This window comes from Salinisphaera sp. T5B8, assembly GCF_040361255.1.
Classification (GTDB): domain Bacteria; phylum Pseudomonadota; class Gammaproteobacteria; order Nevskiales; family Salinisphaeraceae; genus Salinisphaera.
Genome location: NZ_APNG01000011.1, coordinates 55,087 through 112,757, shown reverse-complemented (window position 1 = coordinate 112,757; position 57,671 = coordinate 55,087). Strand labels below are relative to the sequence as shown.

Sequence of the window (57,671 nt, the reverse complement as noted above, 5' to 3'; positions counted from 1 at the left end):
CGATCTCGATCTGGACAAGCTCAATATCGACGATTATCTGCCGCCGGGCAGCGCCGAGCAGGCGAAAAGCGAACAGCCAGCCGAAACCGGCGGCGGCGAGAAACAGAAAGCCGCCGAGATCGATCTGTCCGCGCTCAAGGATCTACGCCTGAACGGCCAGCTCTCCGCAGGTTCGTTGACGGCCGCGAATATCGAGGTCACCCAGGCCGAACTCACAGTCGCAGCACGCGACGGCGTGCTGACGATCGAGCCACTCACCGCCGATCTCTACGATGGCAACGTGCGCGTGAATGCCCGGGTGGATGCCTCGAAGGATACGCCGCGCTATGCCCTCAAGGGCAATCTCAACGGCTTGCAGTTCCAGCCGCTGCTCGAAGACGTGGCCGATACCGACCGCGTCTCGGCATTGGCCAATATGAGCGTGGATGTCACCAGTGCCGGCAAGCAGGTGGCCTCGATGAAGCGCGCCCTCAATGGCCGTTTCAGTTTCGACCTGCGCGACGGTGCCTTCAATGGTTTCAATCTTGCCCAGGTGATCGCTGGCGCACGTGCCCGGCTGGCCGGGGATAAGAGCGCGGACGTCGACAATGGCGTCGGCAGCGAAGAAAAAACGCCATTCAACCGTTTCGCGGCGTCGTTCAACGTCAGCGACGGCGTGCTCGCCGGCAAGGATCTCAATCTGGCCACCGCGGCACTTGAGGCCGACGGTTCGGGCAGCTATGACCTGGCCGACAACGCGCTCGACTACACCGTCGCGGTCAAGGTGCCCGACAATGCCTCCGGCAAGCTCGGCGAACTGGCGGGCTTGAGCGTGCCGATCAAGCTCACCGGCAACCTGATGTCGCCGAACTACAGCCTGGATGTGAAAAGCGCGCTGCGCGGCGCGGCCGAACAGCGCCTGCGCGAGGAAAAGGACGAGCTCAAGGACAAGGTGCGCGAAAAGCTCGAAGAGCGCGGCAAGAAAGTCGACGAGGACACCCGCGCGCGTATCGAAAAAGGCCTGAACAGCCTGTTTGGCGGTAACAAGAAAGCCGCCAAGTCCGATAGCGAGGCCGAAGCCGGTACGCAATCGGATGCCGATGCGCCGCAAGGCAGCGACGATTCCGAGCGGTAAGGCCGGGGCACGCAGGTGCCTGGTGCTGGCCGCGCTCGCGCTGTGTATGAGCGCGAGCGCGGCGGCGGTGACCATCGAACGCATGCAGGTCGAACGCGCCGATACGCGCTATACGATTACCGCCGACATGCGGCTTGCGGTCGCCCAGCGCCAGGCCTTTCGTGCGGCCAGCGATTACGAACGCCTGCCCGAATTCAATCCGAGCATCATCGAAAGCAAGCGCCTGCCCGGCGACCGGCTGCGTTCGACCATTCGTCTGTGCGTGGCCCTGATCTGCAAGCAGATCGAACAGGTCATGCACTATCAGCAAACGCCGCCGGACGCGATCTCGATGCAGGTCGTGCCCGGCGCGGGTGATCTCAAGTCCGGTCACGCAGACTGGCGTTTCAGCAGCGAAGACAGCGGCGCGACCCGGCTGGTCTTCGAAGCCGAGATCGACCCCGATTTCTGGGTGCCGCCCCTGGTCGGCCCCTATCTGATCGCCCGGGAACTGCGCCGCCAGGCGCGCGTGACCGGCCAATCCATCGAACGGCTTGCCAGCGATTATGACAACGACCGCCCAGACCGCGACTGAGCGCGCGCCGGCCACAATCGCCGATGCGCTGCTTGCCTGGTTCGACGTGCATGGCCGCCACGATCTGCCGTGGCAGCATCCGCGCAGCGCCTATCGCGTGTGGGTGGCCGAGATCATGCTCCAGCAGACCCAGGTGGCCACGGTCATCGATTATTTCAACGCCTTCATGGCGCGCTTTCCCGATGTGCACACGCTCGCCGCCGCGCCCAGCGACGACGTCATGGCGCACTGGGCGGGGCTGGGCTATTACGCGCGTGCCCGTAATCTGCACGTCGCCGCACAGGCCGTGGTGGCCGAACATGGCGGCGAATTCCCCCAGGATGTCGAATCATTGATGCGCCTGCCCGGCATCGGTCGTTCCACCGCCGGGGCAATCGCGGCCCAGGCGTTTGGTGTCTGGGCGCCCATACTCGATGGCAACGCCAAGCGGGTGATCGCGCGGCTGGCCGCGCTGGAAGCCACGCCCGGCACGGCCGCCTATGAAAAACCGCTCTGGCAACTGGCCGAACGCTATACGCCGCGGACGCGTGTGACCGACTACACGCAGGCGATCATGGACCTGGGCGCCACCCTGTGCACCCGGTCCCGGCCGGCCTGCGAGCGCTGCCCGCTGGCCGATCGCTGCCAGGCCTATGCCAGCGCCAGACAGGCGCATATTCCGGCGCCGCGCAAACGCGCCAAACGCCCGCTACGCGAAACTCGGGTGCTGGTGATAACCGATGCCGACAATCGGGTACTGCTGGAAAAACGCCCGCCAAGCGGTATCTGGGGCGGGCTCTGGAGCCTGCCGGAGGTAGCGCTCGACGCCAATATCGCCGAGCAGTGTCAGGCGCAATTCGGGCTGGCGGTCGAGCACATCACAGAACTTGCGCCCATCGAGCATGCGTTTACCCATTTTCAGCTGCGCATTCATGCCACGCGGGTGCATAGCCGGCATGCGACACGTATCATGGATTCTTCGCGGCAATGGTTTGCCGACAGTGCGCGCCCCGGCGTGCCTGCGCCCATTGCCAAGCTTTTGGACAGCCCGCAACACACGCTAGCGCTATGAGCCATACCGTACACTGCGTCAAACTCGATAAAGAGGCCGAAGGCCTGCCGCGGCCGCCGCTACCTGGCGAGCTCGGCAAACGCATCCACGAGAATGTCTCGATGCAGGCCTGGCAGCAATGGATGACCGAACAGACGCGCCTGATCAATGAGTACGGCCTGCACTTGGCCGATCCGAAAGCGCGCGAGTTCCTGATGGAACAAACCGAAGAATATTTCTTTGGCAGCGGCCAGACCGCCGAAACGCACTACGTGCCGCCCGAACAGTAGGCCGAAAGGGCGCGACCGAGGTTGACGTTAGGCCTCGGGATCGGTTTAATACGCGCTCTCCAAGATCGGATTCCACGATCTGGCCGGATAGCTCAGTTGGTAGAGCATGCGACTGAAAATCGCAGTGTCGGTGGTTCGATTCCACCTCCGGCCACCATTTTTCCCCTGCCCGTTGCTTGAATGTTCGGCGTTCTGATGCGTTGAATGCGCCATGCGTGTTTCGCGCGTAGCCGTGCCGCCGCGATGCAATCGCTTGTAAAGCGCGCCCGCCTGGTTTGCGCACTTGCCTTGGCGAGTGCCGGGCGCCGCGGTTGCGAATGACAGCGCAAGTTTCGAGACGTTTTGCAGCCGCGTTCGCGCTAGATTGGTTCGGCGTATCCAACAGCGAGGCGGAACGGGTATGAGCGAGCAGCCACACGCACACCGCTGGGCCGCCGTGCTGGCCAATGATGCCCGCGCGGACGGCGATTTCTTCTATGCGGTCAAGACCACGGGCATCTATTGCCGGCCCAGTTGCCCGTCGCGCCCACCGCGGCGCGAGAACGTGCTCTTTTTCGACGATGCGGCCCAGGCCGAGCAGGCCGGGTTTCGTGCCTGCAAGCGCTGCCAGCCGCAGCAACGCTCGCGCGCAGGCCGCAACACCGAGCGTGTGGCCCAGGCCTGTCGCTTCATCGAGGACAGCGACAAGGCGCCATCGCTGGCCGTGTTGGCCGAGCGCGCGGGCCTGAGCCGGTTTCATTTTCAGCGTGTGTTCAAGGATGCGATCGGCATGACGCCGCGTCAGTATGCGATCGCCTGTCGCGAGCGGCGGGTGCAGACAGCGCTTGCTAGCGGCCAGGATGTGACCGAGGCCGTATTTGGTGCCGGGTACGAATCGAGCGGGCATTTCTATGCAAACGCCGATCAAGCGCTGGGCATGGCGCCGACGGCCTATCGCAATGGCGGTGCCGATCAGGTGATTCGTTTCGCGCTCGGCGAGACGACGTTGGGCACCATTCTGGTGGCGGGTACAGAACGCGGTATCTGTTCAATCAGCCTGGGCGACGATCCGGAGGGGCTGATTCAGTCGCTACAAGCGCGTTTTGCCCGCGCGCAATTGATTGGCGGGGACGGCGTGTTCGAAGACTATGTCGCCACCGTGGTCGGCTTTGTCGAAGCCCCGGTACAGGCGCTCGATCTGCCGCTGGATATCCGCGGCACCGTCTTTCAGCAGCGAGTGTGGCATGCGCTGCAACGCATTCCCTGCGGGCAGACCGCCAGTTATGCCGAGATCGCAGCGCGTATCGGCGCGCCCACGGCTGCCCGCGCGGTGGCCCGTGCCTGTGCGGGCAATACCCTGGCGATAGCGATTCCCTGTCATCGCGTCGTGCGCACCGATGGCGCGCTCTCCGGCTATCGTTGGGGCGTGGCACGAAAACGCGCCTTGCTCGATCGCGAGGCAAAGGTCGCGCACAACGACGCTCATACCGACTGTTGACGGCCCGAACTTCGCGCGCTGCTGTGCCGTGGAAGCGGGATGCGCGGCGCGCAAGCGCTGTTCTACACTCGTGTTCGAATTCGAACATGCCGGTCTGGTTCGTATGGCCGATCTTTCTTTCGTGCGCGTGAGCGGCCGTGAAATCGCGCCGCATGTGGATGAACTCGCCGAGCTGCGTATTCGCGTATTTCGCGATTTTCCTTATCTCTACGACGGCGATCTCGATTACGAGCGCGACTATCTGGCGACCTATGTGAACTCAGCGCGCTCGCTGGCCTTTCTCGTACACGAAGGCCAGCGGCTCGTGGGCGCGACCACGGCCTTGCCGCTGGCCGACGAGGAGCCGGCATTTCGCAAGCCGCTCGCCGAAGCCGGCTTCGATGTGGCGCGGGTGTTCTATTTCGGCGAATCGCTTTTGCTGGGCGACTACCGGGGCCACGGACTCGGGCATCGCTTTTTCGACGAACGCGAAGCCTGGGCACGCCAGGCGGGCGATTTCTCCCATGCCTGTTTCTGTGCGGTGCAGCGCCCGGCCGATCATCCGCTGCGCCCGGCCGACTATCAGCCGCTGGATGCGTTCTGGCAGCGGCGCGGTTTCGTGCGCCGCGACGATATCTGTGCGACCTACCGCTGGCGCGATATCGATGCAGCCCAGGAAACCGACAAGCGCCTGACCTTCTGGCTGCGCCGACTCGACGAATAATCCGGCGAGCCTGTAACCCAGCGAACCCGCCGTATTCGAGCGCCCGACGACGACCTGTTCGGTATGTTGCGGGCGCGCACCAACCGGGTGCAGGGGGCATGCCGGCGCGCACATCGCATGGCCTGCCCGTCGGTGCCGGGGCTGGCGTAAGCGAGGCAATACCACGGCCGGCGCGCGGGGATTCGGATCGTGGTCAAGCGATAGGGTCGGGGCTGTGGCGCGACAATGGTGTGAAACTTGCGTTAGGGTAGGGCCAGCTTCGCAGGGAGCGTCGGGGGGACGCCTTTGAGCACTAAATTATCGGTAGATCACGTCTATAAGGTTTTTGGCGCGCATCCCAAACGCGCGCTCGAACGCATCGAAAAAGGACAGACCAAGGACGAGATATTCGCCGCCACCGGCATGACGGTTGGCGTGTCCGATGCCAGTTTCGATGTGGCCGAAGGCGAGATTTTCGTGGTCATGGGGCTGTCCGGCTCGGGCAAGTCCACGCTCGTGCGTATGCTCAATCGCTTGATCGAGCCGACCGCCGGCTCTATTCATATCGACGGCCAGGACATTACGCGCATGACGCGTAAGCAGTTGATTGCGTTGCGTCGCCGCGAGATCAGCATGGTGTTTCAGTCGTTTGCGCTCATGCCGCATCAAAGCGTGCTCGAAAACACCGCGTTCGGGCTGGCGGTGGCGGGCGTGGACAGCGCCAAGCGCAATGAAAAAGCGCTCGCCGCGCTGGACGCGGTCGGCCTCAAGGCCAATGCGCACAGTTATCCCGACGAACTCTCGGGCGGCATGAAACAGCGGGTTGGCCTCGCCCGTGCGCTGGCGGTCGACCCCGGCATTCTGCTCATGGACGAGGCGTTTTCCGCGCTCGATCCATTGATTCGTACCGAAATGCAGGATGAATTGCTGCGCCTGCAGGCCGAGCATGCCCGCACGGTGGTGTTCATTACCCACGATCTGGACGAAGCCATGCGCGTGGGCGATCGCATCGCGATCATGCAGGGCGGCACGGTGGTCCAGGTCGGCACGCCCGAAGAGATCGTGCGCGAGCCGGCCAACGAATATGTGCGTTCCTTCTTTCGCGGTGTGGATGTCAGCCATGTGTTTACCGCCGCGGACGTCGCTCGGCGCGATCAGGTCACGGTCATGGAACGCCCCGGGGTGAGCGTGCGCGCCGCGCTTGAGCGTCTGCGCGAGCACGACGGCTCGGCCGCGGTGGTCCACGATCGCAGCCGCATGTATCAGGGCGTGGTGAGCATCGATTCGCTCATGGCCTGTATTGACGGGCTGGGCCGGCGTGACGACGGCCGTATCGAGGATGCCTTCATCGCCGAAATTCAGCCGGTGGCAGCGGATACACCACTGACCGAACTCATGACGCAGGTGGCCGAAAGCCCTTATCCGGTGCCGGTGGTCGATGACAACGGTCGCTACAAGGGCACGATTTCACGCGCGACGCTGCTGCACACGCTCGATCGTACGGACAAGGGGGCTGCCGCATGATGAGTCTGCAAGCGGGTATCGGCGCGTTCTGGCAAAGGCTCAAGGAGGCGTTCGTGATCGATCTTCCGATCGGTGAAGGTTTCACCGCGGTGGTCGATTTCATGCAGGCGCATTTCGACCTGTTCTTTACCGCGGTTGCCAATACGATCAGTTTCGTTGCCGACAATCTCACCGCGTTTTTCAACTACCTGCCGCCGCAGCTGGTATTCGGTGTGCTCGCGATCCTCGCGCTCTGGCGCGTGGGCTGGCGATTTGCCCTGTTCGTACTCGTGGGGCTGTATGTCGTGCTCGGCATGGACCTGTGGGCCGAGTCGATGGATACGCTGGGGCTGGTGATCGCGGCGACGCTGGCAGCACTCGGCGTGGGCCTGCCCCTGGGTGTTGCGATGGCAAAAAGCGAACTGCTGGCCGCCACGGTACGCCCGGTGCTCGACTTCATGCAGACGCTGCCGGCATTCGTGTATCTGATTCCGGCGGTGATCTTTTTCGGCACCGGTCGCGTGCCGGGTACGATCGCCACGGTGATCTTCTCCATGCCGCCCGCGGTGCGCATGATGAATCTGGGCATTCGTCAGGTACCGGCCGAAAACGTCGAGGCCGGGCGCGCCTTCGGCTGCAACCCGTTGCAGTTGCTGTTCAAGGTGGAACTGCCGCTGGCGCTGCCCTCGATCATGGCCGGTATCAACCAGACCATCATGCTCGCGCTGTCGATGGTGGTCATCGCGTCGATGATCGGCGCCGGCGGGCTGGGCGATCCGGTACTCGCCGGGATTCAACAGTTGCGGCTGGGCACGGGTTTCGAAGGCGGCCTCGGGGTGGTGATCCTGGCGATCATCCTCGATCGCCTGACCCAGAGCTTTGCCCAGCGCAGCCGCCAGCGCACGTCGATTGCCACCCGCTTGAAGACCTTCTTTGGGCGCGGTGAGGGCGCGGGCAGTCACTAGGGCCGGGCGCGCGCCTGGACGCGCCGCGCCGGCCAATCGATCATTCGAAGGGAGACCAAAAAGATGAAAACGCATTCATTCAAGCACTGGCTCGGCACCGCCGCGATGGCGGCCGGCTTGACCTTCGGCGCGCTGGGCAGCGCCCAGGCCGCCGACGATACGATCGAATTCGGCTGGACTGCCTGGTCGGACGCCGAGTTCGTGACCAAGCTGGCCAAGCAGGTCATCGAGGAACATACCGACTACAACGTCAAGCTCACGCTCTCGGCCATCGGCGTGCAATATCAGGGCGTGGCCAATGGCGATCTCGACGCCATGCTCATGGCCTGGCTGCCCGATACCCATGCCGACTACATGAAACGCGTCAAGGACGACGTCGTCGATATGGGCACGATCTATGGTGGCGCCCGTTTAGGCTGGGTGGTGCCGAACTCGATTCCCGAGGATCAGCTGGCCTCGATCGAGGATCTGAAGAAAGCCGAGGTCCAGGACAAGCTTGGTGGCAAGATCCAGGGCATCGATCCCGGCGCCGGGCTGATGCAGCTGTCGAACAAGACCATCGAAGCCTACGATCTGGGCGACGACTATCGCCTGGTGTCGGCCAGTGGTGCCGCAATGACGGCCGCGCTGGCCCGTGCCGAGAAGCGCGACGAATGGATCGTGGTCACCGGCTGGACGCCGCACTGGATGTTCGGCCGTTGGGACCTGCGTTTTCTCGACGATCCGAAAGGCACGCTGGGCGAAGCGCAGCATGTCGACGTGATCGCGCGCAAGGGCTTCAAGAAAGACTATCCGGAAGTTGCCACCTTTTTGAGCAACTACAAGCTGGATCTCGACGAACTCCAGGCCGCCATGTATGAGGCCCAGGAAACGAGCTACGACGAAGCCATCCAGAAGTATATCGACAGCCACGGCGACCAGATCGAAGGCTGGTTCGAACAGAGCTGATTTCGCTTCTTGGCGATGGATGTGCAAGGCCCGGCATCGCCGGGCCTTTTTTATGCGCGCTCTTATCGTATCGAGCGCCCGGCTCGGCGGATACGGTTCGAGATCGGCAATAACGATATGCGTGCATGATGAAGCCTGTTAGCCTCCATCCCTCTCTTGCGATCCGGCCGCGGCGATTCTGCCCGGTTTTCGCACATTTCAGGATGATTGAATGACCGAGTCGAACCGTCGTGCTGCGCTGTTTTTCGGCGCCGCGTTTGCCTTCGTCGTGACCATGATGGGCACGACCTTGCCGACGCCGCTCTATCCCATCTATCAATCGGAACTGGGTTTTTCGCAGCTGATCATCACCGTGATCTTCGCGGCCTATGCGGTCGGTGTGATTGGCGCGCTGATCGTGACCGGCAGCTGGTCGGACCAGCTGGGGCGCCGGCCGATGCTGGCGCTGGGGCTGATCTTTTCGGCCGCCAGCGCCTGTGCCTTTCTCTGGGGCGGCGGTCTCACGGCGCTTCTGATCGGGCGCGTGCTCTCGGGTGTCTCAGCCGGCATATTCACGGGTACGGCCACCGTGGCCGTGGTCGAACTCGCGCCTGCGGCGTGGGCGGGCAGCGCGACGCTGATCGCGACCGCTGCGAATATGGGCGGTCTGGGTTTCGGGCCGCTGTTCGCGGGCGTGTTGTCGCAGTATCTGCCGGCGCCGTTGCACCTGTGTTTCATCGTGGATCTGATGTTGATCGTACTGGCCGCTGTCGCGATTCTATGTGTGCCCGAAACAGCCCGCCGTCCGGCCCGGGTACGTCTGCGGATTCAGTCGTTGCAGGTGCCGGCACAGGTACGCGGCGTATTCATACCGGCGGCAATCGCCGGCTTTGCCGGTTTTTCCGTACTCGGCCTGTTCACCGCAATCGCGCCGGCGTTCATGGGTAAGATCCTGCACTACGAAAACCATGCCCTGACCGGGCTCGTGGTGTTCGTTTTGTTCGTCGCCTCGACGCTGGGTCAGATCGGTCAGGCGCGTTTGCCGCAAGCGTGGCGTTTGCCGCTGGGCTGTATCGGTCTGATCGTGGGGATCGCGCTGGTAGCGCTGGCTATCATCCTGTCGTCGCTCGTGGTGCTCGTGGCCGGCGCGATCGTGGCCGGTATCGGTCAGGGCGTGGCGTTTCGGGCGGGCATGGGGGCGGTGACCGCAGCCAGTCCGCCCGAGCGCCGCGGCGAAGTGGCGTCGACATTTTTCGTGGTGTTGTATGTCGCGATCTCGATTCCCGTCGTGGGCATCGGTGTGGCGGCCCAGACGCTGGGCCTGCGTAGTGCGGGTATCGGGTTTTCGGCTGCGGTGGCGGTACTGGCCGCGGTGGCACTGGTCAGTCTGCTCGTTCGTCGGCGTGAATCGTACTGACCCGCAGCAAAGCGGGTGCGGTCAGGACGATTCGCGCTGTTGTAGCCGCCACATCGCTGCGTAGTGGCCGTCGGCGGCGAGCAGCTCGGCATGCCGGCCGCGCTCGATGATCCGACCATCGTCCATGACCACGATTTCGTCGGCATCGACCACGGTCGATAGCCGATGCGCGATCACCAGCGTGGTGTGATCGGCGGCCAGTTCGGCGAGCGCGGTGGTGATCGCCTGTTCGGCGTGGCTGTCGAGTGACGAGGTCGCTTCGTCGAAGATCAGGATCGCCGGGTTCTTGAGGATCGCCCGGGCGATGGCGATACGCTGTTTTTCGCCGCCGGAGAGCTTGAGCCCGCGCTCGCCCACGAGCGTGTCCATACCGTCGGGCAGGCGTTCGATCAGCCTGTCCAGATGGGCCATGCGCGCCGCGCGAGCCACCGCCGCAGGCGGCGCATCCGGCTGACCATAGGCGATGTTGTATTCGATGGTGTCGTTGAACAGCACCGTATCCTGGGGCACGACGCCGATCGCATCGCGCAGGCTGGCCAGCGTCACATCGCGAATATCGTGGCCGTCCACGCTGATTTGCCCGCCATCGACATCGTAGAAGCGAAACAGAAGCCGCGCGAGTGTGGATTTGCCGGCACCGGACTGACCGACCACGGCCAGCTTTTTGCCGGGTTCGATGGTGAAATCGATGCCGCGCAGAATCTGGCGCTGGGCCTGGTAGCCGAACTGCACGTTCTCGAAGCGCACTTGCGGACGCGTCGCAACAAGCGTGTGTGCGTTGGGCACGTCATCGACGCCGGCCTCGACATCGAGCAGCCGGAACATACGCGCGGTATCGGCCAGCGATTTCTTGAGTTCGCGATAAACGAAGCCGAGGAAGTTCAGGGGCACGAACAGCTGAATCATGTAGGCATTGATCATGACCAGATCGCCGAGGGTCATCTGCCCGGATACCACGCGCGAACCGGCCAGCAGCATCATGGCGGTAATGGCGATCGCGATCACCGTGGCCTGAATGGTATTGAGCGTGCCCAGCGACAGACGCGAGCGCCGCAGCGCGGCTTCCCAGTCGCGCAGTTCGCGGTCATAGCGTTCGGCCTCGTAGCGTTCGTTGCCGAAGTATTTCACTGTTTCGTAGTTGAGCAGACTGTCGACCGCACGCGTATTCGCACGGGCGTCGAGTCGGTTGGACTCGCGCACGTGGCGGGTGCGCCATTCGGTGAGCAGGGCGGTGGCGCCGATATAGATGACGACGCTTACGAGCACGATCACGGCAAACCACGCGCTGTAGTAGAACAGCAGAATGCCGGCTACCAGCGCGATCTCGAGCAGCGTGGGAATGATGTTGAACAGCATGAAACGCAGCAGAAAGCTGATGCCGCCGATGCCGCGTTCGATATCGCGCGATAGCCCGCCGGTGCGCCGCGACAGATGAAAATCCATGTCCAGGGCATGCAGATGCTCGAACACGGTCAGCGCAATACGCCGCATCGCGCGCTCGGTAACCCGGCCGAAGACCAGATCACGCAGCTGGCCGAACAGCACCGAGGCCAGACGCAACGCACCGTAGGCCAGCAACAGCACCACGGGCAGGCTGATGCGTGCGGTCTCGCTGGTATCCAGGGCATCGACGATATGCTTGAGTACGATCGGCAGCAGCACGGTCGCGCCCTTGGCGCCGATAAGCAGCACCAGGGCCGCTGCCACGCGCAGCCGATGTTCCCACAGATAGGGCCACAGCGCGGACAGGCGTCGCCATTCGTCGCGCGGCGCCTCGCTTTGAGTCGCGTCGTTTTTCAAATCGCTCCAGACCGTCCGGGCGGGCGCCAGCGGTGCGGCCCGGACGCGTTGTGGCTGTCGGCGGCGCTAGCCGTCGTCGCGCTGATCGAGCGGCTGCTGGGGCACCTTGCGCAGCTTGGAAATATCGTAGCCGTAGTCGGCGACTTTCTTGACCAGCGAATCGTAGGTGGCCTCGTCGATTTGCGGCGTACGCGCCATGATCCAGACATAGTCGCGCTTGTCGCGGGCGACGATGGTGGTCTGGTAATCGTCGTCGACATAGGAAATCACGTACTGCATGCGCAGCACCCAGTAGAAACGCATCGCCCAGACGGCGTTGTGGCTGTTGTCGAGCACGCTGCCGACCGGGTGCATGGTCTTGCGTTCGCCGTCGAAACCGCCTTCGCGATAGGTGAAGGTGGTGTCGATTGTGCCGGGTTCGCTCTGTTCGTAGCGTTCGATCGAGTTATAGGCGTTCTCGGTCGCACTCGGCGGGATATGGGCGATGACATACCACTTGCCCATGTAGCGATCGATATCCACCTGTTCGGCGACCGGAAAATCGGCGGGCGGCATGAGGCTGCAGGCAGCCAGCAGGCCGGGGGCGAGCAGCACGAGCAGTTGCTTGAAAATGGTCATGGGCATGTTGATATTTGCGATGATCAGGATACTACGTCGTACCCGCGGGCCGTGGATGCCCGCCGCCGCTTCGATCAGCGTGCGCGCACCACGCGTTCGCGCGTGCCGAGTGCGGAGGAGAGCATTTCGAAGGGGATCGGCCGGGCTACGTGATAGCCCTGGGCATAGTCCACGCCGATGGTGCGCAGGGCATCCAGCATGGCGCGTGTTTCCACATGCTCGGCCACGGTGAGCAGACCCATCGCTTGGCCGACCTGATTGATCGCTTCGACGATCGAGCGCTCGACCGGATCGGTGAGGATGTTGGAGACGAGCTTGCCGTCGATCTTGATGAAGTCCGAGGGCAGGTTCTTGAGATAGGAAAACGAGCTCAGCCCGCTGCCGAAATCATCCAGCGAAAAGCGACAGCCCAGCGCCCGCAGCGAATGAATCAGCTCGCCGGCACGCCGGGTATTGGTCACCGCCGCGGTTTCGGTGATCTCGAAGACCAGCCGGTGCGGGTCCACGCTGGCGGCCTCGATCAGCCCGCGTGCATAGTCCACGAACTGTTCGTCGGTAATCGACTGGCCGGAAATATTGATGCTGTAATGCTCGATCGCGGCATGATCTTCGCCGGCCTGGGTGATGAGTTCGATCGCGCGGCGCAGCACCCAGCGGTCGATACGCGGGGCGATGTTGTAACGCTCGGCGGTAATCAGAAAATTCTGGGGCGAAAGGACCGATCCATCGGTATCGCGAACGCGCAGCAGCAATTCCACGCCGTAACCCGGGTTTTCGCGGCGATCGATCGGCTGGATGAACTGGGCGAACAACTCGAAGCTGTCGCTGTCCAGCGCTTCGCTGATCTGCTGCATGCGTTGCATGTCGCCGTGGCGGGTGAGCGTTTCGTCGCTGTCGCCGTGGTAGACATAGACCTGATTACGGCCTTTTTCCTTGGCCAGATAGCAGGCGGTATCGGCCCGGCGTAACAGTTCGTTGGCGTCAATGGCCTCGCGATCGATCGAGGCCACGCCCACGCTGGCGCCCAGACGAAAGAGTTTTTCGTCCCAGCGAAAACGAAAGCGATCGATTTCGGTGCGCAGCTCCTCGGCCTTGACCTGCGCGTCCATGATCGACATATCGCGCATGATCAGTCCGAATTCATCGCCGCCCAGGCGCGCGAGCGTGTCATCGCTGCGGATACAGGTGCTCAGGCGCGCGGCGATCTGGCGCAGCATTTCGTCGCCGGCATTATGTCCGCAGGTGTCGTTGACCAGCTTGAATTGGTCGAGATCGATATAGCACAGCGCATGGCTGTGCCTGTCGTCGACTTGCGTGAGGGCCTGGTCGAGCAGTTGTTCGAAGGCGCGTCGGTTGGGCAGGTCGGTAATCAGATCGTGGTTGGCCTGATAGGCGAGCTCCCGCGAGATCTGTTGCAGGCGCGTGATGTCGTGCAACACGATCACGGTTCCGGTAATCGCCTGGGCGCTATCGCGGATCGGCGCGATCGTCACCTTGACGGTATGGCCGGTCTGTTCGGGCGCGCGATCGTAGAGGGTGAGATCCTCGTCGTGCTCCTGCATCGTGCCGCTGGCCAGGCATTTGTGCACCAGCCCATTGACGGCCACGTTGCGTTCCGTGTCGATGAAATTACAGATCTTGTCGAAATGCCGGCCCAGCGCGGCGTCCATGCGTACCGCCAGCATCTGTTCGGCGCGTGGGTTGAGATAGTCCACGGCGCCGCTGGCATCGGTGGTGATCACCGCGTCGCCGATCGAGGCGAGCGTGACCTGGGCGCGTTCCTTGTGTTCGTTGAGCGCCTGCTGTGTTTCGATCAGTCGGGTGCCGTCCCGGCATACGCCTTCGCTGCCGATGGCGCGACCGGCGGTATCGTCGATACGACGCGACGAGATCAAAAGCCAGGCGATTTCACCGTTACGGCGATAAACCCGGGTAGGGTGGCGATGCAGCTGTGCACTGTCGAGCAGGGTGCGCTCGTCGTCCGCATCGGCCAGCAGGTCGCGCAGCAAGCGGCCTTCCAGCTCGTCGGGCCGGTAGCCGAGCATGTCGGTGACGGTATCGGTGACCCAGGTGATACGCCCATCCTGGTCGGTGTGATAAAGCACGTCCGTGACATTGCGTAACAGCCGTTGTACCCGCTGGTGGCGTACCAGCAGCTTGTCGCGGTAACGCTGTACGCGGTGGACGAGGTTTTCCACCGCATCCGCCAGGCGGCTATCGACACCGCTGAGCGCGGGCGGGCGTCGCGCGGCGTGCTGGCCGACGATATCGGATTGGTCCAGCCAGCTGATCAGCGGCGAGATCGCGTTATCGCGATCCGGGTCGCTGTCGTAGAGCGCATGCCAGCACAGTACGATCACACCCAAAGTCGAAATCATCGCCAGGCCGCTCATGGCCACGACCGTGAGCGTGCCGGCGGCATAGCTCAGGGTCAGCATGGCAATCTGCGCAGCGAGTACGCTGCTCAGGGCAACCACGATGACAATAAGCCGGCGGCGCGCGAGTTTCATGGCCACCGTGTCATGGACAGGCGGATACGCGTATCGGCCGAAAAGTTCGGGCGGCGAGCGGAAAACATATGTTTCGACCTGGCCTCGATCGTCGGTTACAGGGCGTAATCATAGCGCGCATGCGATCACAAACCACTGAATATCCATTGAACCGATATCCTGGATACTACGAATTCTCGCGGCCCACGTATAGGATGGCGCCATGATCGGTGATTTTTATCAACCCGAATTCGCGCTTCGAACGCGCCGTATCGGGGGTTGACGTGTTTTTATGGCGCCCGGTCGGGTTGCTCGCCAGTCATATGCCGAACCTCGTACGGCGGCTGCGGGTTCGACTGACGGCGTCTTTGAGCCAGAGCGCGACCTACTCTCTGGCCAACATGCGATTGTTCGCCATCGTGGCTGTCGTATGCCATCCCGTGTTCTACGTCTACTGGACTGAGTTCCAACCTCAGGATTTCGAAAGCGTGTGGCTGCGCGCGTTCAGCGTGGTGGTGGCCCTGCCCATGCTGTTCGGGCGCTATCTGTTTCGCGGCGGCGAATGGCGACGTGGCATTCGTATTTACTGGTTTCTGATTCTTATTTACCAGCTGCCGTTTTTCTTCGTGTTCATGGCGTTGATGAATCATTTCGATACGGTATGGGCGCTCTCGACCATGGCCGCATCGCTGTTTCTCGTACTGCTGGTCTTCGACTGGCTGATGATCATGTTGATGGCGGGCATTGGTACGGTCGTAGCCTGTCTGGTCTATATCGCCATCGGCGGCGATATGAGCGCGCAGTCCGAGACGCTGGGCCAGTTGGTGCCGACCTATCTTTTCGCGCTGCTCGGCGGCAGTGTCTTCAACTACAAAACCGAGCTCGTTGCGCGCGAAAAACTGGCTGCGATCACCTCGGCGGTGGGCACCATGGCGCACGAACTGCGTACGCCGCTGCTGGGTATTCGAAGCGGCGCGCGCGGGCTGCAGAATTATCTGCCGTCAATTTTCGAAGGCTTCGACATGGCGCGCGAACACGGGCTGCCGGTCAAGCGCATCCGCACCGCGCACTACCGCGAAATGCATGCCGTGCTCGATCGCATCAGCACCGAGGCCGAATATACGAACGTCATTCTGGATATGCTGCTGGTCAATTCGAGCCGCACGCGGGTCGACGAATCCACGTTCGAAACCGTATGCATCGGACGTTGCGTACAGGAGGCACTTGCGCGTTATCCGTTTCATTCCGCCCAGGAGCGCGCGATGGTGCATTGGAATGAGGGCGCGGATTTTCGTTTTTATGGATCGTCCGTGTTGATGGTCCACGTGCTGTTCAATCTGTTGAAGAACGCGCTGTATTTTCTGGCCAGGGTGGATGACGGGGATATCCGTATCTGGGCCGAGCGTGAAGCCGGCGGCGCGCACCGACTGTATTTTCGCGATACCGGGCCGGGAATACATCCCGATGTGTTGCCGCGTATATTCGAGCGGTTCTATTCCGCCATGCCGCATGGCCAGGGCACGGGCATCGGCCTGGCATTCGCGCGTATGGTAATGAACAGCTTCGGCGGCGATATTCGGTGTCATTCGGTTGTCGGACGTTATACCGAATTCGTCATGTTGTTTCCTGCGGTAGGCCGCGATGAATAAAACCTGTTTAGCGCCGTATTTTCACCCCACTCAGATCGTGCTCGTCGATGACGATATCGACTTTCTCGGTAATCTCAGCCTGCAACTGGAAGCCGATCTGCCGTATCTGCTGTTCGATTCCACCCAGAAAGCACTCGGTTATATCAACGACCGCGAAGACGAGGCGCCGTCGCGACAGCGCTTTTTCAAGCTGCAGGAAGAGGCCGACGGCCGGCGTCGGGTTACCCTCGATACCGAGGCTCTGGCGCGCGAAATGCACTTCACCAACCGTTTTTCGCGGATCTCGATCGCGATGATCGACTACGCCATGCCGCGCATGAACGGCCTCGAGTTCTGCCGCCGTATCGGCGATCCGAATATCAAAAAAATCCTGTTCACCGGCGTGGCCACCGAGGCCGAGGCGGTGGAAGGGTTCAATGCCGGTGTGATTGATAGCTATATCCGCAAAAGCGAGCACAACGTCTACGAGCACCTCAATCGTACGATTCGAGAACTCCAGCACGACCATATCCTGGACACCTTTACGACCGCGATCGATATGTTCGATGTCGAGGTCCCGGCGCTTCTGGCGGACGAGGCGATTGCACAGCTGCTCGCCACGCTGCGCTCGCGCTACGAGTTCGTCGAGTACTACATGGTGCTCAATCCCACCGGCTTTGTGCTCATCGACGGCGATGGCGAACTCTATCGCCTGGTGATCGTCGACGAGGTCGAACAGAAAGCCCTGGTCGAGCAGGCGGTCGCGCTCGGTGCGCCCACTGAATGCGTGCGTCTGCTGCAGGCCGGGGAGAATCTGCTCGACCCGGCCTTTCCGGGGCGCGCAAACAACGCCGCCGGCGAGTCGTATCGGCACTGGAAGTCGCATATGCGCGTAGCCGAGCGTGTCGAAGGCGCGCGCACTTATCGCTGGGCCGTGTTCGAATCCGACCCTGAAGAGCATGGCATGAGCCGGCCCAAGGCGACCTTCAATCGCTATCTCGAGTGGCTGGATACCGTCGGATATTCATTGATGTAGACGCCTCGGGCGCCGCCCGGGCGCCGGTACCGCAATCGCCTGTCCGTGCTTGCCTGGCGGGGCTTTCAGGCCGCCGCCGGCGTGCGGTTACCGTTCTTTTCTTGCGCTTTTGAAACATCCTTTCAAAGGTTGGCTTCTATCGGCTTGGCAAATATGAAATTGCCCGCTATTGCGGCGGCGCAATTTTGTATGGCGCAGATATTTAATATAAATAGAGTTCAATTAAAAATTGCGCGTGCGGTCGCGAACGGCCGTCGCAAAGCAATGAACCGCCATATCAATACAAGACGAGGTTGCCATGAACGAATTCGACACATCGCGCTACTCTTCGCTGCGCCCACACTCGGCTACCGAGCCGGCCTTTCTCCAGCATCACGTCGATCACTATTTTCGTGAACGCGTCGAGAAGACCTGGCAGGGCGGGCATATCATGCATGGTCGTCAGCCGGACACCGATTCCATTCTGATGGTGACCAACGATTATCTCGATCTGGCCAACCATCCGGAAGTCATTCAGGCTCAGATTGATTGTCTGCGCGCATCCGACAATACGGTGGTCATGTCGGGCGTGTATCTGCACGGCGACAGCCCGCAGCTGCATCTCGAACGGCGTATGGCCCGCTGGATGCGCATGGAGTCGAGTCTGCTGTGCCAGTCCGGCTATGCGGCCAATGTCGGGCTGATTCAGGCGATCGGCGCGCCTGGCACGCCGGTGTATGTCGATATGTTCGCCCATGCCTCGCTCTGGGAGGGGGTTCGCAGCGCAGGACTCGAGTGGAAGCCGTTTCGCCATAACGACCCCTCGCATCTGGAAACCATGATCAAGCGCAATGGTGCCGGCATCATCGTGATCGACTCGATCTATAGCACCACCGGGAGCGTCGCGCCACTGAAAGAGATCGTGGCGGTTGCCAACCGACATGGCTGCGTGACCATCGTGGACGAGTCGCATTCGCTGGGTACGCACGGCGATCAGGGCCGGGGGCTGGTGGCCGGACTCGGTCTGGAATCGCAGGTGCACTTCGTGACCGCGAGCCTGGCCAAGGCCTTTGCCGGACGGGCCGGGGTCATCGCCTGTAGCGAGCGCCTGCGCCAGTTCATCAAGTACAACTCGTTCCCGGCGATCTTCAGTTCATCGCTGCTACCGCACGATATCGCTGCGCTCTCGCGTACGCTGGATCTGATCAAGGGCGCCGATAACGAACGTGAACGGCTGCACGCCAACGCTGCGTATTTGCGTCGCCATCTGGACGCGCTGGGTTACAACGTGGATAGCGGCCAGGCGCAGATGATTGCCCTCGAGGCCGGTCGCGAAGAGCAGACCATCGTCCTGCGCGACGCGCTGGAATCGCGGGGCGTATTCGGTTCGGTTTTCTGCGCGCCGGCCACGGCCACCAAGCGGTCGTTGATCCGGCTGTCGGTCAATTGCAGCCACAGCTATGCGCAGCTCAACCGCGTGATCGATGTCTGTCGCGAGATACGCGAGGAAGTGGATCTGGCGAATTGGCCTTCGACCCGACGCGGCGGCAAGTGTGCCGCCGTGGCACGCGCGAACGCGGCCTGATTGCGACTTGCGACTTGCGGCGCGTCGGTCCGTTTTGCGGGCCGGCGCGCCGCAATAAATACAGAGCGCGTTGTCGTCTAAAACCCGCTGATAAAACCCGCTGAGGGTATCGGCGGGTTTGTTGTTGGGCGGGGCGGCTGCCCGTAATCGTGCGTATGTATCCGGGCCCGCCACGTTGTTATGGTCCGGCACTGCACCAGCCGACTGCATCGGCTGGTTTGACGGCTGCTTGGCGCCGGGCACTGGTGTGCATGCGTTTGCACAGGCGTTTTCAACCCGGGTTGATTCCTGCATTTGCTGGTTGCGGCGTCGACAACAGCCGTGTGCGCCTCGTCGCAGAATTAAGCGGCGAGGGATGATTTGCGTCGCTGTTTGTGACAGCGACGCCATGCCAAGGCAATGACTGACCATGACCGATCTAAACGAACTCAGCGAAAAGACCGATACCAGCGTCGAAATATTGCAGGCGATCGCCGATCAGCAAGGCGATGATGCCGACCGGATCCAGGAAGTCCTGGAAAACCCGGAGGATTTCGACTCCCTCATCGCCCGCGCCCGCGAAAACGCCAGCCACGAAAGCCTGCCCTTGAAGTGGCAGGGGCGCGAGGTACTTTAGCTTTTCTAGTCGTTTCCTGGCCGTTGACCTGGCTACCACCAGGTCAACGGGCTCGACGGGCATGCCGTCGAGCCCGGGGGCAAGGCTAGTCCCAGATGCCCGGTTCCACCTGATCGGGGTTCTTGAGTACCGAACGATGGAAGACCGGTTCGTCGATGCCCTCGGCGCGCTGGCGTTCGTAGTCCTTGAGTACGCGCAAGGCGATCGGCAATAACAGCAGAATCGCGATCAAGTTGGTTGTTGCCATCAAGCCCATCGCCAGATCGGCGAAATCCCAGACGAAGGTCAGCGTGGCCACCGAGCCGATCATCACCATCGCCAGAATCAGTGGTCGCAGAATAGTCACGGCTTTCTTGTGGTACTTGCCGGCGAGATATTCCAGATTGATTTCGGTATAGGCGAAGTTGGCCAGAATCGAGGTGTAGGCGAAAAAGAAGATCGCCACGGCGATGAACCCGACCCCGAAGCTGCCCAGATGATCGGCCATGGCATCCTGGGTGAGCTGGATACCCTGCATGGAGTCACTGCCGGTCTGAGTGGCCAGCATCTTGTCGTATACGCCCGACAGAAGAATGACCACGGCAGTGCAGCTGCAGATGATCAGCGTATCCACGATCACGCCAAACGATTGCACCAGGCCCTGGGCGGCCGGGTGGTTGACCTCGGCAGTGGCGGCGGCGTTCGGCGTGGAACCCATGCCGGCCTCGTTGGAAAACAGGCCGCGCTTGACGCCGTTTTCCATGGCGACTTTGATGGTATAACCCACGGCGCCGCCGACGGCCGGGCCGAAGCCGAAGGCGCTTTTCACGATCAGCGCCAACATGCCCGGTACCTGTTCGTAGTTGGCGATCAGGATATAGACCGCGACCAGAAAATAGGCGATCGCCATAAGCGGCACGATCTTTTCGGCGGTCTTGGCAATCGAGCGCAGGCCGCCGTAGACGACGATGCCGGCGAGCACCACCAGTACGAGACCGGTGGCCCAGGTCGGGACATTGAAAGCGCCCTGCATGCCCTTGGCGATGGTATTGGCCTGGGCGCCGGAGAACGCGAAACCGTAGGCGATGATGAGAAATACCGCGAAGATGATGCTCATCCAGCGCTGACCAAGCGCGCGTTCGATGTAGTAGGCCGGCCCGCCACGATAGACGCCGTCGGCGTAATGGATCTTGTAGACTTGGCCGAGCGTACATTCGATGAAGGTGGTGGCCAGACCCACGAGCGCGGTCATCCACATCCAGAACACCGCCCCGGGCCCGCCCACCCACAGGGCCAGCGCCACGCCAGCTAGGTTGCCGGTGCCCACACGGGCGGCCAGTGAGGTCGCGAGTGCCTGAAAGGAGCTCACGCCCTGATCACTGCTACGACTGTCGAAGGCGATTTTCACCATATGCCCGAGCATGCGGAACTGCATGAAGCGGGTGGCGACAGTGAAAACGATGCCGGCGCCGAAGAGCAGGTAGAACAGGATATAGGTCCAGACAAAATCGCTAACCGGCGTCATCACGGCATAGATCGCGCCGCGCAACGTTTCAATGAATTCCATTATCGGGTTCCCCCTGATCGAATAGACGAGCGTGGCGCGTTTGTCGTCGCGTCCCACCCGGTGATGTGTGCAAGCAATTGTTACGCCAGCGTGTCTTGCGACGCGTTATCGAATGCCAGTCGAACGCCTTCCCCATGGCGCTTGTCATCGAGCCTACGCCCGCCGCGGCGCGAACGCCATACCGCGATTGGTCGAAGTGGCCGTAACGCGCAGCGGGTGGATGCGCCGCGCTTAACGGCCATGACCGGGGCAGGGCTTGCGGCTTGGCCTGCGGTTCGAGCGGGCAAAAAAAACCCGCCGCATGGTGACCATGCGACGGGTGGCAACGCCATGGCGACGATCAGTTGACCGGTCCGCCCTCGCTGTCCTGACTGCATTCGGCCAGGCCGGCATCGCTCGAGCAGCGGATCTTTTTGAGCATGTGCTGCATGTCGTGGTCGTACCACTCCTGATCCCAGAGCTTCTGCCGGGTTTCGCGGAACATCTCGCGATAGTTGGCATCGCGTTCGCCCGAGATGTGTACCCAGTACTTGTCCGGGATTTCCTGGTCGGCGTTTTTCACCCGACGCATGGTCGAGTCGTACATGTTGTTGAACACCCAGCTGCGCGACTTCTGGCCAAAGCCGTCGTCGAACTTGTCTTCGTGGATGATCAGCTGACCCGAGAGCATGCCGAGCACGAAGTCGGCGATGCCGCCTTTTTCACCCAGGCCCTTGTAGAGCTCGAGTGCGTTGTAGGCAAACGACGGGGCATAGGCGAGATCCACACTGCCGTTGTTGAACATGGGCCCGAAGGAGGCAATCGAGGCGCCCACCGGCGAAGCACCCGCGACATTGGCCAGCGTCGAGGCCTGCTTGTCGTACGACATCACGGCGATCTTCTTGCCGGCGATGGTGTCCAGGCTTTCCAGATAGGCCTTGTCGCGGGAGAACAGGAAGGCCTTGCCCAGCGGCACGACACCGACGACTTCATAGCCATCTGCGCTCATGCGATCGGCGGCTTTGGGGCTGGACATGACCTTGATTGCGGTCTTTTCCTGATCGTAGGTCTGCAGCCCGCCGGCCATGTCGAGACTGCCGGCGAACTTGACGAAGTGAATGGCACGAATACCGGTCACCGCGGCCATGTCGCACTTGCCGGCCTTGAAGTCGTTGGCGGCGACGGCTTCGTCGGTATAGGCGCGGGTGTTGAACTTGATGCCCCATTCGCGCGCCTGCACGACATAGTCCTGGAACGACTGATAGATGAAGCCGTTGGCGCCGATGGGGTCATAGATACACAGGGATCGGGTTTGCTGGGCGCTGGCGGTTTGCAGTGCACCGCCCAGCAGGGCGGCGGCGCCGAGCGCGGCGGCGCTCAGGTAGGACGTCATTTTTCGTGACAGCATGGGTCGTATCCTCCGGGGTTGTCTTTGTACTACAGAACTTTCAACGGAATGGGCCGGGGCCGCGGTGCGACCCCGGGGCGTCGACTAGAACAGCGCCATGAAGATCAACGGAATGAAGGCCACCAGCAACAGCGAGGAGCCCATCACAGTAATCGGCAACAGCAATGCTTCGTGGCGGCGCCAGAAACTCGGGTCGTTGGCCACCTCGGCCTTGGCCGCCTGAATTTCGGCATCGCCGATGACCTGGCGCGTCAACAGCTGGTTGAGCGCCACGGGCGGACTCAGATAGCCGAGCTCGAAGGCGACCAGCACGATCATCCAGAAATGCACTGGATTGATGCCGTTGTCGTAGGCCAGCGGTGCAAGCGTCGCGCTTACCAGAATGATGGCGCCGTAGGGCTCCATGATCATGCCGATGATCACCAGCATAATCACCAGAATGCCGGTTGCGTACCACACGTTGCCTAGGTTTTCGGGGAACAGCTCCATCACGCCGGAGCGCTCCATCACGCCGCCGAAGACGATGGACAGCACCATCAGCATCAGCAGCGCGCCCAGCAACACGGAGGTATCCGCGGTAGAGGCGCGCAAGGCATTCCAGAAACCGGCCGGTTCGTGATCGGGGGCTTTCGCCTGACCACGATCGGCTGCATAGATGGCCTTGTCGTAGAGCCGGCGTGCGCGCCAGCGGTCATAGCCGAGCAGGGCGATCATCATCAACGGCAGGATCACCGGCGCGGAGAACTCGTTGAAGCTCTGGCCGAGCAGCTTGGCGTAGATGAGCACCACCGCGACCGCGATCACCACATACGGGATGATCGGTAAGAGTGCGCGGTGCGTAGCGGGCAACGCGTCATCGGGCGTGGCCAGATGCGGGCGGCTCTTGCGGGTGAGATAGACGAAGCCGGTGAACAGCGTCGCGCTCAGCGCGAACACGTACAGACCCCAGCCATAGAGCTGATCGGTGGTGACCTGCCGGTTGAGCGCGGCGATGATCACCACCATCAGACAGGGGTTGAGCACCACGCCCATGCTGCCCGACATCGCGGTCGAGGCCACCGCCAGCTGGCGATAGGTGCCGGCGATCCGGAGTTCCTGATAGATCACGGCGCCAATTGCGAGCACGAAAATGCCCGACGCGCCGGTGTAGGCCGTCGGCCAGGCGGAGGCGATCACCACGATGATGACGATGAATTCCGGGCGCATCTCCCAGGAGCGAAATACCCCGAACAGCAGTTCGGCGATCCGGGTGTGCTTGAGCATCATGCCCACCCACACATACAGGCCGATGCCGGTATACAGATCCGCAAACCGGATCATCTTGGTCAACTGAATGGCCGGGCCGGCGATATAGCCTTCGCTGATGAAGAAATACAGCAGGCTGATGAGCGCAAGCCAGCAATACAGCGGGATGGTCAGCTGGGCATGGAAGAACGAACCGCCCGGCGTGGCGCTCGCGGGGATACGGAAAAACCGGTATGCCGCTACGGCTGCCAGGGCAAGAAAGCCGATCAGCCACACCAGGTTCAGGCCGAAGTCGCCACCGGAGTCCAGGCGCATCCACACGAAGCCGCTGACGGCCATGGCCAGATTGGCGGCCACCTGCGCACCCGCGCTGACCCGATAGTCGAGCTGTGACTTGGGCATGCGCAGCGCGATCTGCTCGTTGAGCGCCAGGGCCACGAAGCCGCCGAGCATGATCAGCAGCACCAGAATATAGGCTTGCAGGCCCTGACCCATCTGGTTGATACGGCCCATGCCCAGTTCGAGCGAGCGAAAGGCGCGCAGCGTGGAGGTCGAGGTCATGCGCTGGTTGTATTCGTAGCGCTCGTAGCTTTCACGACACTGGCCGCGCTGGGCTTCCAGCGAGCGGCGCAGGGCTTGCGGATCGGAGGGGCCTGCATCGAACAGGCTGTCTTCGTCGGGCTTGGCAGCTCTGGACTGACTCTGGGCCACACGCGCGTCGATATCCATATCCGGATTACACGACGGCTCGTCCATGTCGACGCGCAACATGTTGTAGTTCTGCCAGACATCGCCGCCGAGGCTGAGCAGCTGGCCGTGAATGAAGGCACTCGTGCCGAACAGGATCGCCAGCAGCAGCAACGCCGCGATCGGCAGGGTGATCAGCCAGTTACGCGCCGCGCTGTAGCTCGTGGACAAATCGTCACTTTGCGGATCGAGTGCAGTCGATCCGCTCTCTAGGTTTTGATCACTCATCAGTCTAGGAAGCTGCCGGCATCGAAGTTGGAATCGGATTCGCTGCTGTCGTCATCGCCCGGAAAATCGCCGAGCGCGAGAAACGGCGTGCGCTGGCCGGTTTCGCGGGTCCAGATGCGATCGGACAGATACAGCGCCTGGGCATAGGCGACTTCACTGAGGATCATGTAATCCGGCGGGCCATCGCCGGCGTTGTAGATCTTGGCGACCTGACGAATACCCTGTTTTTCCCGGGCCTCGTCGGACTGGCCGTAGCCCGCCAGGGCGTAGAGCATGGCGGCCATCGGCATACCCTTGGACTCGCCGTAATCGGCCGCTTCGGTCAGCTGCGTCCAGGCATCGCTGCCCTCGGGCGCGGTACCCGGCACGCTCAGCCAGACCACCGCCTGCAGCGCGTTGGGAACGCCCCACCATTTTTCGTTATCCATGCACTCGGTAGCCCGACCGGCGCGCGCGGCCACATCCTGCGGCACGCCCACACTGCTCGACGCCTGGATATCGCTCAACAAGGCCTGCACTGACGTCAGCGTGCCGACCATGTATTCGAATTCCTCGACATCGTTGCCCAGCGACGGGCATTCGCCGTTGCCCAGTTCGCCAAAAGCGTCGACCGTGTCGCGATATACCGCATAACGGCGCAGCGCGGTGCGCCGGAACAGCCGCTGAGACTCGACGCGCGCGTCGCGCGCCTCTTCGGTATTGCCCTCGCGCAGTGCACGCGCAAAGCGCAGCTGTTCTTCCTGGGCCTCGGCTTCCGAGCACAGCCCGGCCAGCAGGCTGGTGTTGAGCAATACGTTGGAGGGGCGGCCGATCACGCGGCCGAACGACGCCAGCAGTTGATGCTGGCCCATGCCGGTGCCGCAGGCGGACAGGTCGAGGTCGCCGCTACCGATCACGTAGGGCACCACTTCATCCTGCGAATAGTGTGCGAGCACATGACCGGTGGGCTTGTAGATCAGGCCGCAGCCGCTCAGCGCGACGACAAGGCCTGCCATGAGCGGCAGCGAGAGTCTCTTCAACATGGCGGTTAAGTCCTCCTACGTATTGTTGTAATCCTTGTGTACTCGCACCACATGACGCCGGCCAGCCTTGTTGTTGTTCGTACCGCGCACGTATCGCGGCCGGGCGGCGAATGCCGTTGCCGACAGTGATCAATATCCGACATCGTTGCCCCCAGCGCCACGGGCAGTTCGGGAAATATATCTTTTACGCCCGCCGAAACCAAGTTTTCGTGGACCATACACAGCGCACAGCAGGGCTGGCCACGCTTCGGGCAAGCGCTTGCCCATGCGACAATCGCGCGCTGCAAAGCCCGGCTTCATACGGGTTCGGCCGTCGTCTGCACACGGCTCGGGCGCGCTAGCGACATAGCTCATGAATGACAATCGATCGACAGATGTAATCGTGCTCGGCGGCGGCGCGGCCGGGCTGATGTGCGCGGCGGTGGCCGGCGCGCGCGGTCGTCACGTAACCGTGGTCGAGGGCAGCAAGCGCTGCGGCAAGAAGATCCTCATGTCCGGCGGTGGGCGCTGCAACTTCACCAATCTGTATTCCACGCCAGAGAATTTTCTTTCGGCCAACCCGCATTTCTGCAAGTCGGCACTGGCACGCTACACCCCGGCCGATTTCGTCGCGCTGGTCGAAGCCCATGGCATCGCCTACCACGAAAAGGAACGCGGACAGCTGTTCTGCAACGAGTCGTCCAAGCAGATCGTGGCCATGCTGCTCGACGAATGTGCTGCCGCGGGCGTGGATATTCGCGTGAATACGCCGATCGAACAGGTGCGCCGCGACGCGCAGGGCGGCTTCATCGTGGATACGCCTGCGGGCCCGCTGCACGGCGAAAGCGTGGTGGTGGCCACCGGCGGGCTGTCGATTCCCAAGATGGGGGCCAGTGGTATCGGTTATCGGATCGCCCGCGATTTCGGCCTGCCCGTGCGCGCGACGCGGGCCGGCCTGGTGCCGTTTACCGTCGATGCTTCGGCACGTGCAGCCTTCGCCGAACTCTCCGGCATCGCGACCCAGGTCGAGGCCACCTGCAACGATGGCCTCTTCGACGCCGGCCTGTTGTTCACCCATCGCGGCCTGAGTGGCCCGGCCATGCTGCAGATTTCCTCGTACTGGCAGCCGGGGGACACGATCGTCATCGACTGGTTTGCAGGTACGGATGTCGGCGACTGGCTTGAAAACGAGCGTGCAGCACGGCCGAATGCTCGTCTGGCCAGCGCCCTGGCCACCCGCTTGCCGCGCCGGCTGGCGAATTGGCTGGCCGAACGCTGTGCGCCAGGTAACAAACGGCTCAAGCAGCTGGATGCCACCACCACGCCCGTGTTGATCGACCAGCTCTCGGCCTGGCCGTTCAGCCCGGCCGCCACGGAAGGCTATCGCACCGCCGAGGTCACCCTTGGCGGCGTCGACACGCATGCATTGTCCTCGGCAACGCTCGCGGCAAAGGACGTGGACGGGCTGTATTTTATTGGCGAAGTAGTGGATGTGACCGGCCATCTCGGCGGTCACAACTTTCAGTGGGCCTGGGCCTGTGCGCAGGCCGCGGGCGAGGTAGTCTAGGCCCTCTTTCAGGCGTTTTTCGGCAAAGGATTGATCGTTATGCGGATGCGATGCGTGACTGGCAGATGGCGTGATCTGTTGTTGCCCTTGGGGATGCTCACGCTGGCAGCCTGTGCCTCGCAGTCGGTCGAAACGGCGCGCTCATCGGATGCCAGCCCCGACGTGGCCGCGGATATGCGCATGTCCGCACCGCCGGCTAGTACGCCGCAGCCGCCGGCCGCGCCGGCCCGTGACGCCGTGGGTTTTCAGCGCTGGGTTGCGGATTTCCGCCGTCGCGCCGCCGCACGCGGCGTATCGGCGGGCACGCTCGACGAAGCTTTCGACGGGGCCGAATTCGTACCCCGTATCGTCGAACTCGATCGGCGCCAGCCCGAATTTTCGCGCGCCATCTGGGATTATCTCGACAGCGCGGTGTCCGACGCGCGGATTCGCCAGGGCCGCGAGCAGTTGGCGACCTATTCGGCCGAGGCCCGCGAGGCCGAGAATCGCTATGGTGTGCCGGCGACGATCATCGGCGCGATCTGGGGCGTGGAAAGCAATTACGGCCGCAACTTCGGCAACTACGAAACCATCGACGCCCTGGCCACGCTCGGCTACGACGGTCGGCGCACGGGTTTTGCCGAAGAGCAGCTCTATGCCGCGCTGGAGATTCTGGCCAACGGCGATATCGATCGCGAGCGCATGCGCGGCTCCTGGGCGGGTGCCATGGGTCATACCCAGTTCATTCCCACCAGCTTTCTGGCCTACGCCGTGGATGAGGATGGCGACGGCCGTCGCGATATCTGGGGCAGCATCGCCGATGTGATGGGTTCGACGGCCAACTATCTGCAAAAGAATGGCTGGCAGCGCGGCCAGACCTGGGGCCGTGAAGTCGTCTTGCCGCCGAACTTCGACTACGGTCAGGCCGAGCTCGATACGCGGCGCAGCACCGCCCAGTGGCAGGCCGTGGGCGTGCGCGCGGTCGACAGCCGCGGGCTCCCGTCGTTCACCGCGGCGGCCATCATCGCCCCGGCTGGCGCGCATGGGCCTGCGTTCATGGTGGGGCCGAATTTCCGCACCATCCTGCGCTACAACAATGCCACCAGCTATGCATTGGCGGTCGGTCTGCTATCCGACCGGCTGGCTGGCGCGCCCGGCGTCTATGGTGACTGGCCGCGTACGCTGGCGAGCCTGTCGCGTACCGAAATCAAGGATATGCAACGCCTGCTCAACAAGCTTGGCTATGGCACCGGCACGCCGGACGGCATCATAGGCCCGAATACCCGTGCCGGGCTGCGCGCATTTCAGCGTTCGCAGGGGCTGACCGCCGACGGCTACCCGACCCACGAACTGCTGCGCCGGATTCGTAGCGCCGCCGGCTGACCGCAAAGGCCGGGCGCGGCCGCGCCCGGCCTTATGGCGACAACGCGGCCGATCAGTTATGGCCCGCGATGGGGTGGGGTAGGTAGGGCGCTTCCAGCTTTTGCTTCTCGTCGGCGCTGAGCTCGATATCGATTGCCTGGACCGCCTGATCGAGATGATGGGACTTGCTGGCCCCCACGATCGGCGCGGTAATCACCGGATTGGACGCCACCCAGGCCAGCGCGATCTGGGCCATCGACACATCGCGGGCTTCGGCGACTTCGCGTAGCGCGGCGATCACCGGGGCGTCGATTTCGCCGCCGAGATGCCACTTGCGCGTGTTTTCGTCGGTTTTCGCCCGCGTGGATTCGCCGCCTTCGCCCTGGGTCGTCTTGCCGGCCAGCACGCCGCGCGCCAGCGGGCTCCACGGAATCACGCCCACGCCCTGATCGGCGCATAGCGGCAACATTTCGCGCTCTTCTTCGCGATAGACCAGGTTGTACATCGGCTGCATGGTCACGAACGGCGTCCAGCCATGGCGCTCGGCCACCTGCTGGGCCTTGGCGAATTGCCAGGCATACATGGACGATGCGCCGATATAGCGGGCCTTGCCGGCCTTGACCACGTCGTGCAGCGCTTCCATCGTTTCCTCGATCGGCGTGTCGTAATCCCAGCGATGGATCTGATAGAGGTCGACATGATCGGTGCCCAGGCGTTCGAGTGAGCCGTCGATCGCACTCATGATGTGCTTGCGCGACAGGCCGCGGTCGTTCGGGCCGTCGCCCATGGGCATGTACACCTTGGTGGCGAGCACGAACTCATCGCGCCGGGCGTAGTCGGTCAACGCCTTGCCGACCACCCGCTCGGAAGCGCCCAGCGAATACATATCCGCGGTATCGAAGAAATTGATGCCGGCATCCAGCGCCTGCTTGAGAAACGGCCGGCTGGCCTGTTCGTCGAGCACCCATTCCCGCCATTCGGGCGTGCCGTAAGTCATGGTGCCCAGACACAGGGGCGAGACTTTCGTGCCGGTGCTGCCAAGACGTTTGTACTGCATGGCGTATACGCTTTTGAAAAATCGATGCCACATACAATAAAGCAGGCAGCGTCGCTCGGGAACCGGGCGCGACCGTGCTAATCTGACGCGCATTCGAACTCACGCAGAGACAAGCCCCGATGGGCGAACAGACCACCCTGACCGGACTCCTGGAATCGCTGGATTCCAGCGCCCAAGGCCAGGCCGACAGTCATGGTTCGGACGATCAGCTGTCGATTGGCGAAGTGCTGGAAGTCATCGGCGAGCGTGGCTACGGCCCGCTTGTGCTCATCCTGGCGCTCATCGCGGCGTTGCCCACGGGCGCGGTGCCCGGCATTCCGAGCGTCTGCGGTATTTCCATTGCGCTGGTCTCCACCCAGCTGATCTTCGGCAAGGCCCATCCCTGGCTGCCCAAACGTCTGCGCCGCCTGGCGATCGAGCGGCATCGCTATCGTCAGGTTTCGCGTCGGCTCATACCGTGGACACGCCGTATCGATCGGCTCGTGCGTCCGCGTCTGACCGTGCTCGTACAAGGCGCGAGCACCCGGCTGATCGGCCTGGCCTGTGTCGCCCTTGGCCTGTGTATGGTGCCACTGGAAATTCTGCCGTTCGCTGCCGCCGCGCCCGCACTCGGGATTGCGCTCATGGGGCTAGGGCTGACCGGACGCGATGGATTCTGGGTGCTGGCGGGTCTGGTACCGGCCGGGTTGGCCGGCTATTTCGTCTATACCGTGCTTAGCTAGGCCGTCACCGGCAAGCGCGCTGGCGCGGCCCATCGATCCGACGGATGATCGTGCGGCCAGTGTTTATTCGAAATCCGCTAGACTCGGATTCGACAATCAAACCCTATCCTCGCAAGGAAGTGAATCGTATGAATAAAATCTTCATTGGGCTGGCCACGAGCGGGCTGCTCGCTGCCACCGCCCTCAGTGCGAACGCAGCCGAAACCTATACGATCGATCCCTCGCATACCTATGGCAACTTCGAGATCGGCCATATGGGCCTGTCCACCATGCACGGGCGTATCGATGTCACCGGCGGCGAAATCGTCATGGATCGCGACGGCGATACCAGTCGGGTTGAGGTGACCCTCGATCCGGCCAGCGTGGATACCGGCCACGACAAGCGCGACGAACATCTGCGTGAAACCGAAGGTTTCTTCGAGGTCGAGAAATATCCCGAAATGCGCTTCAAGTCCACGAGCGTGACCTTCGACGGCGATGACGAAGCCACCGTGGAAGGCGAGCTCACGATGCACGGCACCACCAAGCCCGTCACGCTCGATGTCGACGATATCGTGTGCAAGACCAACCCCATGGACGAGAAGAAATACACCTGCGGCTTCTCGGCCGAAACCGAGATCAAGCGCAGCGATTTCGACATGGACGCCTTTATCCCGCTGGTGGCCGACGAAGTCGAAATCCAGATCGAAGCCGAAGCCAACCGGCCCAACGACCAAGGCTAGACCAACGCGTTATCAGCCGGTGGCTCGAACGCGTCACCGGCTGATCGCAGGCGTGTCGGTGATCGCGAGGCTTCGTTGCTTCAAAAAAAGTCCGCAAATGAATGCTAGGCGTGCCAATTAAAGGGTCGCGACTCGGCCACCACGCCCGTCTTATTCGTCCCCGATCTTGATTATGTACAAAGGTCAGCATGCGGCGCGAACAGCACAGCGACCGGCCATCGAGCGATCTATCTTTCGTCTTATTCGCGTGTCTTGGCGTTCATTCGCGGACAAGCTGCCCGCTTGAGAACAGCCTGCTCCGTTCCATCCATCACCGAGAAAACATTTATCCGCAGATTACGCCGATTACGCAGATGCATTGATTTGGCCGTAGTGGGCAACCGGCTTCATTTGAGCCGCGGCGTTGGTGAGATTAGCGGCAAGCAAAGGTCCGCAGATCGACGCAGATCAAAGACAAGAAGCCGCGGTCGTCCGATTCGTCTGGCGCCTGTGCCACGCGCTTCTTCATCTGCGTAATCGGCGTAATCTGCGGTTCGGCTTGAGGAACGAAGCCACCACAAGGTCGCTTACCGAGCTCCGGATACATCGTGCTGCATCTGCGGACTGCCTGTACCAGGTCGGTGCGTGCACTTCAGATCAACCGGCCTTCGAGCGATCCTTTGTTTGTCTTATTCGCGTGTCTTCGCGTTCATTTGCGGACAACCTGCTTGCCTGACTGCAGCAGCTGCGTTTCATCCCTCACCAAGAAGACATTTATCCGCAGATTACGCCGATTACGCAGATGTATTGATTTAGTCGTAGTGGGCAACCGGCTTCATTTGAGCCGCGGCGTCGGTGAGATTAGCGGCAAGCAAAGGTCCGCAGATCGACGCAGATCACGCAGATCAAAGACAAGAAGCCGCGGTCGTCCGATTCGTCTGGCGCCTGCGCCACGCGCTTCTTCATCTGCGTAATCTGCGGTTCCTCTTGAGGAACGAAGCCAACACGGTTGAAACAACTCGCGCGGGCAATGGCCGCGGCCATTAACCCTGGCGCGCCTCCAAAGCCTCCCATCGCTCCAACGCGTTCTCGAGGTCGCTCTGGGCCTTGCCCAGCGCCTCGGTCTTGCGTTTGATTTCGTCGGCCGGCCGGTCGTAGAAACCGGGCTGGCCGAACTCGGTTTCGAAGCCTTCGATCTTCGTTTCCAGCTTTTCGATTGTGTCCGGCAGGGCGCGCAGTTCCTTGCGTTCGGCGCTGCTCAGCGGATTGGTCGGTTTGGGCTTGGGCGCTGCCGGCGGCGCGGAGGCTTGCGGTTTTTTGGTCGCAGCGGGCGCGGGTTCGGCCTTGCGCGGGCGCTGGCGCAGCCAGTCGGTATAGCCGCCGACATAGTCGTTGACCGCGCCGTTGCCTTCGAACACGAGACTGCTGGTGACCACGTTGTCGAGAAAGGCACGGTCATGCGACACGAGCAGCAGCGTGCCCTCGTAGCTCATCAGCCGTTCCTCGAGCAGTTCCAGGGTCTCCACGTCGAGATCGTTGGTGGGCTCGTCCATGATCAGCAGATTGGCCGGGCGGGTGAACAGCTTGGCCAGCAGCAGACGGTTGCGTTCGCCGCCGGAGAGCACGTGCGTGGGGCTGCGGGCGCGCTTGGGCGAGAACAGAAAGTCCTGCAGATAACTCATCACGTGCCGGTCCTGGCCGTTGATGGTGATCGAGGAGCGGCCTTGGGCGACGTTATCGAGCACGCTGATGGAGTCGTCGAGCGCGGCGCGGTGCTGGTCGAAATGGGCGATATCGAGATTGGTGCCGAGCTTGATGGTGCCGGCATCGGGCTCGATCCGTCCGAGCAGCAGATTGATCAGCGTGGTCTTGCCACAGCCGTTGGGGCCGATGATGCCGACCTTGTCGCCGCGCTGGATCACGGTCGACAGATTGTTGACGATCGGCTTTTCGCTATCGCCGTCGCGCCAGGTGTAGGCCAGGTTTTCGGCCACGATCACATGCTTGCCGGAACGCGCGGCGTCCTGGGTGACGATATTGGCGGTGCCGCCGCGTTCGCGCCGTTCGGCGCGCTCGGCGCGCATGGCCTTGAGTGCGCGTACACGGCCTTCGTTACGGGTGCGCCGGGCCTTGATGCCCTGGCGAATCCAGACTTCTTCCTGGGCCAGGCGCTTGTCGAACAGGGCGTTGGCCTTTTCCTCGTCGGCCAGCATCTTTTCCTTGCCCTCGATGAAGGCATCGTAGTTGCCGGGCCAGGAGGTGAGCTTGCCGCGATCCAGATCGATGATGCGAGTGGCCAGATTCTTCAGGAAGGCGCGGTCATGGGTGATGAACAGCAAGGCGCCGTTCCAGGCCAGCAGCATTTCCTCGAGCTGGGCGATGGCCGCGATATCCAGATGGTTGGTGGGCTCGTCGAGCAGCAGCAGGTCGGGTTCCTGCACCAGCGCGCGGGCCAGCAGCACGCGGCGTTTCTGCCCGCCCGACAGGGCTTCGAACTGCCAGTCGGCGTCCAGGTTCAAACGCGACAGGGTGGATTCGACCTGGGGCGCGAGCGTCCAGCCGTCCATGGCTTCGACCCGGGCCTGGGCCTTGGAAAAGGCATCCATCACGTCCTCGCCGGCCGACAACCGGGCGGTGAGTTCGTGAAAACGCGCCAGGGCCGCGCCGACGTCGCCGAGTCCGCCGGCCACCACATCGAATACTGCGCCGGACGTACCCGCCGGCACCTCCTGTTCGAGGCGCGCGATACGCAGATCCGGCTTTTGTTCGCGGATGACCTCGTCCGGCTCGATCTCGCGCGACACGATGCGCATGAGGGTGGATTTGCCGGTGCCGTTACGCCCGACCAGGGCGACGCGCTCGCCGCGGTCGATGCTGAGTTCGGCGTCGTCGAGCAGCGGATGGGTGCCGTAGGCCAGACGCAGGTTGCGCAGTTGCAGAATCATGGGCGCGACAACATCGCGAGGTGGGAAATCGAGGCGGGTATTGTACGCGTTGGCGGGCGCGGTCGTGGGCCGCGGCCCGGCAATGGAAGCGATCGCCCACCAGGGCCGAATCACCGCATCTGCGCCAACCGCAGACAAATGGTTTCTTGATGATGGAGGAAACGCAGCGGGCTGTTCTCAAGCAAGCAGGTTGTCCGCAAATGAACGCTAAGACACGCGAATAAGGCAAAAACGGATCGCTAGAAGGCCGGGGGATCTGAAATGCACGCGCCGCACGCTGGAGGCAGTCGGCAGAGGCAGCACTCTGTGTGTGCAGTTCGATAAGCGGCCGTGTTGGCTTCGTTCCTCAAGCGAAACCACAGATTTCGCAGATTACACAGATGAGGAAGCGCGTGGCACTGGCGCCAGACGAAGCGGCCTAACGCGACTTCTTGTCTTTGATCTGTTTGATCTGCGTCGATCTGCGGATCTTTCTGTCCGGCTACCGCTACCAGGTTCAAGACGCCAATGCAGTCGGCCTCGCACCACGGCCAAATCAATGCATCTGCGTAATCGGCGTAATCTGCGGATCAATGACTTTTTGATCATCGAGAAACGCAGCGAGCTGTTCGCAAGCGGGCAGGTTGTCCGCAAATGAACGCGAAGACACGCGAATAAAGCGAAAGACAGATTGTTCGAAGGCCGGGCGGTGAAATGTTCGCGCCGCACGCTAACGGTAGTCCGCAGAGGCAGCATTGCACAGGTCGGTAAGCGACCGTGTGGTGGCTTCGTCCCTCAAGCCGAACCACAGATTTCGCAGATTACGCAGATGAAGAAGCGCGTGGCACAGGGGCCAGACGATGCCGAACGGCCGTCGATTTCTTGTCTTCAATCTGTGTGATCTGCGTAATCTGCGGATAAATGTCTTCTCGGTGATTGATGAAACGCAGCGGGCTGTTCTCGAGCAGGCAATCTGTTCGAAAATGAACGCGAAAATACGCGAAAGACCGGTAGTTCGGCGGGTAAGCGTGCCGTGCTGCAACCCGTATGCTGACGTTCGTTACCCATCACCAAGAGCCGCGATTTGATGATGCCATCCGTTACCACGCTTTACCTGGCAGCTGCGCTATGGGCCGGTGTGCTGCTGGGCGGCGTATTCGTGCTGCTATGGGCGCGCTCGAAACAGGCGCAGCTGGTGGCCGACCGTGCCAGCGCCCAGCGCGAAGCGGACACGCGTGCGGCCGAACTGGCCGATGTCCGGGCTGCCCTGGATAACGCCCGCGCCGACAACGCGCGCCTGGAAACCCGCCTGGAGGCCGAGCGCCGCCATGCCGAGGACAAGCTCAAGACGCTCACCGACGCACGCGAAGCGCTCACCCACCAGTTCAAGACCCTGTCGCAGGAGATTCTGGAGGAAAAAAGCCGGGCCTTTACCGAGCAGAACAAGGCCAGCCTGGAACCGTTGATCAACCCGCTGCGCGAGCATATCGGGCGCTTTGAAAAACAGGTGCGCGAAGCCTACGACCAGGAAAACCGGCAGCGCTCGGCATTGGCCGAACAGGTGCGCCTGCTCGAACAGTCCAACAAGGCCATTGCCGAGGATGCGACCAATCTCGCCAATGCGCTGCGCGGCGAATCCAAGACCCAGGGCAACTGGGGCGAGATGATTCTGGAAACCGTGCTGGAACGTTCGGGGCTGGAAAAGGGCGTGCAGTACGAAACCCAGTTCGCGGCCACCACGGAGGACGGCAATCGCCAGCTACCGGACGCGGTGGTGCATCTGCCCGAACAGCGCAGCATCGTGGTCGATGCCAAGGTGTCGCTGACCGCCTATCTGCGGGTGCACGAAGCCGAGGACGAAACCACGCGCCGTACGGCCCTGGCCGATCATGTGGCCTCGGTACGGCGTCATCTCAAGGGTCTGTCGGCCAAGAACTACCAGAACATCGACCGCATCGAAACGCTGGACTATGTATTCATGTTCATCCCCTCGGAAGCAGCCTACGTCGAGGCCCTGCGCGGGGATTTCGATCTGCAGCGCGAGGCGCTGGATGCCAATATCGCGCTGGTGTCGCCGACCACGCTCATGCCCATGCTGCGGGCGATCGCCAACCTGTGGAAGCTCCAGCAGCAGGAAGAAAACGCCGCCGAGATCGCCAACCGGGCGGGCGCGCTCTACGACAAGTTCGTGGGCTTCGTGGACGATCTGGACAAGCTGGGCCGGGCCATGGACACCGCCAACAAGGCCTTCGATTCCGCCCGCAACAAGCTGGTGAGCGGACGCGGCAATATCGTTCGGCGCAGCGAACAGTTGAAAAAGATGGGCGCGAATACCAGCAAGTCGATGGGGGCCACGTGGGTGCGCCAGGCCGAGCTGGGCTCATCCACGCACGCCGATGAAGCGCCCGACGACGATAACGACGACCTGGACGAACGCCATGAGCCTTAAAGACGAGCTTGCCCTGCTGCGCGAGCGTATACCGCCGGTGGCCGCCGAACGCGCGGCCGAACTGGCCGGTGATGGCGCGCTGCTCGTGGATATCCGCGAGGCCGATGAGATTGCCCAGGGCACGCCGGTGGGGGCGAAAGCGCTGGGCCGCGGGTTTCTGGAAATGCGGATCGAAGAACAGGTCAGCGATCCGAGCCAGACCATTCTGCTCATGTGTGCATCCGGCTCGCGCTCGCTGCTGGCGGCCGATCAGCTCACGCGGCTCGGCTATACCGATGTGCGCTCGGTGGAAGGCGGCTTCGATGCCTGGAAGGACGCCGGGCTGGCCTTCGAAACCCCGGCCATGCTCGATACCGCCGATCGCGCCCGCTATGCGCGCCAGCTCACCCTGCCGGAGGTCGGTGAAGCCGGCCAGACGAAGCTGCGCGATGCGCGGGTACTGATCATCGGCGCCGGCGGGCTGGGTTCGCCGGCGGCCTATTATCTGGCCGCGGCCGGCGTGGGGCATATCGGCATCGTCGATCACGACGTGGTCGATCGCTCCAACCTGCATCGCCAGATCCTGCATCGCGATGCCAGCGTCGGCCAGCCCAAGGTGCGCTCGGCGATGGCCAGCCTGAGTGCGCTCAATCCGAGTATCGATATCGAGCCGATCGAAAAGCGCGTGAGCGCCGACAACGCCGCCGAGCTGGTGGCCGGCTACGACCTGGTGGTGGACGGCAGCGACAATTTCAGCGCGCGCTATGCCATCAACGATGCCTGTGTCGCCGCGCGTATTCCCCTGGTCTATGGGGCGGTCGAGCGCTTTGCCGGTCAGGTCGGCGTATTTCCGGCCGGTGGCCAGCCCTGTTATCGCTGTCTGTTCGCCAGTGCACCGCCGGCCGGGGCGGCACCGACCTGCGCCGAAGCCGGTGTGCTTGGCGTGGTGCCGGGCATCGTGGGCACACTTCAGGCACTGGAAGCCATCAAGCTGATCGTGGGCATGGCCGACACGCTGACCGCACGGGTGCTCACCCTCGATGCCAAGACCCAGCGCTGGCGCAGTCTGCAGATACCGGCCGATCCACACTGTGCGACCTGTGCCGGCGGGTGATCCGCCGACGCGTGCATGCGTATTTGACACACGCTGTACATGACAACCGACGATAGTCGACTATCGTCGTGGTAGGGCGGATTGCTAGGATTCGGCGACTTTATAGCGCCCGGTCTGGATGGGCGCGATCGCGAGGGGATACGAGATGCCGGCCTTTCTTCTGATCGTGATTACGTTGGTGGCGTTCTATTTCGCCTACAAGTTCTATTCACGCTACCTGGCCGAGAAGGTCTATCGGCTCGATCCGAACTTCGTCACCCCCGCGCATGCCATGCGCGACGGGGTGGATTTCGTACCCACGCATAAACATGTGTTGCTCGGCCACCATTTCACCTCGGTGGCCGGCGCGGCGCCGATCGTCGGTCCGGCGATCGCGGTCTACTGGGGCTGGCTGCCGGCATTGACCTGGGTGGTGCTGGGCACGATCTTCGCGGCGGGCGTGCATGATTTCGGCTCGATCGTCGTCTCTGCTCGCAATCGCGGCCAGAATATCGGCACGCTCTCCGGCAAGGTGGTATCCGCCCGAGCCAGCACGCTGTTTCTGCTGATCATCTTCTTTTTGCTCACGCTCGTGAACGCGGTGTTCGGCGTGGTCATGGCGATTCTGTTCGAAAAGAATCCGGGCGCGGTGATCCCGGCGCTGATCGTCATCCCGATCGCGGTGTTCATTGGCCAATGGGCCTATCGCATGGGCCGGTCGATCATCATTCCTTCGGTCATCGGTCTATTGCTGCTCTATGCGGCAATCCCGGTGGGCCAGGCTTATCCGATCTATGTCGACGGGCTAGCCGAGGCGGTCGGACTGTCGGTGCGTACCACCTGGATCATTCTCATCTTCGCCTATACCTGGATTGCCTCGCGGTTGCCGGTGTGGGTATTGCTGCAGCCGCGCGACTACATCAACGGCCAGCAGCTGATTGTCGCGCTGGTGGTGATCTTTCTCGGCGTGCTCGTCGGCTGGGATACGGTCAGCGCGCCGGCGGTCAACGAAGTGGCGCCGAACTCGCCGCACTGGTTCCCCTATCTGTTCATCACCGTCGCCTGTGGCGCGATCTCGGGTTTCCATAGCCTGGTCGCCTCCGGTACGACTTCGAAACAGCTGGGTAACGAAACCGAGGCGCGTTTCGTCGGCTATGGCGGTGCGCTCGGCGAGGGTGCACTGGCGCTGGCCGCGATTCTGGCCTGTACTGCGGGGCTCGGCGCGGCCGGCGATTGGAACGCCGCGTACGCCGACTTCGGTGCGGCCTCCGGCGGTGCGCTTGGCCACTTCGTCAATGGCACCGGGCATTTTCTAAGCAATCTCGGCATCCCCGCGACGCTGGGGGCGACGTTCGCGGCCGTGGTGGTCATCACCTTTGCCGGCACCACGATGGATACCGGCGTACGTCTGCAACGTTATATTCTTGAAGAGATTTCCGAGCTGGCGGGCGTCAAATCGCTGGTCGGACGCGTGAATCTGCTCACCACGCTCGCCGTGCTGATTCCGCTCGGGCTGGCGCTGCTGCCGGGTGGCGACAGCGCTGGCGGCAAGGGCTTTGCCTTCGGCCGGTTGTGGACGTTGTTCGGTACTACCAACCAGCTCACCGCCGGACTGGCGTTGTCGATTATCGGTGTATGGCTGCTGGCACGTAATCGCAACCCGTTGGCCGCGCTCATTCCGCTGGTGTTTCTGCTGTTCATGACCACCTGGGCGCTGGTGCTCAACCTGGGCGACTTCTTTGCCAAGGGTGATTGGCTGCTGCTGATCATGGATGCGGCGATCTTCGTACTGGCCGCGTGGCTGGTGGTGGAAGCGTTTACGGCCTTCAACCGCGAGCGGCGTAATCCGAGCGCGGCTACCGAGCAATCATGACCGCTATGCACGCGCCGGCCGCCGCGTATCGCGATCGGGGTCGCGGCGCGGGCGCGCGCATCAGGTGATTCTGGTGCGCGAGCAGGATGCCCAGCACAGCGGTTCGGGGTGTTGTGGTCGTCTCGGCGAATGTCACACTAGGCTGGGCGCGGCAGCGGATTTCAGCCATAGCCGGGCGCGTATGCAACACACCGGAGAAATCTATCGCGCGCTCGCGCAAGCTGCGCCCGATCTCGAACTGGTGGTGGCCGATCCGCGTAATTTACTGTGGCTGTATCCGGCGGTCTGGAAATCCGCGCGTGCCGACGGCGCCAGCGTGTTCGCCGCACTGCGGGCCGTGGCGCGTGCCGGCGCGCCGGTGGCGGTGGTCGTCGATGGCCATACGCTCTACTCGGGGCGCCTGCCGGATACGGCGACGGTCGTGAATGCCGTGCTCGAATACACCGGGCGCTCGTTACCCGCGTGAAGATCGCCCGGGTTACCGCAGGTCGAAACCGATGAGCGAAAAAAGCCTCTGGCAACGTTTTTCCGACTACCACGACGAACTGTTCATGGCGCCGTGGCGCGCCGGCATCGCCCGCGAGGCGCGTTCGGAAGAAGATGCGCTGGTTGCGCTGTTGTTTCTGGAGGCATTGGGTATCCCCGGGCCGGCGGATTATTATGCGCTTGAGCTGTATCCGGATCTGATCGAGGCATTCCATCGCTGGCACCAGCGCATGGGCATGGAAACCTTTCCCGAAGCCGGCGTGTGTTGCTGACGACGCGTGCTCTGTACGTGCGGGCAATGCCCGTTCGGACGGTGCGCGCAATACGGCAATCGAATTAACCCAGGTCGACCGATAGACGCGAGCCATGGCGCATTCTCATGCACATCACCACCGCGATGGCCACGATCTGCCCACGCGGTTCTATCTATTTGGCGGCAAGGGCGGGGTCGGCAAGACCACGCTCGCGGCGGCCAATGCGCTGCGCCTGGCCACGGCCGGCGAACGTACGCTGTTGGTCTCCACAGATCCGGCCCATTCGGTGTCCGACTTGCTGGAAACTCGGCTCGGCGCCGAGCCGACTGCGGCCGGCGACAATCTCTGGGCCATGGAGATCGACCCCGAGGCCGATGCCAGGGCCTATGTCGAAGGGATTCGCGAAGACGCGGAATCGGCGGTGTCCAAGGCGGTGCTGCCGGCGCTCGACCGGCATCTGAAGCTGGCCGTACAGGCGCCGGGCACGGCCGAATCGGCGTTGTTCGATCGTTTTACCCGAATCATGGAATGGTGCCCGCAGCGCTTCGATCGGGTGGTATTCGATACCGCGCCCAGCGGCCATACGCTGCGCCTGCTGACGTTGCCGTCCATGCTCGGTGCCTGGGTCGAAGGTTTGCAGGCCCAGCGCGCCAAGGTGAACAAACTGCAGGGCATGTGGCGCTCCATGGCCGGTGTACGCGAGCCCGAGCGCGAAGACCGTGTGCTCGTACGCCTGCGCCAGCGCGCCGAACGCTTCGCCCAGGCCCGCCAGCGTCTGCACGACGAATCGGTGTTCCATCCGGTGTTGCAGGCCGAACGCCTGCCGATCGAAGAAACCGCCCGCGTGATCGAACAGCTGCGCGATACCCATATCCCGGTGGGCGCGTTGTACGTGAACCGGCTTTGGCCGGCCGATGAGCGCAGCGCCTTCGTGACCGAACGCGTGGCCCAGCAGAACGAATATCTGGCCGAAATACGCGATCGCTTTGCCGGCCAGGAACTCATCGAGGTCGCCCAGAGTGCACGCGATATCGTCGGTCGCAGCCAGCTCGAAGCACTGGCATCCCGCCTGAGTACGCCGGGCGTGGGCTAGCGCGCCCGCCAGGCGTTCAATCGAGCAGCCGGATGGTCAGCCGGCGGACCAGCTCCCGGGCCTGGGCCGGCCCCAGATGGTGTGCGAGCGCGACCGTGCGATGGCGCAGGCGCATCATCACCCGGGTACAGGGCTTGCCGAGCAATGGCTCGGCCGTGACGGTATCGGGGATTTGCGTTGTGACGGGCAGGGTGAGTGCGTCGGCCCCGTGCGCGGCGTCGTAATAGTCGCGCACGTTGTCGTCGGCTTGCTGCGGAACGTAGAGCCCGTTGATGTGTTGGCGCTGATAGCGGCCGCAATCGCCGCCGGTGATCACGCTCAGCGATTGCTGGTCGATGACGATACGGGCACGCCGGTTGTGGCGCAGTGCCGAGCGCACGATCACCGCCACGGCAAGGGCAATGAACGCCAGCACGACCAGGGTGACGGGTACCATCGCCTGGTCGGCCAGTTCCAGAAGATGGTGGTGCGCCCAGAAAAGCAGGGCGACGTAGATGATCGCGACATTGGCGACGAAGTAGAGCAATCGCCGCAAGGGGCGCCAGCGCGGCGGGCGAATCTCGATCGCGACGGTGCCATCGGCGCGGCGATGCTCGGTGATGCCGTGTCGATGGTCACGCCAGCCCGACAACAGCGCAACGAGCAGGCTCGCGACGAGGCTGAGCAGGGCACTGGCGAGTACCGCCATGCCGGCATGGGTCAATGGCAGCGAGGCGAGGGTGGGGGCCTGATACCAGGGCGATTGCCAGAAGCCGAATCCGAGCAGGCTGCATACGCACACCGCCAGCGTCATCGCACACAGGCTGATACGCCCGCGTGCACTCTGCACAAGGCCCACGAAGCCGATCAGCGGTAGTGTCCAGCCCAGTACCGGGCCCAGATATTGGCCGATATCGAAGCGGTCGATCGGGGCGAGCAGTACAGTCAGGCCGGACGACAGCGCATAGCCCGAGGTATCGACGCCGTCGCCCAGGGCCAGCCAGGGCGTGAAATAGAGTACGAGCAGGGCGCTGGTCAGCGCAGCAAGCGTCCAGCGGCCATCGATCGGCACAGGCAGCGTATCCGGTTCGTAACCTGAAACGGATTATAGATCAGCGGCGCGCAATTGAGTCGAACGCGATAGATATCCGGCCACTTCCAATCGCTTGTTCTGCCATGGGTCGCGGTGTTTGTGCTCCAGCAGTCTGGCGCGTGGGCGGGATGGCCCGGCCGCCGCGCGATCAGCCGGCCACGGCCTGCGACGCCGGCGCCGGGCGCGGGCGTACCCACTGCGAGGTCGACAGAATCCGGCTTTCGTCGCAACGGTGGGCATAGCGCTGGGCCACGTCGATGATCTCGCCCAGCAGGTTGTCGCGCAGCGTGGTCGGATCCAGCCCCAGATCCAGCAGGCAGGCGTTATCCACGCACAGGTCGTTTTCCGGCGCTTCACGGCGCGGGTTGGGCAGATGGGCGATCTGTGCGCCGGTCATGCGCGCAACCAGTTTGGCCAGTTCGCCCACGCGCCAGGTTTCGGTCATCTGGTTGTAGATGCGCACGCGTTCGCCGGCGGCCGGCGCGTTGCCAATCGCCATTTCGATACAGCGCACGGTGTCCTGAATATGGATGAAGGCCCGGGTCTGGCCGCCGCTGCCGTGCACGGTCAGATCGTGGCCGACCGCGGCCTGCATGAGAAAACGATTGAGCACGGTGCCGTAGTCGCCGTCGTAGTCGAAGCGATTGATCAGGCGCTCGTCCAGCCGCGTCTCGCGGGTCTGGGTGCCCCAGACCACGCCCTGATGCAGATCCGTGATCCGCAGGCCGTCGTTCTTGTTGTAGAAATAGAACAGCAGCTGATCCTGGGTCTTGGTCATGTGATAGATACTGCCCGGATCCGGCGGGAACAGAATCTCGCGCTGGGTACGCGCGCCGGCGCTGTCGTCGACTTCGACCGTGAGATAGCCCTCGGGAATACGCAGCCCGCCGCCATAGCCATAGACGCCCATCGTGCCCAGATGAACCAGATGGGCATCGATGCCGGTTTCGACCAGCGCACAGAGCACGTTCTGGGTCGCGGCGAGATTGTTCTCGACCGTGTAGCGTTTGGCGCGGGCGTGTTTCATCGAATAGGGCGCCGAGCGCTGTTCGGCGAAATGCACGATGGCATCCGGCGCCAGGCGTTCGATCGTGGCCTCCAGGCGGTCGTATTCGCGGGCGACATCCATATGCAGCGCAGCGATCGTGCGCCCGGTGAGTTCCTTCCAGGCGGCCAGACGGATATCGATCGGCGAAATCGGGGTGAGCGAACTCACGCCGAGCTCGTTGTCGATATGTCGCCGCGACAGATTGTCGATCAGTGTCACCTCATGGCCCTGACCGGAAAGATGCAATGCCGTGGGCCAGCCGCAGAAGCCGTCGCCGCCGAGTATGAGGACTTTCATCGTGCGTTCTCCAATGCCGGGGTCGCAAAGCGCAGGTTGGGGCGTCGTGCCGGGGCGAGCTGGGTCGCGAACTCGGCCGCCGAGGCGGCCCAGCTATGGGCACGGGCATAGGCGATGCCGGCCTCGCCGTCGAGTTCGAGCGCAGCCAGCGCCGCGGCCTGCAGATCGTCGTCGAGCACGCCGGTGATACCGGGCTGGACCACCTGTTTCGGCCCGGTGACCGGGTAGGCAGCCACCGGCACGCCACAGGCCATGGCCTCCATGAGCACCAGCCCGAGCGTGTCGGTCTTGCTCGGGAACACCATGCAGTCGGCCGCACAGATATGACGGACGAGGTCTTCGCCCAGGCGCATGCCCACGAAACAGGCCTCCGGATAGCAGCGCTCGAGCGCGGCGCGGGCCGGGCCGTCGCCGACTACCAGCTTGCTACCGGGCAGATCGAGTTGGAGAAACGCTTCGACGTTCTTTTCCGGCGCCACGCGGCCGAAGTAGAGAAATACCGGCCCGGGCAGATCGACAACGGCCGGCGTGACCGGGCGAAACAGCCGGGTGTCGACGCCGCGGCCCCACAGGGCCAGGCGCGAAAAACCGCGATCCTGCAGATAATCGGCCAGCGGGCGCGTGCTCACCATGGTGCGTACGCTGCGCCGATGAAACAGATTGAGTACCCGATAACCCAGGCCTACGGGCACCATCGGCCAGCGTGCATTGATGTATTCGGGAAAGCGGGTATGAAACGAGGTGGTGAAACGCCAGCCCCGCAGCCGACAGTACAACCAGCCCGCCAGGCCCACACTGCCTTCGGTGGCGATATGCACGGCATCCGGCACAAAGCGTTGCAGGCGGCGGGCCACGCCGGGCAGCGGCGCGGCGGCCAGCCGGATTTCGGTGTAGGTGGGGCAGGGCACGGTCACGAACAGGCCCGGATGGATCACCAGCACGTCATGACCGGCGGCTTCCAGTTCTCGGACCAGGGCGGTCAGCGCCGTGACGACGCCATTGACCTGCGGCTTCCACGCGTCGGTGAGCAATGCAATACGCATGCGGCTCCTCGTTGCGGGGCTGTCATCGACATGACAGCCGGCTTGCAATGGAGCGCAGTGTGGGTCGTTCAGATAACGCCGGGATGACACGGCGATGTCGTTTGCATGACAACATCGCCGCGTTGTCGCGGGAACGAAATAGGGCAGTGCCAGCCCGGCGCGGTTCGGCCGGGCCGGCCGATCAGACTATTCCTGCGGTTTGATGACCAGCTTGCCGGCCGCCTTGCGCGAAGCCAGCATGGTGATGGCCTCACCGCCGCGTTCAAGCGGATAGGTGCCCGAGACATGCGGGCGCAGCTTGCCTTCGGCCAGCCAGGTAAAGATCTGCTTGAGCTGTTTCTGGTTTTCCTGCGGTTCGCGCTGGGTGAACGAGCCCCAGAACACGCCCACGATCGAGCAGCCCTTGAGCAGGGCGAGATTCAGCGGCGGCTTGGGAATCTCGCCAGCGGCGAAGCCGATCACCAGCAGACGTCCGCGCCAGGCCGTGCCGCGCAGGGCTTTTTCGGTCATGTCGCCGCCGACCGGGTCATAGACCACGTCCACGCCGCGCCCGTCGGTGCGGGCCTTGATCGCGTCCTTGAGGTCTTCTTCGACGTAGTTGATGGTTTCATCGGCGCCGTGCTCGCGACACACCGCGAGCTTTTCTTCGCTGGAGGCCGCCGCAATCACGTGCGCGCCCAGCGCCTTGCCTAGTTCGATCGCGGCCAGGCCCACGCCGCCGGCCGCACCCAGCACGAGCAGCGTTTCGCCGGACTTGAGCGCGGCGCGGTCGGCCAGGGCGTGATAGGTGGTGCCATAGGTCATCACGAAGGCGCTGGCGGTCACGTGGTCCACGCCGTCCGGCATCGGGATCACGCGGTTGGCGTCGGTGGCGATCTGTTCGGCCATGGCGCCGTAGCCGGTAAAGGCGATCACGTTGTCGCCGGGCTTGAGATGGGTGACCTCGTCGCCGACGGTATTGATCACGCCCGCGAGTTCGCCGCCCGGCGAAAAGGGCAGCTCCGGCTTGAGCTGGTATTTGTCCTCGATGATCAGGCTGTCCGGGAAATTCACCGCTGCGGCTTGCACGTCGATGAGCACCTGCTTGGGGCCGACCTCGGGCGTGGGGCGTTCTTCGACGACCAGCGTTTCCGGCGGGCCGAATTGTTTGCAGAGCAATGCTCGCATCAGGGGGTCTCCTCTTTATTGACGATTGTCTTGATTGAGCGCCGCTACACGGCGCAGCCATAAACGGACGTTCGTTCATGCATTCTGCCTGAACCTGATCCGATCGTCGCTTGCCAGCGGGCTCGGCACAGAGCGGCAAGGCCCCTCGGGCGACGCCTATTCGGCGATGGCGTATCGGGCCAGAAACGTCGCTACGGCCGCATCGCAGGTGCGCTGCACCTTGGCCGCGGAAGGCCGGCGTTCGTCGTTGAGCATGCGCGGCCAGAACACCACGCTCGAAATCATGCCCAGAAACTGTTCCGCGGCCAGGCCGGCATCGGGCACATCCAGCGTACCCAGGTCGTGTTCGCGTTCGAAGTAGCCTTTTACCGCGGCCAGAAACGGGCCGTGACCGCGTTGTTCCAGGGCGTGGCCCATCTGCGGCAGCCGTAGCGCCTCGGCGATCAGTGCGCGCACCAGCGGATGGAAATAGGGGGTGAGAATCAGCCGGGCATAACGCTCGGCAATTTCGTGGAGTACGCGTTCGGGTTCGCCGGCCGGCAACTCGGCGAGCGATTCTGGCGAGCCATCCAGAAACGGGCGCTCGATAATCTGCGCGAACAGCTCGTCCTTGCTCGGAAAATGCCGGTACAGGGTGGCTGTGGACACACCCGCGGCCTTGGCGATCCGGTTCAGGCTGGTGCCGGCAAAGCCGCGCTCGAGAAAACATTCGAGGGCGGCATCGAGAATGGCATCGCGTTTCTCGGCTGAAATCTGACGATGGTAGGCGGCGGCCGGGCTGGCGCTGGCCATGGGCTTTCCTGACTGGGGCACAGCCCAAGTCTAGCGCAATTATTCCTAAGGTGAGTCACTCGACTTGACTTAAAGACAACGGCGCTGCACTCTCATCTCAAACAGGTCATCAGAACCATAGCGTTGCCGCTCGGGTACGAAAGCGCCCGTGCTCGGCGACCGCCTTTCGGCAGGAGCGCCATTACCCGTGGATTCGATCCGCATCGGCTGTGCGTCGGCATTCTGGGGCGATACCAACACCGCCGCCGCCCAGCTCGTCGAAAAGGGCGATATCGACTATCTGGTGTCCGACTATCTGTCGGAAATCACCATGTCGATACTCGCGGCCAAGCGCCGGCGCGATCCCGGTGCCGGCTACGCCGAGGACTTCGTCGCCCATGCGCTCAAGCCCGTGCTCGCCGAAATCAAGGCACGCGGCATTCGCGTGATCAGCAATGCCGGCGGTATCAACCCGGCGGCCTGTCGCGACGCGCTGGCCGCAGCGGCGGCCGAAGCGGGGCTGACGTTCAAGATTGCGATCGTGACCGGCGACGATCTCATGCCCGAGCGCGCGCGTCTGGCCAGCGCCATCGAGCCCATGGCGGGCGAAGGCGCCATGCCGCAGGCGCCGGTGAGCATGAATGCCTATCTCGGTGCGCCGGGCATTGTCGCCGCACTCGATGCCGGTGCCGATATCGTGATCACCGGGCGCTGTGTCGACAGCGCGCTCGTGCTCGCGCCGCTGGTGCACGAATTCGGCTGGGATTGGCAGGACTACGACCGGCTCGCCGCGGGTAGTCTGGCCGGGCATATCATCGAATGTGGCTGTCAGTGCACGGGCGGCAATTTCACCGACTGGCATCTCGTGGCCGACGGCTATGCCGATATGGGCTTTCCCATCGTCGAGGTCGCGCGCGATGGCGCATTCGTGGTGACCAAGCCGGCGGGTACGGGCGGGCTGGTGAGTTGTCATACCGTCGCCGAGCAGATGCTCTACGAAATCGGCGATCCGCGGGCCTATCTGTTGCCGGATGTCGCCTGCGATTTCACCCAGGTGACGTTATCCCAGGTCGGCGAGAATCGGGTCGCGGTCGCCGGCGCGCGCGGTCAGGCGCCCAATGCCGATTACAAGATTTCGGCCACCTATATGGATGGTTACCGCTGCACAGCGGTGTTCGTTGTTGGCGGCATCGAGGCCGGGGCCAAGGCGCACAGCGCAGCCATGGCCATCCTGGCCAAGACCGAGCGCTTGTTCGCCGAGCGCGGGCTCGGCCCCTACGCCGATTACGATATCGCCGTGCTCGGCACGGAAGCGATGTATGGCGCGAATGCCCGCCAGGCCGCCGCACACAGCCGGGAAGTCGTGCTCAAACTGGCGGTACGCCACGAGTCGAAGGACGCATTGGCGCTGTTTACCCGCGAACTGGCCCAGGCTGCCACCGGCATGGTGCCGGGGGTGACCGGCTTTTTCGGCGGGCGGCCCAGCGTGAGCCCGGTGATCCGGCTGTATTCCTGTTTCGTGCCCAAGGCAGCAGTGGCCGTACAGGTCGATATCGACGCCACGATCGCACAGGTCGTAATCGATAGCGACGGCGGTTTCGACCGCGACTCACGGGCAAGCGAGCCTAATCCGACCGACGACATCGCGCTCGATGATCCTGTGCCCGTTCCGCTTGTTCGCTTGGCGCTGGCGCGCAGCGGCGACAAGGGCGATGCCGCCAATATCGGCGTGATCGCGCGCGATCCGGCCTATTTGCCGTATCTGCGCGCTGCCCTCACCGATGCCGCGGTTGCTGACTGGTTTGCCCACCTGCTCGAAGGCGAGGTCTGCCACTGGGAACTGCCCGGCACCCATTCGATGAATTTCCTGCTCACCCGCGTACTGGGCGGTGGCGGCGTGGCATCGCTGCGCGCCGACGCCCAGGGCAAGTGTCTGGGTCAGATGCTGCTGGATTTTCCGGTGCCGGTATCCCCGGCGATCGCCGCGCGTATCGACACTGTTTAACGAGAGCCTGTTATGCAATTCACCCCCGAACACGACGCCCTGCGCGACACCATTGCCCGGTTTATCGATCGCGAGATCAACCCGCATGTCGCCGAGTGGGAGCAGGCCCAGCAGTTTCCCTCGCACGAACTGTTCAAGAAGATGGGCGATCTGGGCCTGCTTGGTATCCACAAGCCCGAGGCCTACGGCGGTCAGGGGCTGGATTATTCCTATGCCATGGTCGCCGCCGAGGAATGGGGCCGGATCAAATGCGGCGGCGTGCCCATGGCCATCGGCGTACAGACCGATATGGCCACGCCAGCGCTGGCGCGCTATGGCGGCGACGAACTACGCGGTGAGTTTCTGGCCCCGGCCATCGCCGGCGAGCAGGTGGCCGCCATCGGTGTATCCGAACCGCAGGCCGGCTCCGATGTCGCCCAGCTGAAGACTACGGCACGAAAGGATGGCGACGACTACGTCATCAACGGCTCCAAGATGTGGATCACGAATGGCATGAAGGCCGACTGGATCTGCCTGCTGGCCAACACCTCGGATGACGGGCCGCACCGGAATAAGTCGTTGATCGTGGTGCCGCTGGATAGCCCCGGCGTCGAGCGTGCCCGCAAGCTGCACAAGCTCGGCATGTGGTCGTCGGATACCGCCCAGCTGTTTTTCGACGACGTGCGCGTGCCGCAGCGCAACCGTATCGGTGCCGAAGGGATGGGCTTCACCATGCAGATGCAGCAGTTCCAGGAAGAGCGCATATTCGCTGCGGCCTCCGCGCTCAAGGGCCTGGAAAACGTGGTCAACGCCACGATCGAATACACCTCGGACCGCCAGACCTTTGGCGTGCCGATTCTGCATAACCAGGTCGTGCATTTTCGCCTGGCCGAACTGCAGACCGAGATCGAAGCCCTGCGTTCACTGACCTATCGGTGTTGCGAACGCTATGTCGTCAACCCCGACGATAGCGGTGTGCTGCAACTGGCCTCCATGGCCAAGCTCAAGACCGGGCGCCTGGTGCGCGAAGTCACCGATGCCTGTCTGCAGTACTGGGGCGGTCAGGGCTATATGTGGGAAGCCGAGGTTTCGCGGGCATTTCGCGATACTCGCCTGGCCTCGATCGGGGGCGGCGCGGACGAAGTCATGCTCGGCATCATCTGCAAGACGATGGGCATTCTGCCCGGCCAGCGGGGTTAGATTCGGATATGGCGGTTCTCTCCACCCGTGTCGATCGCAACGCCGACAGCTTTCAGCGCAATCGCGAAGGCATGCTCGCCGCGGTCGACGCACTGCGCGAAATCGAAGCGAAGGTCCATGCGACCGAACAGAGCAAGGCCGAGCGCTATCGCAAGCGCGAACAGCTGCTGCCGCGCGATCGGGTGAATCTGCTGCTCGATCGCGGTTCGCCGTTTCTGGAGCTGTCCACGCTGTGCGGCTATGGCTGTCACGACGATACCGATGGTTCGCTGGCCGGCGGCAACAGTATCTGCGGTATCGGTTATGTGTCGGGCGTGCGCTGCATGGTCAATGCCTCCAACAGCGCGATCAAGGGCGGCACCATGACCCCCTGGGGTGTACAGAAAACCCTGCGCATACAGGAAATCGCGCGAATCCAGAAATTGCCGATCGTGTCGCTGATCGAGTCCGGCGGCGCCAATCTGCTCTATCAGGACGAAATGTTCATCGAAGGCGGGCGCACCTTTGCCAATCAGGCGCGGCTGTCGGCGCTGGGCCTGCCCCAGATCACGGTCGTGCATGGTTCCTCGACCGCTGGTGGCGCGTACATGCCGGGGCTGTCCGACTACGTGATCATGGTGCGAGGGCGGGCCAAGGTTTTTCTGGCCGGCCCGCCGCTGCTCAAGGCTGCCACCGGCGAGATCGCGGAGGACGAAGCGCTGGGTGGCGCGGACATGCATGCAGGCACCGCCGGTACCTGCGAATATCTGGCCGCCGACGATGCCGACGGCATCCGTCGGGCGCGCGAGGTCATGGCCCGGCTGGACTGGAACGCGCGCGCGCCGAAGGCCGAGCTACCGGGGTTTGCGCCGCCGCGCTACGACATCGACGAGTTGTGCGGCATCGTCTCGGCCGATCACAAAAAGCCCTACGACTGTCGCGAAGTCATCGCCCGGCTGGTCGACGATTCCGACTTCGATGAATTCAAGGCCGATTTCGATGCCCAGCTGGTATGCGGGCATGCCGCGGTCGAAGGGCGTCCGGTCGGCGTGCTGGCCAATAACGGGCCGATTACCACCAAGGGCGCGAACAAGGCCGCCCAGTTCATCCAGCTGTGCTGCCAGGCCGATATTCCGCTGGTGTTTCTGCAGAACATCACCGGCTATATGGTGGGCAAGGACGCCGAACAGGCGGGCATGGTCAAGCACGGCTCGAAGATGATCCAGGCCGTGGCCAACGCCCATGTGCCCAAGATCACCTTCGTGATCGGCGGCTCGTTTGGTGCCGGCAACTACGGCATGTGCGGGCGCGGCTTTTCGCCGGACTTCATCTTCGCCTGGCCCAATTCGCGTACCGCGGTCATGGGCGGCGAACAGGCGGCCGGCGTGATGCAGATCGTCACCGAAGCCAAGTACCAAGGCCGCGGCGAAACCCCGCCCGACGGCCTGCTCGACAAGATGTACGCACAGATCACGGCCAAGTTCGAGGAGCAGGGCCATGCCTTCTACGGCAGCGCGCGCCTGTTCGACGACGGACTGATCGACCCGCGCGATACCCGCCGCGTGCTCGCGCTCACGCTGTCCGTATGCCGCGAAGCGCGCCGACGCGACGTACGGCCCAACGATTTCGGCGTCGCCCGCTTCTAGGGCGCGCGAGGAGAATTGCCATGTTCACCCACGAACACGATGAAATACGGTGCACCACCGAGCGCTATATCGAGGAACAGGTCAATCCACACGTACGCGAATGGGAGCAGGCGGGCCTGTTCCCGGCCCACGAGCTGTTCAAGGGCCTGGGCGATCTGGGCCTGCTCGGCATCACCAAGCCCGAGGAATACGGTGGACTCGGGCTGGATTATTCATACCAGCTTGCCTTTGCACAAAGTCTGGGGCGCATGACCTGTGGCGGTATTCCCATGGCCGTGGGCGTACAGACCGATATGGCCACGCCGGCACTGGCCCGCTATGGCAGCGAGGCATTGAAACGCGAATTCCTCGCCCCCGCGATCGCCGGGGATCAGGTCGCCTGTATCGGCGTATCCGAACCCGGCGCAGGCTCGGATGTGGCGGGTATTACCACCACGGCCAAGCGCGATGGCGACGACTACGTCATCAATGGCCAGAAGATGTGGATCACCAACGGCACCCAGGGCGACTGGATCTGCCTGTTGTGCGTGACCGGCGGCCCGAACGATGACAAGGCGAAGCATCGCAACAAGTCGCTGATCGTCGTGCCGCTCGACGCGCCTGGCGTAAACCGCGAGACGAAACTCGACAAGCTCGGCCAGCGCAGTTCGGATACGGCCATCATTTTCTTCGACAATGTCCGCGTGCCGGCGCGCAATCTCATCGGCGAAGAAGGCCAGGGTTTCAGCTACCAGATGCAGCAGTTCCAGGAAGAACGCCTGTTTCTGGCGGCCAGCATTCTCGAGGCCATGCAACGGGTGTTCGACGATACCGTGGACTACACCCGCGAGCGCAAGGCCTTCGGCCGGGGCGTGATCGACAACCAGTATGTCCAGTTCACGCTCGCCGAACTCGCCACCGAACTCGAAGCCGCCCGTGCGTTGACGTATCAGGCCACGGCCGACCTGGTCGATGGTCGCGACGTGACCCTCAACGCCTCCATGGCCAAGCTCAAGACCAGCCGGCTGGCCCGCCAGCTCACCGATACCTGTCTGCAGTTCTGGGGCGGGCAGGGCTATATGGCCGAATCCACCACCGCCCAGTTCTATCGCGACCTGCGCCTGCATTCGATCGGCGGCGGCGCCGACGAGGTGATGCTTTCGATCATCGCCAAGCGCCTCGAACTGCGCTCGCGTTAAGCCCCGGTCCTTGCCATGTCGTTACCCGAGACAACACAGCTGACCCTGGCACTGCGCGACGGTGTATTGCAGGTCGTATTCGATCGTGCCGGCGTGTCCAATGCGCTCGATAGCCAGACGGTGGAAGAGCTGGCCGCCGTCTTCGAAGCAGTCGTCGACGATCGCAGCGTACGCGCGATCGTGCTGCGCGGGGCCGGCCGCCATTTCTGTGCCGGCGCGGACCTGAAATCCATCGGCGATGTGACGGGCGCAGACCGGCGCGCGGCCGTCGTTGCCTTCAACCGCCGTTTCGGCGAGGTGCTGACGATGATCGATCGTGCACCACAGGCGGTGGTGGTCGTAGCCCAGGGCGCGGCTCTCGGCGGCGGCTTCGGCCTGTTGTGTGTTGCCGACATCACCATCGTGACCCGCGATGCGACGATGGGCATGCCCGAAACCCGGCTCGGCCTGCCCGCAGCCCAGATCATGCCGTTCGTGGTCGCGCGTATCGGGATGACCGCGACCCGGCGGGTTGCCGTCTGCGGGCTGCGCTTCGATGGCGCCGAGGCCTATCGACTCGGCGTGGCCCATACCGTCGTCGACGATCTCGCCGCGGCCGATCGCGCGCTCGAGGGCGTACTGGCCGATATCAAGGCCTGTGCGCCGGGTGCGAATGCCGCCTCCAAACAACTGCTGGCTATGCTCGATGGCCGCCATATGGACCGGCTCGCCGATCAGGCCGCTGCGCTGTTTGCCGATTGTCTGCTCAGCGACGAAGGCGCCGAAGGTACGCAGGCATTTCGCGAAAAACGCACACCCCGATGGGCCCGCACATGACTGGTTTCGACAGTGTCCTGATTGCCAACCGCGGCGAGATCGCCGTCCGTATCGCCCGTGGCGCACGCGCGGTGGGGTGTCGCAGCGTGGCGGTATATTCGAGCGCCGATGCCCAGGCGCTGCATGTGCAGCAAGCCGACATGGCGGTGGCGATCGGCCCCGCGCCGGCGGCTGAATCCTATCTGGCGGTGGACAAACTGATCGCCGCCGCAAAGGCCAGCGGCGCCCAGGCGATTCATCCCGGCTACGGGTTTCTGGCCGAAAACGCGGATTTCGCCCGTGCGGTCGAAGCGGCCGGGTTGATATTTATCGGGCCGACGCCGGAGGCCATCGATCTGATGGGGCGCAAGCGCGCGGCCAAGCAGCGCATGATCGAAGCCGGCGTGCCCTGCGTGCCCGGTTACGAGGGGCAGGCCCAGGACGACGACACGCTGATTGCCGAGGGCGAACGGATCGGCTTTCCCTTGATGGTCAAGGCGTCGGCGGGCGGCGGCGGGCGCGGCATGCGACTGGTCGAGCGCAAAGCCGATCTGGCCGAGGCGATACGCGGCGCGCGTTCGGAAGCGGCCAGTGCCTTCGGTTCGGACGAACTGATTCTGGAAAAAGCCGTGCTCGGCGCACGCCATGTGGAGATTCAGGTGCTGGCCGACATGCACGGCCATGTGATTCACCTGGGCGAGCGCGATTGTTCGGTCCAGCGTCGCCACCAGAAAGTCGTCGAAGAAGCGCCGTCGCCGGCTGTCGACGCCGAATTACGGGCACGCATGGGCGAGGCTGCGGTCGATGCTGCGGCTGCGATCGGTTATCGTGGCGCCGGCACGGTGGAATTTCTGCTCGATGCCAGCGGCGCGTTCTATTTCATGGAAATGAATACGCGGCTACAGGTCGAGCACCCGGTGACCGAACTGGTGACCGGACTCGATCTGGTCGCCTGGCAGCTGCGTATCGCCGCCGGCGAGCCGCTTACGCTCGCCCAGGACGATGTGCGTTTCGACGGCCATGCGATCGAAGTACGGCTGTGCCTGGAAGACGTCGCCCAGGATTTCATGCCCCAGACCGGCCTCGTACGGGCCTGGCGGGTGCCGCAGGGGGCGGGTATTCGCGTCGACCATGGCCTGCGTGAAGGCCAGATGGTGACCCCGCATTACGATTCCATGGCGGCCAAGATCATCGCCTGGGGCGAAACCCGCGATATCGCGCGCCGCCGGCTGGCTGCCGCGGTCGACGAGACATTGTTGTTCGGCCCGGTCAGCAACCGCGATTTTCTCGCACGCATACTCGCCGAGCCGGCGTTCGTGTCGGGGGATTTCGATATCGGTTTCGTCGGCACGCATATGCAGCCGGCCCTGGCCGGCGATGCCCCCGGGCGTGAACATCTCGCGCTCGCGGCGGTGGCCTGTCATGCCCAGGATGCAGGGCGTCTCGCGGCGAGCGGCGGCCTGGCAGACGCATTGGCGGGTTGGCGCAGCGCGGGCACCAATGAAACGCCGCTGGTGTTGATACAGGGCGATCACCGCAACGACTTGCGGCTGCGCCATGACGGCGGGGACTATCAGGTGCGCGTCGACGATACGTGGATCGATCTGCGTATCGGGGCCTTCGACGGCACGCGTTTCGATTATGTGTTGAACGGCGTGGCCGCGCGCGCGGATGTGCTGTGCCACGGCGCGGATGTGTGGCTGTGTGCCCAGGGGCGCACGGCACTCTATACCGATGTCCTGCGGCTGCCACCCGAGTCTGCCGATGGGGCAGGCGATGGCCGCGTGCTGGCGCGTATGGATGGCAAGATCCAGCGTGTCGATGTGGCCGTGGGCGATCAGGTGCAGGCGGGCGACACGCTGCTGGTGCTCGAAGCCATGAAGATGGAGTTTTCCATCGCCGCCGACATCGACGGCGAGATCGAAAACCTGGGCTGCAGAGCGGGCGATCAGGTCGCCGCGCGCCAGTTGTTGGCGGTGATCGCGCCGGCTAATCTTTGAGGCGTCATTCGCCTGTCGGAAAGCCGTGTTGTTCGATTTTTGCCGCCGTATTGCCCTGACGCTCGTGTGTCTGATGCTGGCCGGCTGCGCAAGCACGCCGGCCTATCGCTTTGTCGATCCGGGCTATGGCGACACGCGCTATGACGGCTTCATCGCCTATGCGGCCTTTACCGATCTGGCTATCGAAGCCGCCTTCGAGCAGGCGCTGTGCAAGCGGCTGTTGGCGGCCGGCCACGCTTGTACGCCCATGCTCGATGCCGCACCGCCCACGCGTGAACAGGACGGCGCCAGCCGGCATGCGGCCAGTCGAGCGAGTGGTGCGCAGGCCAGTATCGTGATCGAACTGGCGGATATGGACAGCGTGTCGCGTCGGGTCATCGGCCAGGCCCGCCCGGCTTACAACGTGCGTGTCGTGGACAATGCGGACCAGCTTGTGGCCGTACAGCTGGCAATCGAAAGCCCGGCCGGCGCGCGTGCTGCGGTATCGCAGCAGGCCGATGCGTTGGCCCGTCAGATCGTGGCCGCGCTCGATCAGGCCGCGCTGCTCTACCAGCGCCCGTAAACGCGTGCGTGCGCCCGTCGCCCGGATTTTACCGCGTCTTCGCGGCGGGCGCGGTGCCTGACGGCGGGGCGTTCTGGCCCAGTACCTCGCCGTTGACGGTTTGGCCATACATCGAGTACTTGCCGTGATACTGCTTGGCGGTATCGGCGACCGAGCCGGTGAAACGCGGATCCTGCGGGCGTTCGTGGCTGTCGATGAACTGGGCCACATCCCAGGCCTGTTGCTCGGACAGCGTGGTCGCGCCCAGCGGCATATTGGCCTTGATGAAGGCCGCGGCCGTGTTCACGCGATGCATGCCCGCGCCCCAGTTATAGGAACGCGGTCCCCATAGCGGCGGAAATGCGATACGCCCGTCGGCCGCGCGCTGGCCCTGGCCATCGCTGCCATGACATAACGCACAGCGCTCGGTGTAGACCTGCGCGCCGCGTTCGAAGCTCGGCGATTGCCTGGGCGCGTCGAGTTCGGGGTAGCCGCGACCGGACAGCGCCTTGCCCACGGGCGCGCCGCTGGCGAGCCAGTAGGCATAGGTTTCCAGCGCCAGCAACACCTCGTCGCCGCGCGGCGGCGGTGTGCCGTTCATGCTGTAACGAAAACAGCCCTGGATGCGCTCGGGGAAATCATTCACATGCTTGTTCTTGCCACGGTAGGCGGGATACATCGCCCAGGCGGCCCACAGTGGCGAGGAATCGGCGAGCCGGCCTTCATCGAGATGGCAGTTGGCACATTGCAGGTCGTTGCCGACAAAGCGTGCCGCATGCTGCTGGGTATCGGTAAAGATTGCGCGGCCCTTGCGTACCATGGCCCCGAATTCGTTGTCGGGAATCGTGCCGCGGGCCGGCGGTACGAAAGTCGACGCCTGAACGCCGGAGGCATTCGGCGTACCAGCCGGTTTTGCCGGGCCGGTCGAAGAGTCGTTCGCCTTGTCGTCGGCTTTGTTCGTGGCCGGCGCGGTGGTGCTTGGCTGGGCCGCGAAGTACTCGGCTACCGGCATGATATCGGCCGCGTCGAGCCGATTGGCGATCGTGGCCATCAGGTCCATTGGCCCGGCCGGGCGTTTGTGCGCGCGCCAGGCGCGCAGCTGGCTGGCGATATAGTTCGCGGACTGGCCAGCGAGTGCCGGAAAGCGATCGCCGATGCCCATACCGCCGGGCCCGTGGCATTGCACACAGGCGGGAATCGCGTCATCCCAGCGACCGTGTTCTGCCAGTTCGACAGCGGCAGCGGATATCGGTTGTTGCGGGGCGTTGGTTTCGCTGGGCTTGAACGCAAGCGCGCTGTAATAGTTGGCCATGGCGCGACGCTGCGCGGCGGACAGGGCACTCGCGATCGGCTGCATGATGGCGTTTTCCCGGCGACCATCGGCATAGGCGTCGAGCTGATCCTGGAGATAGACCGAGCCCAGGCCGGCAAGCCGCGGAAAGCCGGCGGCGGCGTTGCCCTGGCCATCAGGCCCGTGACAGCTGCTACAGGGCGGGACCGTATTCCCCACGCCTTGTTGTGCGATAT

Annotated in this window: 47 protein-coding genes and 1 tRNA gene (2 of these 48 only partly in view); 32 read left to right on the top strand and 16 right to left on the bottom strand. The window is 63.2% G+C overall.

Annotation, left to right across the window (positions count from 1 at the left end):
- The 11 genes from T5B8_RS11450 to T5B8_RS11400 all read left to right on the top strand — a co-directional run.
- On the top strand, window positions 1–1,114 hold the 3' end of the coding sequence (locus T5B8_RS11450) for an AsmA family protein (RefSeq protein WP_353178843.1). The gene continues 1,166 nt to the left of window position 1, outside the view; the window shows 1,114 of its 2,280 coding nt (coding positions 1,167–2,280); its start codon lies off the left edge, out of view; the stop codon is at window positions 1,112–1,114.
- Window positions 1,080–1,688 (top strand): SRPBCC family protein, encoded by a 609-nt coding sequence (locus T5B8_RS11445; RefSeq protein WP_353178841.1) that lies wholly within the window; start codon window positions 1,080–1,082, stop codon window positions 1,686–1,688. Before T5B8_RS11450 ends, T5B8_RS11445 begins: the two co-directional genes overlap by 35 nt.
- Window positions 1,660–2,739 carry an A/G-specific adenine glycosylase gene (gene mutY, locus T5B8_RS11440; protein WP_353178840.1) on the top strand — a complete coding sequence of 360 codons (1,080 nt, stop codon included), beginning with the start codon at window positions 1,660–1,662 and terminating at the stop codon, window positions 2,737–2,739. The genes T5B8_RS11445 and mutY overlap by 29 nt, the downstream gene beginning before the upstream one ends.
- Entirely contained in the window at window positions 2,736–3,008 is a 273-nt protein-coding gene (locus T5B8_RS11435; protein WP_353178838.1) for an oxidative damage protection protein, read from the top strand. The genes mutY and T5B8_RS11435 overlap by 4 nt, the downstream gene beginning before the upstream one ends.
- An 81-nt stretch (window positions 3,009–3,089) precedes the next feature.
- Window positions 3,090–3,165 (top strand) — tRNA-Phe (locus tag T5B8_RS11430).
- Between the two features lie 243 nt (window positions 3,166–3,408).
- Window positions 3,409–4,485: a bifunctional DNA-binding transcriptional regulator/O6-methylguanine-DNA methyltransferase Ada gene (gene ada / locus T5B8_RS11425; protein WP_353178836.1), complete on the top strand. Its 1,077-nt coding sequence runs from the start codon at window positions 3,409–3,411 to the stop codon at window positions 4,483–4,485.
- A 103-nt stretch (window positions 4,486–4,588) separates the two neighbouring features.
- Complete coding sequence (locus T5B8_RS11420) at window positions 4,589–5,188, top strand: GNAT family N-acetyltransferase (protein WP_353178923.1); 600 nt, start codon at window positions 4,589–4,591, stop codon at window positions 5,186–5,188.
- Window positions 5,189–5,473: 285 nt separating this feature from the next.
- Window positions 5,474–6,691: a glycine betaine/L-proline ABC transporter ATP-binding protein ProV gene (proV, locus tag T5B8_RS11415; RefSeq protein WP_353178834.1), complete on the top strand. Its 1,218-nt coding sequence runs from the start codon at window positions 5,474–5,476 to the stop codon at window positions 6,689–6,691.
- Window positions 6,691–7,635, top strand: a complete 945-nt coding sequence (locus T5B8_RS11410; protein WP_353178921.1) for an ABC transporter permease — start codon at window positions 6,691–6,693, stop codon at window positions 7,633–7,635. Before proV ends, T5B8_RS11410 begins: the two co-directional genes overlap by 1 nt.
- A gap of 63 nt (window positions 7,636–7,698) precedes the next feature.
- Window positions 7,699–8,583 carry a glycine betaine ABC transporter substrate-binding protein gene (locus T5B8_RS11405; protein ID WP_353178832.1) on the top strand — a complete coding sequence of 295 codons (885 nt, stop codon included), beginning with the start codon at window positions 7,699–7,701 and terminating at the stop codon, window positions 8,581–8,583.
- A 211-nt stretch (window positions 8,584–8,794) separates the two neighbouring features.
- Window positions 8,795–9,979, top strand: coding sequence for an MFS transporter (locus T5B8_RS11400; protein WP_353178830.1), 1,185 nt, complete (start codon window positions 8,795–8,797; stop codon window positions 9,977–9,979).
- A gap of 21 nt (window positions 9,980–10,000) precedes the next feature.
- Here the strand turns inward: T5B8_RS11400 and T5B8_RS11395 are convergent, their stop codons facing one another.
- The 3 genes from T5B8_RS11395 to T5B8_RS11385 form a co-directional block, all read right to left on the bottom strand.
- The gene (locus T5B8_RS11395) at window positions 10,001–11,779 is read right to left on the bottom strand and encodes an ABCB family ABC transporter ATP-binding protein/permease (protein ID WP_353178828.1); all 1,779 of its coding nucleotides are present in this window, start codon (window positions 11,777–11,779) and stop codon (window positions 10,001–10,003) included.
- 66 nt (window positions 11,780–11,845) lie between these two features.
- Window positions 11,846–12,403, bottom strand: a complete 558-nt coding sequence (locus T5B8_RS11390) for a lipocalin family protein (RefSeq protein WP_353178826.1) — start codon at window positions 12,401–12,403, stop codon at window positions 11,846–11,848.
- Between the two features lie 68 nt (window positions 12,404–12,471).
- Window positions 12,472–14,907 (bottom strand): EAL domain-containing protein, encoded by a 2,436-nt coding sequence (locus T5B8_RS11385; RefSeq protein ID WP_353178825.1) that lies wholly within the window; start codon window positions 14,905–14,907, stop codon window positions 12,472–12,474.
- A gap of 263 nt (window positions 14,908–15,170) precedes the next feature.
- On the opposite strand from T5B8_RS11385, the gene T5B8_RS11380 reads away from it, so the two are divergent.
- From T5B8_RS11380 to T5B8_RS11365, 4 genes are all read left to right on the top strand, one after another.
- The gene (locus tag T5B8_RS11380; RefSeq protein ID WP_353178823.1) at window positions 15,171–16,535 is read left to right on the top strand and encodes a sensor histidine kinase; all 1,365 of its coding nucleotides are present in this window, start codon (window positions 15,171–15,173) and stop codon (window positions 16,533–16,535) included.
- Window positions 16,528–17,550, top strand: a complete 1,023-nt coding sequence (locus tag T5B8_RS11375) for a hypothetical protein (RefSeq protein WP_353178821.1) — start codon at window positions 16,528–16,530, stop codon at window positions 17,548–17,550. The genes T5B8_RS11380 and T5B8_RS11375 overlap by 8 nt, the downstream gene beginning before the upstream one ends.
- Before the next feature lie 298 nt (window positions 17,551–17,848).
- Window positions 17,849–19,114 carry an alpha-hydroxyketone-type quorum-sensing autoinducer synthase gene (gene cqsA / locus T5B8_RS11370; RefSeq protein ID WP_353178820.1) on the top strand — a complete coding sequence of 422 codons (1,266 nt, stop codon included), beginning with the start codon at window positions 17,849–17,851 and terminating at the stop codon, window positions 19,112–19,114.
- A 409-nt stretch (window positions 19,115–19,523) separates the two neighbouring features.
- Window positions 19,524–19,730 (top strand): hypothetical protein, encoded by a 207-nt coding sequence (locus T5B8_RS11365; RefSeq protein ID WP_353178818.1) that lies wholly within the window; start codon window positions 19,524–19,526, stop codon window positions 19,728–19,730.
- Between the two features lie 85 nt (window positions 19,731–19,815).
- Here T5B8_RS11365 and T5B8_RS11360 read toward each other — a convergent pair whose 3' ends face one another.
- The 4 genes from T5B8_RS11360 to T5B8_RS11345 all read right to left on the bottom strand — a co-directional run bounded on the left by T5B8_RS11360 (window position 19,816) and on the right by T5B8_RS11345 (window position 25,905).
- Complete coding sequence (locus tag T5B8_RS11360) at window positions 19,816–21,276, bottom strand: alanine/glycine:cation symporter family protein (RefSeq protein WP_353178816.1); 1,461 nt, start codon at window positions 21,274–21,276, stop codon at window positions 19,816–19,818.
- Between the two features lie 340 nt (window positions 21,277–21,616).
- On the bottom strand, window positions 21,617–22,663 hold the full coding sequence (locus tag T5B8_RS11355) for a putative solute-binding protein (RefSeq protein ID WP_353178815.1): 1,047 nt from the start codon (window positions 22,661–22,663) through the stop codon (window positions 21,617–21,619).
- Between the two features lie 84 nt (window positions 22,664–22,747).
- Complete coding sequence (locus T5B8_RS11350; RefSeq protein WP_353178813.1) at window positions 22,748–24,826, bottom strand: TRAP transporter large permease subunit; 2,079 nt, start codon at window positions 24,824–24,826, stop codon at window positions 22,748–22,750.
- A 56-nt stretch (window positions 24,827–24,882) separates the two neighbouring features.
- Entirely contained in the window at window positions 24,883–25,905 is a 1,023-nt protein-coding gene (locus tag T5B8_RS11345; RefSeq protein WP_353178812.1) for a hypothetical protein, read from the bottom strand.
- Window positions 25,906–26,257: 352 nt separating this feature from the next.
- On the opposite strand from T5B8_RS11345, the gene T5B8_RS11340 reads away from it, so the two are divergent.
- Window positions 26,258–27,451, top strand: coding sequence for a BaiN/RdsA family NAD(P)/FAD-dependent oxidoreductase (locus T5B8_RS11340; protein ID WP_353178810.1), 1,194 nt, complete (start codon window positions 26,258–26,260; stop codon window positions 27,449–27,451).
- Window positions 27,452–27,505: 54 nt separating this feature from the next.
- Window positions 27,506–28,813, top strand: coding sequence for a lytic murein transglycosylase (locus tag T5B8_RS11335; protein WP_502950796.1), 1,308 nt, complete (start codon window positions 27,506–27,508; stop codon window positions 28,811–28,813).
- 52 nt (window positions 28,814–28,865) lie between these two features.
- Here T5B8_RS11335 and T5B8_RS11330 read toward each other — a convergent pair whose 3' ends face one another.
- Window positions 28,866–29,849: an aldo/keto reductase gene (locus T5B8_RS11330; protein ID WP_353178809.1), complete on the bottom strand. Its 984-nt coding sequence runs from the start codon at window positions 29,847–29,849 to the stop codon at window positions 28,866–28,868.
- 119 nt (window positions 29,850–29,968) lie between these two features.
- On the opposite strand from T5B8_RS11330, the gene T5B8_RS11325 reads away from it, so the two are divergent.
- Together T5B8_RS11325 and T5B8_RS11320 are read left to right on the top strand one after the other, a co-directional pair.
- Complete coding sequence (locus T5B8_RS11325) at window positions 29,969–30,571, top strand: exopolysaccharide biosynthesis protein (RefSeq protein WP_353178808.1); 603 nt, start codon at window positions 29,969–29,971, stop codon at window positions 30,569–30,571.
- Between the two features lie 128 nt (window positions 30,572–30,699).
- Window positions 30,700–31,293 carry a YceI family protein gene (locus T5B8_RS11320; protein WP_353178806.1) on the top strand — a complete coding sequence of 198 codons (594 nt, stop codon included), beginning with the start codon at window positions 30,700–30,702 and terminating at the stop codon, window positions 31,291–31,293.
- Window positions 31,294–32,133: 840 nt separating this feature from the next.
- On the opposite strand, the gene T5B8_RS11315 is transcribed toward T5B8_RS11320, so the two are convergent.
- Both T5B8_RS11315 and T5B8_RS11310 read right to left on the bottom strand, forming a co-directional pair.
- Window positions 32,134–32,316 (bottom strand): hypothetical protein, encoded by a 183-nt coding sequence (locus T5B8_RS11315; protein WP_353178804.1) that lies wholly within the window; start codon window positions 32,314–32,316, stop codon window positions 32,134–32,136.
- Window positions 32,316–34,217 (bottom strand): ATP-binding cassette domain-containing protein, encoded by a 1,902-nt coding sequence (locus T5B8_RS11310; RefSeq protein WP_353178802.1) that lies wholly within the window; start codon window positions 34,215–34,217, stop codon window positions 32,316–32,318. Before T5B8_RS11310 ends, T5B8_RS11315 begins: the two co-directional genes overlap by 1 nt.
- 1,066 nt (window positions 34,218–35,283) lie before the next feature.
- On the opposite strand from T5B8_RS11310, the gene T5B8_RS11305 reads away from it, so the two are divergent.
- From T5B8_RS11305 to T5B8_RS11280, 6 genes are all read left to right on the top strand, one after another.
- Window positions 35,284–36,645 (top strand): DNA recombination protein RmuC, encoded by a 1,362-nt coding sequence (locus T5B8_RS11305; RefSeq protein WP_353178800.1) that lies wholly within the window; start codon window positions 35,284–35,286, stop codon window positions 36,643–36,645.
- Complete coding sequence (moeB, locus tag T5B8_RS11300) at window positions 36,635–37,738, top strand: molybdopterin-synthase adenylyltransferase MoeB (protein ID WP_353178798.1); 1,104 nt, start codon at window positions 36,635–36,637, stop codon at window positions 37,736–37,738. Before T5B8_RS11305 ends, moeB begins: the two co-directional genes overlap by 11 nt.
- A gap of 145 nt (window positions 37,739–37,883) precedes the next feature.
- A complete protein-coding gene (locus tag T5B8_RS11295; protein WP_353178796.1) occupies window positions 37,884–39,590 on the top strand; it encodes a carbon starvation CstA family protein in 1,707 nt (568 codons plus the stop codon).
- A gap of 181 nt (window positions 39,591–39,771) precedes the next feature.
- Window positions 39,772–40,056 carry a hypothetical protein gene (locus tag T5B8_RS11290; RefSeq protein WP_353178794.1) on the top strand — a complete coding sequence of 95 codons (285 nt, stop codon included), beginning with the start codon at window positions 39,772–39,774 and terminating at the stop codon, window positions 40,054–40,056.
- 31 nt (window positions 40,057–40,087) lie between these two features.
- Window positions 40,088–40,348: a cory-CC-star protein gene (locus T5B8_RS11285; protein ID WP_353178793.1), complete on the top strand. Its 261-nt coding sequence runs from the start codon at window positions 40,088–40,090 to the stop codon at window positions 40,346–40,348.
- 94 nt (window positions 40,349–40,442) lie between these two features.
- Window positions 40,443–41,423: an ArsA family ATPase gene (locus T5B8_RS11280; RefSeq protein WP_353178791.1), complete on the top strand. Its 981-nt coding sequence runs from the start codon at window positions 40,443–40,445 to the stop codon at window positions 41,421–41,423.
- Between the two features lie 16 nt (window positions 41,424–41,439).
- Here T5B8_RS11280 and T5B8_RS11275 read toward each other — a convergent pair whose 3' ends face one another.
- From T5B8_RS11275 to T5B8_RS11255, 5 genes are all read right to left on the bottom strand, one after another.
- Entirely contained in the window at window positions 41,440–42,474 is a 1,035-nt protein-coding gene (locus tag T5B8_RS11275; protein ID WP_353178790.1) for a hypothetical protein, read from the bottom strand.
- 169 nt (window positions 42,475–42,643) lie between these two features.
- Window positions 42,644–43,840, bottom strand: coding sequence for an NAD-dependent epimerase/dehydratase family protein (locus T5B8_RS11270; RefSeq protein WP_353178789.1), 1,197 nt, complete (start codon window positions 43,838–43,840; stop codon window positions 42,644–42,646).
- Window positions 43,837–44,883, bottom strand: a complete 1,047-nt coding sequence (locus tag T5B8_RS11265; RefSeq protein WP_353178787.1) for a glycosyltransferase family 4 protein — start codon at window positions 44,881–44,883, stop codon at window positions 43,837–43,839. The genes T5B8_RS11270 and T5B8_RS11265 overlap by 4 nt, the downstream gene beginning before the upstream one ends.
- Window positions 44,884–45,069: 186 nt before the next feature.
- Window positions 45,070–46,050: an NADPH:quinone oxidoreductase family protein gene (locus T5B8_RS11260; protein WP_353178785.1), complete on the bottom strand. Its 981-nt coding sequence runs from the start codon at window positions 46,048–46,050 to the stop codon at window positions 45,070–45,072.
- A 156-nt stretch (window positions 46,051–46,206) separates the two neighbouring features.
- Window positions 46,207–46,842 (bottom strand): TetR/AcrR family transcriptional regulator, encoded by a 636-nt coding sequence (locus T5B8_RS11255; RefSeq protein ID WP_353178783.1) that lies wholly within the window; start codon window positions 46,840–46,842, stop codon window positions 46,207–46,209.
- Between the two features lie 187 nt (window positions 46,843–47,029).
- Between T5B8_RS11255 and T5B8_RS11250 the strand changes: the two genes are divergently transcribed.
- The 7 genes from T5B8_RS11250 to T5B8_RS11220 are packed head-to-tail and all read left to right on the top strand — an operon-like array spanning window position 47,030 to window position 56,165.
- Window positions 47,030–48,826: an acyclic terpene utilization AtuA family protein gene (locus T5B8_RS11250; protein WP_353178782.1), complete on the top strand. Its 1,797-nt coding sequence runs from the start codon at window positions 47,030–47,032 to the stop codon at window positions 48,824–48,826.
- Window positions 48,827–48,838: 12 nt separating this feature from the next.
- On the top strand, window positions 48,839–50,005 hold the full coding sequence (locus T5B8_RS11245; protein ID WP_353178780.1) for an acyl-CoA dehydrogenase family protein: 1,167 nt from the start codon (window positions 48,839–48,841) through the stop codon (window positions 50,003–50,005).
- An 8-nt stretch (window positions 50,006–50,013) separates the two neighbouring features.
- Window positions 50,014–51,630: an acyl-CoA carboxylase subunit beta gene (locus T5B8_RS11240; RefSeq protein ID WP_353178778.1), complete on the top strand. Its 1,617-nt coding sequence runs from the start codon at window positions 50,014–50,016 to the stop codon at window positions 51,628–51,630.
- A gap of 20 nt (window positions 51,631–51,650) precedes the next feature.
- Window positions 51,651–52,808, top strand: coding sequence for an acyl-CoA dehydrogenase family protein (locus T5B8_RS11235; RefSeq protein WP_353178776.1), 1,158 nt, complete (start codon window positions 51,651–51,653; stop codon window positions 52,806–52,808).
- A 15-nt stretch (window positions 52,809–52,823) separates the two neighbouring features.
- The gene (locus tag T5B8_RS11230; RefSeq protein ID WP_353178774.1) at window positions 52,824–53,624 is read left to right on the top strand and encodes an enoyl-CoA hydratase/isomerase family protein; all 801 of its coding nucleotides are present in this window, start codon (window positions 52,824–52,826) and stop codon (window positions 53,622–53,624) included.
- The gene (locus T5B8_RS11225) at window positions 53,621–55,603 is read left to right on the top strand and encodes an acetyl/propionyl/methylcrotonyl-CoA carboxylase subunit alpha (RefSeq protein ID WP_353178772.1); all 1,983 of its coding nucleotides are present in this window, start codon (window positions 53,621–53,623) and stop codon (window positions 55,601–55,603) included. The genes T5B8_RS11230 and T5B8_RS11225 overlap by 4 nt, the downstream gene beginning before the upstream one ends.
- Window positions 55,604–55,631: 28 nt before the next feature.
- On the top strand, window positions 55,632–56,165 hold the full coding sequence (locus tag T5B8_RS11220) for a hypothetical protein (RefSeq protein WP_353178770.1): 534 nt from the start codon (window positions 55,632–55,634) through the stop codon (window positions 56,163–56,165).
- A 28-nt stretch (window positions 56,166–56,193) separates the two neighbouring features.
- On the opposite strand, the gene T5B8_RS11215 is transcribed toward T5B8_RS11220, so the two are convergent.
- A protein-coding gene (locus tag T5B8_RS11215; RefSeq protein ID WP_353178768.1) for a c-type cytochrome crosses the window boundary here: on the bottom strand, window positions 56,194–57,671 show its 3' portion. Its footprint extends 79 nt past the window's final position; the window shows 1,478 of its 1,557 coding nt (coding positions 80–1,557); its start codon lies off the right edge, out of view; its stop codon occupies window positions 56,194–56,196.

Coding starts and splice junctions, on each gene's coding strand:
- T5B8_RS11345 (WP_353178812.1), bottom strand. CDS start 25,905: ATGTTGAAGAGACTCTCGCTGCCGCTCATGGCAGGCCTTGTCGTCGCG.
- T5B8_RS11235 (WP_353178776.1), top strand. CDS start 51,651: ATGTTCACCCACGAACACGATGAAATACGGTGCACCACCGAGCGCTAT.
- T5B8_RS11255 (WP_353178783.1), bottom strand. CDS start 46,842: ATGGCCAGCGCCAGCCCGGCCGCCGCCTACCATCGTCAGATTTCAGCC.
- T5B8_RS11240 (WP_353178778.1), top strand. CDS start 50,014: ATGGCGGTTCTCTCCACCCGTGTCGATCGCAACGCCGACAGCTTTCAG.
- T5B8_RS11330 (WP_353178809.1), bottom strand. CDS start 29,849: ATGCAGTACAAACGTCTTGGCAGCACCGGCACGAAAGTCTCGCCCCTG.
- T5B8_RS11320 (WP_353178806.1), top strand. CDS start 30,700: ATGAATAAAATCTTCATTGGGCTGGCCACGAGCGGGCTGCTCGCTGCC.
- T5B8_RS11435 (WP_353178838.1), top strand. CDS start 2,736: ATGAGCCATACCGTACACTGCGTCAAACTCGATAAAGAGGCCGAAGGC.
- T5B8_RS11400 (WP_353178830.1), top strand. CDS start 8,795: ATGACCGAGTCGAACCGTCGTGCTGCGCTGTTTTTCGGCGCCGCGTTT.
- mutY (WP_353178840.1), top strand. CDS start 1,660: ATGACAACGACCGCCCAGACCGCGACTGAGCGCGCGCCGGCCACAATC.
- T5B8_RS11340 (WP_353178810.1), top strand. CDS start 26,258: ATGAATGACAATCGATCGACAGATGTAATCGTGCTCGGCGGCGGCGCG.
- cqsA (WP_353178820.1), top strand. CDS start 17,849: ATGAACGAATTCGACACATCGCGCTACTCTTCGCTGCGCCCACACTCG.
- T5B8_RS11375 (WP_353178821.1), top strand. CDS start 16,528: ATGAATAAAACCTGTTTAGCGCCGTATTTTCACCCCACTCAGATCGTG.
- T5B8_RS11365 (WP_353178818.1), top strand. CDS start 19,524: ATGACCGATCTAAACGAACTCAGCGAAAAGACCGATACCAGCGTCGAA.
- T5B8_RS11310 (WP_353178802.1), bottom strand. CDS start 34,217: ATGATTCTGCAACTGCGCAACCTGCGTCTGGCCTACGGCACCCATCCG.
- T5B8_RS11410 (WP_353178921.1), top strand. CDS start 6,691: ATGAGTCTGCAAGCGGGTATCGGCGCGTTCTGGCAAAGGCTCAAGGAG.
- T5B8_RS11225 (WP_353178772.1), top strand. CDS start 53,621: ATGACTGGTTTCGACAGTGTCCTGATTGCCAACCGCGGCGAGATCGCC.
- T5B8_RS11385 (WP_353178825.1), bottom strand. CDS start 14,907: ATGAAACTCGCGCGCCGCCGGCTTATTGTCATCGTGGTTGCCCTGAGC.
- T5B8_RS11285 (WP_353178793.1), top strand. CDS start 40,088: ATGAGCGAAAAAAGCCTCTGGCAACGTTTTTCCGACTACCACGACGAA.
- T5B8_RS11390 (WP_353178826.1), bottom strand. CDS start 12,403: ATGCCCATGACCATTTTCAAGCAACTGCTCGTGCTGCTCGCCCCCGGC.
- T5B8_RS11265 (WP_353178787.1), bottom strand. CDS start 44,883: ATGCGTATTGCATTGCTCACCGACGCGTGGAAGCCGCAGGTCAATGGC.
- ada (WP_353178836.1), top strand. CDS start 3,409: ATGAGCGAGCAGCCACACGCACACCGCTGGGCCGCCGTGCTGGCCAAT.
- T5B8_RS11280 (WP_353178791.1), top strand. CDS start 40,443: ATGGCGCATTCTCATGCACATCACCACCGCGATGGCCACGATCTGCCC.
- T5B8_RS11405 (WP_353178832.1), top strand. CDS start 7,699: ATGAAAACGCATTCATTCAAGCACTGGCTCGGCACCGCCGCGATGGCG.
- moeB (WP_353178798.1), top strand. CDS start 36,635: ATGAGCCTTAAAGACGAGCTTGCCCTGCTGCGCGAGCGTATACCGCCG.
- T5B8_RS11230 (WP_353178774.1), top strand. CDS start 52,824: ATGTCGTTACCCGAGACAACACAGCTGACCCTGGCACTGCGCGACGGT.
- T5B8_RS11445 (WP_353178841.1), top strand. CDS start 1,080: ATGCGCCGCAAGGCAGCGACGATTCCGAGCGGTAAGGCCGGGGCACGC.
- T5B8_RS11355 (WP_353178815.1), bottom strand. CDS start 22,663: ATGCTGTCACGAAAAATGACGTCCTACCTGAGCGCCGCCGCGCTCGGC.
- T5B8_RS11290 (WP_353178794.1), top strand. CDS start 39,772: ATGCAACACACCGGAGAAATCTATCGCGCGCTCGCGCAAGCTGCGCCC.
- T5B8_RS11360 (WP_353178816.1), bottom strand. CDS start 21,276: ATGGAATTCATTGAAACGTTGCGCGGCGCGATCTATGCCGTGATGACG.
- T5B8_RS11245 (WP_353178780.1), top strand. CDS start 48,839: ATGCAATTCACCCCCGAACACGACGCCCTGCGCGACACCATTGCCCGG.
- T5B8_RS11270 (WP_353178789.1), bottom strand. CDS start 43,840: ATGAAAGTCCTCATACTCGGCGGCGACGGCTTCTGCGGCTGGCCCACG.
- T5B8_RS11325 (WP_353178808.1), top strand. CDS start 29,969: ATGGGCGAACAGACCACCCTGACCGGACTCCTGGAATCGCTGGATTCC.
- T5B8_RS11260 (WP_353178785.1), bottom strand. CDS start 46,050: ATGCGAGCATTGCTCTGCAAACAATTCGGCCCGCCGGAAACGCTGGTC.
- T5B8_RS11295 (WP_353178796.1), top strand. CDS start 37,884: ATGCCGGCCTTTCTTCTGATCGTGATTACGTTGGTGGCGTTCTATTTC.
- T5B8_RS11420 (WP_353178923.1), top strand. CDS start 4,589: ATGGCCGATCTTTCTTTCGTGCGCGTGAGCGGCCGTGAAATCGCGCCG.
- T5B8_RS11305 (WP_353178800.1), top strand. CDS start 35,284: ATGATGCCATCCGTTACCACGCTTTACCTGGCAGCTGCGCTATGGGCC.
- T5B8_RS11315 (WP_353178804.1), bottom strand. CDS start 32,316: ATGGCCGCGGCCATTGCCCGCGCGAGTTGTTTCAACCGTGTTGGCTTC.